A 57671-nucleotide genomic window follows, 5' to 3' on the forward strand; every position below is an offset into this window, starting at 1 on the left:
ATTTTTATTGTCTGCAGATTGGCTGTGCGTCATGAAAATGTCATCGGGATTGCCTAGTGTAGAAAAAAATATTTGAGCTGTTTATGATGTTGGATAAATTAAAAAATCAATATCGTCAAAACTTTATATTTCCCTTAGAACAGAAATCCGCGCAAAGCGGATCCTATAAATTTGAATGGATCGAAAATTTGCAGAGCCTGCAGGAAGCGCAGCGCTTTCGGGCAGCGCAGTTTTCGCAGCAATTCGGCATAAAGTTTGAATCCGGCTTGGATCAGGACTTCTATGATTTTGGCTGCGAACATGCAGTTCTGCGGGATACATGGAGCAATGAAATTATTGCCTATACGCGCTTAAAATTATTTCAAGGCCATGAACTTGCTCAGAGCTACAGTCAGCAGGAATTTAAAATAGCCGATGAATTTGGGCGCTTCAGCAATATTGTTGAAATTGGCCGCACCTGCGTGCATCCGCGCTACCGTTCGGGTAAAGCGTTATCAGCGCTTTGGCTGCATTTGATGCCGAAAGTCTTATGCGAAATGCGCGCCAAGCATATTATCGGCTGCGTCAGCATCCGCCTGCGGGGTAATGAAGCGCGGGCCTATCACACCCATCAGCATATGAAGAATCTGCCCCTGGCGTCCAGCTGCGCTATTCAGCCGCAGCGGGCCTTTGACCCACCGTATCCGCAATGCGGCTTTCAGCAGGATGAGCGGATGCCTAAGCTGTTTGATGTGTATTTAAAAATGAATGCTCAGCTGTCCGCGCAGGCATATCATGATGAAGCGTTTAACTGCTTGGATTATTTTGTCTATCTGGATGCGGCGCGGCTGGCCAAAGATTTTATTTTGCAAAAAAAAATGATCATGAAGCCCTTGCTAAATCATAAAAACTCATAAAGAACGCTGATTTTCCCGTTTGAAATGGCATAAGGACTCATGCAAAATAGCACTGTGGTTGATTAAACAGATGATGAAGACTTATGTGCCAGCTGTTAGGGATGAATTGTGCGACACCGACGGATATTACCTTCTCATTCCGCGGCTTTTCTCAGCGCGCGGGGATTACCTCTGACCATTGTGACGGCTTTGGCATCGCATTTTTTGAAGATAAAGCGTGCCGTTTGTTCGCAGACAATCAATCCGCTGTCGAATCACCTATTGCAGAGCTGATCCGCAATTATCCCATTAAATCACGCAATGTGATTGCGCACATCCGCAAAGCGACTCAAGGCAAAATCAATCTTGAAAACGCTCATCCATTCAGCCGTGAGCTGTGGGGGCGGCAGTGGATTTTTGCCCATAATGGCGACTTGCATGATTTCCATCCCGAACTGGCAGGGCGTTTTACGCCAGTCGGCAATACCGACAGTGAGCGGGCATTCTGCTATCTGCTGGAACAGCTGGTGAAACGCTTTGGCTATACCGAACCTTCCTTGGATCAGGTTTTTGATGTGCTGTTGGAAGTTTCGCCTCAAATCGCCGAACATGGCACCTTTAATTTCTGCCTATCCAATGGACAGGCGCTGTTCGCTTACGCCATTACCAAATTGCACTGGCTGGTGCGCGAATATCCATTCAAGCCTGCGCAGCTGATTGATCTGGATGTTGAGGTGGATTTCAGTGAAGTGACAACGCCCGAAGACTGCGTAGCAGTCATTACCACTGAGCCGTTAACGCAGAATGAAGTGTGGACGGCTTTTGAACCCGGTGAGCTGATTTTGTTTCAGCATGGCCGGCCAATTCGCCACGGCAAAACGCATATTGAGCGTTTGGAGCGAGAGCGTTTAGAGCCGTCTCTGAAGCGGGTGACGAAAGCAGACCAATATTAATTCAACTGGACTGTATTGCGGGTTTGCTGCCCGCATTGGCTGAAACCGCAAAAGCTTAACGGTATTAATGTATAGTCTGGTTAAATTATAAATATTTGAATTGATTAAAAAATATCTTAGCTTTATGGTCGGGTATTTTAATAAATAGCTTGTAAAACAATAAGGTATAAAAAACAGAATCAATATTGCATAAACCCGAGTATTTCACTTCATTTTTATTTTTTCAATTTAGCTATATCATTAATTTTAATGTGATTTATCTTTTAAATTGTTACACAGGTGGTCGGAATGAAAATGAAATGGGTTCCAGAATATAATACCGGCATCGATGTGATTGACGATCAGCACAAACGTATTTTGGACTACATCAATGAAATTGATGGTGTTGATGCCCATGTTGATCGTGAACGAGTAAAGCAAATTCTTGAAAATATTATTGATTACACGCAATCACATTTTACTTTTGAAGAGTCTCTTCAAGAAGAGGCAGGCTATAAATACCGTGTACCGCATAAGCGCGTGCATGATTTATTTATTAAAAAAATTGAATCATACCGCGACCGTTTCGAGCTGGGCCATTCAATTGAATCTGAACTGCATGAAGTGCTGTCAAAATGGCTGATTAATCATATTCAGCATGATGATGCAGATTATGTCGGCGCAGTAAAAGAAAATATGATGGGCATTATTAAAGAAAAAGAGAAGAAAAAAGGTAAAAACTGGTTCGCCCGGTTCTTCTCATAAAATTAAAATAAGAGTTAATAATTAGAATTAAAATGTGAATATAACTTGGCGCAGCAAATCACTGTTATGGTGATTTGCTTTTTGTTTTTGATTTTCAGCCTTGAGCAGGGCAAAATAGCGCTAGATTTTATAAAGGAATGCGTCATGCAGGATCATGCTATGTCAAAATGGTTATCGCCTCTGATGGCATTTTGTTTGTCGTTTATTGTTATCGCCACTTTGGCGCCGATGACCGGCATTCAAATTGACCGCCAGCTGGATTTTTGGATGCTCTGGCTCACTGCAATGCTGATTCTGGCATTGCCAGTCTGCTATTTAGAGATTGCATTAGCCAAACGCTCTAAAACAACCGCATTACAGGCCTTATCCAATTTGACACGCGATGCGGACGCATCTCAAAAGTGGCGTTTAGCAGGCTGGTTCGGTGCAGTATTTATTCCATTTCTGGCAGGGGGAATGCTGTCGAATTCCGCTCAGATATTAAATGTTTCCGCAGGGTTCAGTGCCGCGCCTAATATTTTGTTTGCGGCATTGGCAGTTGCCGCTGTCGCTGCTTCTTTTATTCCGCGTCAATTTACGGTGCTTTTGACTGCTGCGGGTGTATTGGCCGCTTTGGTTTTGGCGAATGTCTTCGGCACAGCACTGCCTGCGTGGCAGGTCACACCCGTGGAGTTCAGCGAGTGGGGCAGCGCATCTGTACTGGCTTTGGTGGCAAGCGGCTTGGGTTTAGGCCTGTATTGGCAAAGCAGTTTGTCAGCCGTTCAAACGCAGGATTCTGCAACGAAATCCGCCTTGCCGATTTGGATTGCACAGCTGCTGGCCGTTGTGGCGTTCGGCTTCTTTGCCGTAGCTTCGGTTATTCCAGCTTATATTTTAACATTTGCAACAGTAATGGCTGCCGGCTTGATTTTAAATATGGCGCGTGAGCAGCTGCAGCAGCGCCAATTGCAACTGCCTGTGCAATGGCTGATTTTACTGGCGGCTGTATTTGTGTGGGCTGTTCCACAAGTCACGGCTGTTTTCAATCTGGTCTTGATGCTGTGGGGCTTAGTGATTTGCTTGATTTATGCAGTATTTGCGGGATGGATTATGAAAATCAGTCATTTGCGTAAAGCGATGAATTTCAGCAATGAAGCGCTTTACAACATTTGGCGCATTGCGGTGCGTATCGTGCTTCCTCTGGCCATTATCGCTGCGATGATTGCTGTGATAGGAAAGTTCTTCTGATGACGGCGCAAGCGCAGGTTTGGGTGGCATTTGCAGCTGCGGATCGGCAGTTTCATCTTGCTGTTCCTTTTAAAGATGGCATGACGGCTTTAGATGCGATTGAACAAAGCGGAATCGCCGATCTTGTAGATTTGCCTGAAACGCTGCGGCTGGGAATTTTCGGCGCGCATTTGCAAAATCATCATCAGCTTTTGACAGCTGGCGACCGTGTTGAAATTTACCGCGCCTTAACCATTAATCCGAAAGATATCCGCCGCAATCGGGCAATTAATCATCCGGTAGGGCGCTTTAGTCAGGGAAATCGCTTTAAACAATTGAAGCAATAAGAAAAACCCCTCAATGAGGGGTTTCTTTTTATCTTAAACTGACTATAGTGGAGGCGCATTTAGAATCGCTTCTTTAGAACCCGGCAGGCCCGGCTGAGTTGCAGGAATAGTTTCCAAGCCTTCAACTTTTTCTACAATGCCTTGCTGGTTAAAGTAAATTTTTAAATGCTGCCCTTGCGCTGCTGCGATCTTTGCTTTTTTTGCATAAGTGCCTGGGGTATAGTTGTAAATGTAGTCCCAGCGTAAAGGATTCATTGGATCTGTAACCGTTGGGCTGCCAAGTAAAAAGCGGACTTGCTGGAAGCTCATGCCAGGCTGGATTTTAGCTGCTTGCGCTTGTGTTAAAGGCGTTCCTTGTGGAATATCAACTTTATAAACGCCCAAGGTTGAACAGCCTACGAGCAATGAAGTGACGAATAACGTCAGCATGAGTTTTTGCATTTTGCTACACTATCCCAAATTAATTATGATGCATTTGATCCAAGGATAGATCATACTGCATCTAAAGTTTGTTGCATATTCCAACTTTAATTTTGTTGAGAGACCTTTTTTCATGCCGATATCAAACCAAGATTTACGCAAAGCTGGACTTAAAGTTACGCTTCCACGAATTAAAATATTGGAATTATTAGAAAATTCAAGACAACATCACTTAAGCGCGGAAGATATTTATAAGACTTTACTTGAACAGGGTGAAGATGTTGGTTTAGCAACTGTTTACCGTGTGTTAACGCAATTTGAAGCGGCAGGCATTATTCAGCGCCATCATTTTGAAAACAATCATTCTGTTTTTGAGATTATGCAGGAAGATCACCACGATCATATCGTGTGCCAGAACTGTAACAAAGTTGTGGAATTCACCAATGATGTAATTGAACATGAGCAGCATGAAGTGGCGAAAAAATTCGGTTTTGAATTGACTGGCCACTCATTGAATCTTTACGGTTACTGCGATGCGCCAGAGTGCCGTGACGCTTACCGCAAGAAATAGTCTTATAGCGAAAATTCAGCGCTGAGCAATAAAAAAACAGGCTTCATCAGAAGCCTGTTTTTTTTCGGCCAATTTTTAGGACTGACCATCAAACGTAATATTTGAGCTGGCATGCAGCAGGCGGTCACCGCCTTCTTCAGACAGTTTGATTTGCAGACGCAAGTCGTTGGGTGAGTCTGCATGTTTGAGCGCATCTTTGTAGGTAATTTGCTTGGCTTTATACAAGTCAAACAACGCTTGGTCAAAGGTTTGCATTCCCAATTCACGCGAACGTTTCATCAAATCTTTAATTTCGTGCACTTCACCCTTGCGGATCAGGTCTGAAATCAGCGGGGAGTTGATGAGGATTTCAATGGCTGCGCGGCGTGAGCTGCCGTCAATGGTTGGAATCAGCTGCTGCGCCACCATCGCTTTCAAGTTCAGCGATAAATCCATGAATAATTGGCCATGGCGGTCGGCTTCAAAGAAGTGAATAATCCGGTCAATCGCTTGGTTGGCATTGTTGGCATGCAGCGTGGCAAAAACCAAGTGGCCGGTCTCGGCAAAGGCAATTGCGTAATCCATGGTTTCACGGGAACGGATCTCGCCAATCAGAATCACATCCGGCGCCTGGCGTAGGGTGTTTTTCAGCGCGATTTCAAATGAATCTGTATCAATGCCGACTTCACGCTGCGTAATAATGCAGCCTTTATGCTCATGAATAAATTCAATTGGATCTTCAATAGTAATGATATGGCCATGTGAATTTTCATTGCGGAAGCCAATGATTGAAGCCAGTGACGTGGATTTACCTGTACCGGTTGCGCCAACAAAAATGATAATGCCGCGTTTGGTCATGGCCAATTCTTTTAAAATTGGCGGCAGTTTCAATTCATCCATGGTCGGAATGACCGTTTCAATACGGCGCAGCACCATGCCGGGCTGGTCACGCTGCTGGAATGCGCTGACACGGAAACGGGAGGATTTGTCTTTGTTGCTGATGGCAAAGTTGCATTCGCGTGTATCCGCAAACTCCTTGCGCTGCTTGTCTGACATGATGGAGTTGAGCAGCTGGCCGACTGTTGCGCCTGGCAGCTTGGTAGAGCCAATCGGCATAATGGTGCCGTTGATTTTAATTGAGGGCTCTACATCAGCGGTGATAAATAAGTCAGATGCTTTCTTCTCGACCATGTAGTCGAGCAAGCCGTTAAAGTCCATAAACAGTCCCCAATGATAGTATTATTATGCTTATAGGAAAGATTCAGGCTGTTTTGCAGCTGTACGCGCAACTTGTGGGCTGATGATGCCTTTGGAGACTAAGCCTTTTAAGCTTTGATCCAGCGTTGTCATGCCGTAGTTTGCACCTGTCTGAATGGCCGAATACATTTGCGCCACTTTGTTTTCACGAATCAAGTTTCGGATGGCTGGAATACCGATCATGATTTCATGCGCAGCAACACGCCCGCCGCCATTTTTCTTCAGTAGCGTTTGTGAAATAACCGCCTGCAAGGATTCTGACAGCATGGCACGAACCATATCTTTTTCTTCAGCTGGGAAAACGTCAATCACACGGTCAATGGTTTTGGCAGCAGAGGTGGTATGCAGGGTGCCGAAGACCAAGTGGCCTGTTTCCGCGGCAGTTAAAGCCAAGCGGATCGTTTCAAGGTCACGCATCTCGCCGACCAGGATAATATCGGGGTCTTCACGCAATGCTGAACGGAGCGCTTCGTTAAACCCATGGGTATCACGGTGGACTTCACGCTGGTTGATCAGGCATTTTTTTGATTCATGCACAAATTCGATAGGATCTTCGACGGTTAGAATATGGTCATAACGGTTGTCGTTGATATAGTCCATCATTGCTGCCAAGGTGGTTGATTTACCGGAACCCGTTGGCCCTGTAACCAGCACAATGCCGCGCGGATATTCACAGATATCCTTAAAGATTTGGCCCATGCCTAAGTCTTCCATAGAAAGGACTTTTGACGGAATGGTCCGGAATACCGCGCCTGCGCCGCGGTTTTGGTTGAATGCGTTGACACGGAAACGGGCAACACCGGGCACTTCAAAAGAAAAGTCTGTTTCCAGCTTTTCTTCAAAATCCCGGCGCTGCTTATCATTCATAATGTCGTAGACCAGTTTGTGAACTTCTTTATGTTCCAAAGCCGGTAAATTAATGCGGCGGACTTCGCCATCGACACGGATCAGCGGCGGCATGCCTGCCGATAAGTGCAAATCGGATGCACCATTTTTGGCCGAAAATGCCAGTAATTCTGTAATGTCCATAATATCCCCGAGAACGTTTAAATCTTAATTATTTTGATAGAATAATAAGGCTTTCCCTCAGCTTAACCAACTGTTAGTTAAAGGGCAAAGAAAAAAAAGATGAATGAAATGAGAACCCCGTCAATGAATACACTTCAACAAGCAAGAGATCAGGTCCTGTGCCAGATTCGGCAGGCCTGCGCGCAGGCTGGACGCGATGCGCAGACGGTGCAGCTGCTGGCTGTGTCCAAGACGCATCCGAGTGAAATGCTGCGGGAAATGCATGCTGCGGGCCAGCGCGCTTTTGGTGAAAATTATTTGCAGGAAGCTTTGGAAAAAATAGAAGCGCTGGCAGATTTAAACATTGAATGGCATTTTATCGGCCATGTGCAGCGCAATAAAACCAAGCAGCTGGCCGAAAAATTTGCCTGGGTGCATGGCGTTGACCGCTTGATTATTGCTGAGCGCCTATCTAGCCAGCGTGATGTTTCGCAGGAGCCTTTAAATATTTGTCTGCAGGTGAACATTGATGCGCAAGACAGCAAAGATGGCTGCCAGCCCGCTGACGCTGCAGAACTGGTTGCCCGGATCAGCCAGCTGCCGCATTTGCGCTTACGCGGCTTGATGGTGATTCCGGCGCCAAATAATCTGCAAGCTTTTGCCGATACGCGTCAATTATTCGACCTCGTGAAAGACCAGCATGCGCATCCTGAAGACTGGGATACCTTAAGCATGGGGATGTCAGGCGATATGGCTGAGGCGATCGCCGCCGGTTCAACCATGGTGCGTGTCGGCACAGCGCTGTTTGGCGTCCGCGATTATTCCAAGCAGGCCTGATTTTTTGATAAAAACAGGCTGCCGCAAATGAACCTCATTTAATAACCATTGACCCAAAAGTTGCTGATAAGGAGATGATTCAGCGCTTTTTGGGCTGTATCACAGATTGAAAATACATCAGGCGCGGCAGGAACTATTTATCAATGAATAGAACCTGCGGGTTCAATTTCGGCTTTAAAAGTTGAACTTTCCATAAAAGTTGCGTACAAAACAGGCAGGATCCGGCGTTAGATTGCTTGATCTTCTGAAGATGAAATGACTCAATTTGCAGAACAAAAGGAAGGTTCATGGCCGCTTATTATCAATTAATTCAAAGAGAAACGGAAAGCGATGGAACTGTCGCGGCATTATACTGTTCGACCCTCTCTGCGCAGGGCGCGTGGAATGAACACGAGCAGCATATGGCGCCTGCAACCGGAATTATCTGTGCTGAACTGGATCGTTTTTTTCCGCGCAATGACATGCGCATCGGCCGCATCAGCCTGGATATTTTCGGCCTGATTCCAGCAGGGGAGTTCAGCATTCGAACTAAAGTGATCCGTCCGGGAAAAACAATTGAATTGATTGAATCTGAGATGAGTGCGCAAGGGAAAGTCTGCATTGCGGCGCGCACTTGGCGCATGATGATGCAGGACAGTCAAAGTGTTCAAGGGCTGGAAGATATGTGTGTGGAAGGGCCTGAGCATGCGCCAATTTGGGAAGGAATTCACCAGTGGCCGGGCGGCTATATACAATCAATTGAAGCGCGCAGCCATGAGCGGCGTGCAGGCAAGGGCATTGTTTGGATCCGCACCCAGCATGAAATGATTGAAGGTGAAAGCAGTTCCGATTTTGTGCGCTTGATGGGCCTGGTGGATACGGCCAACGGTATTGTGCCAAGACAGGATTGGCCGTTTAAATGGGGCTTTCCGAATCTGGATTTGCAGATTCATTTGCACCGTATGCCAAAGGGACAATGGCTTGGGCTGGAAACTGTACAGCAATATGGCGATGATGGCATCGGCTTAAGCAGTTCGGTTTTACATGATGTGAATGGCCCTTTTGGCCGCAGTGAGCAGATTTTAACGCTGCGGAAATTGGCTTAACGCCGCCATCGGTTTCAATAGCGCTGCCGCAGAACGGCAGCAGGCAATAAGATCTTGCCTGCTGCTTTACAGGGGCTTTGCATAAATCAACAATTTGCTGCGTCATTGGCTTTCTGATACCCGTATACTGGTGCTTATAAATATTCTAATAAAGGCCAGCGCGATGACACGGATTCAAATGAAACTATGGAGCATTCTCTCCAGCATTTTTATGCTGATTTTAACGGCCTGCAGTTCCACGGCGGTGCAATCCCCAAGTGATGCATCACAGAGTATGCAAGCCGCATCAGAAATGGCCAGTGCTGATTTGGCACAGCCTGCAGCCAGCCGTGCGTCGCTATCTTCAGGCAACAGCCGTATTTTGACTGAACAGCGCCTAGGGACGAAATGGGGCGATGATATTAATTCCCATTACTCAAGTGAATTTGAAGCGGCTGAGCGCTGCGCCAATTGCTGAGACGCAAATCCGCTATGCGGACAAGCCGTTTTCAGGGCGCGGCATTAACAGCATTTCTTTAGCTTCCGGCAAAATCAGTTTTTCTGTGGTGGATGACCGCGGGCGCACTTTGCTGCTGTACCGCGATGGCCAGCAGTATTTTCTGTCGGCCCGCGAGGGGCAAAGCTACGTACTGAAATACAGCAACAGCAGTGCGCAAACCTATGAAATTGTTGCCAGTGTGGATGGGCTGGATGTGATTAACGGCCAAAGGGCGTCACGCTACAACAGCGGCTATGTGCTTCGGCCCTACAGCAGTTTGGCTATCGAAGGCTTCCGTAAAAGCAATGCTGCAGTGGCTTCTTTTACCTTCAGCAAGCCTAAAGATTCTTATGCTGCCAATTCGGCCAATGGTTCTATTTATAACACTGGCGTGATTGGCACCGCGGTATATGAATTGAATGCACCGCGCGGCGCTGCGCAGCCGGAAGGACAATATGCGCCTGCGCCGAATGCGTTTCCTGCAGATTAAGCGCTTGATTGTCATGGCCTGTGCAGATTTGGCCGCGCCAGATCAGCACACCACCGCAATGGTGCTGGCGCCTGCGCCCAATGGCCGCACCTGAATCTGCACAGGTATCCGTTCGTGCATCTCCTGAATATGGGAAATCAGCACCACTTTACGGCCTTGATTCTGCAGTTGATCGAGTGCATTCATCACCATATGCAGGGATGAGGCGTCTAAGGTGCCAAAACCTTCATCGATAAACAGTGATTCAATTTTCATTGAACCCGACGCCATATTGGCAATTGCCAAAGACAGGGCAAGGGCGGTGAGGAAGGATTCGCCGCCAGACAGTGAGGCCACGGAACGGGTTTCTCCATCCATATCATGGTCAATAATCGCTAAACTGAGCGAATTTTCTAAACGCTTTAAAGTATAGCGCTGTGACAGCATAGCCAATTGCTGATTGGCGTGTTCCAGTAAAATATCCAAATTATATTGCTGCGCATAATCACGGAATTTTTTACCTGCGGCATCTCCCATTAATCCAGAGATTTTGCCCCAGCGGTGTTCTTCCTGCTGGATTTTCTGAATCTGATTGGCAAATTGCTGTTGCTTTGCCACATTCTGCTGATGCAGCTCAAGTTTAAGTTTGAGCTGATCCCGAATTTCCAGTTGCGCACTTAGCATTGCAGCATTGTCTGAAATCAGCTGCAGCAATTGCGCTAAATCAATTTCAGGCTGATGCGCCGCATGTTCGGTTTGCTGCTCTTGCATGGTTCTTAATGCAGAACTTGCCTCATTCAATAAGCGTTCAGCATTTTGCAGTTGCTGGCGGATTTGCTGTTCCTGAGCCGGGCTGATCTGAGCCAATTGCGCTAAACCCTCAAGGTTAAAATCAGTATGCTGAGCCAGCCAGTGCTGGATCTCTTGGCTGACGTGCTGCGCATGATTTTGATTCTGCTGCTGCTGCGCTTTAAGCTGTTCAAGCTGACTCTTCTCTTGCTCAAATTGCTGACGCAGTCGCTCAAAACTTTGCTTCAGTTGCTGATAAAGGTTTTGAGCCTGCTGACGATTGCTATCATATTGAGTCAGCCAGTCATTGGGTTTTACATCTGCCAATCCCGTCATTCGCTGAATCAATTGAATGGCTGTTTCTGTATTTTGCTGTCCTTGGGCTTTGATTTCATTCAGGCCTTGCACAGTATCGGCAATGTGCTGTGCCGTATTTTCAATATTCAGCCGCAGCGTTTTAAGCTGCTGATTTTGAAGGTCGAGCTGTTTGGACTGCCGTTCTGATTGATCAAGTTGATGAAGACGCTGTTTGAGTTGGTTCAAAACCTGTTGAGCTGCCGCAACGCTCTGCTGTTGCCAAGCCGTTTTTTCGCCATCGTTGAAACAAGCGACAATATGTTGAACTTGGTTCTGCCAATGCTGTGCGGTTTGAATCAGGTGTTCAGTCTGTTGAATTGCTTTATCCAGTTGCTGCTGATGCTTAATGCTTTGCATCCACTGATTTGACTGCAATTCAATCTGTTGAAGATCAGTCTGGAATTGCGCAGCGAGATGATTCAATTGCGCTGTAATTTCAGCTTGAGTGAGAGCAAAATCAATGTGGATATGGGCAGTTTGAGTTTGTTCAAGTAATGCTTTTTGTGCGGTGGAAATTTTATCCGCAGCGCTTTGAATCGAAACTTTGAATTGTTCCAATTCGCTGGCCAGCTTGGTTAAATGCTGTTGACTCTGCTGCCAGATGTTTAAACATTCTTGCTCTTTGAATGCCGCTTGCTGTTCTTGCTGCTGCTGTAATTCAAACAGCGCTTTAGACACAGCAGAATCATCCACTTTGTACGGATGTGAAGTGCTTCCGCAGACTAGACAAGGTTCATCATCTTTCAGTTCTGCACGTAAATGTTCAACATTTTCAGCATGCAGTAAGCGCTGCTGCTGCAGGATTTCTTGCAGTTTTAAACGTGCATCTTTGGCGGCATGAAAATCATGTTCAGCATCCAGTGTGCTTTTTTCAAGCTGTTGCAATTTGACCGATGCAGCCGCTAATTTATCTTGAAGCAGTTGAATATCCATCTGTAAATCAAAAAAATGCGTCAAATTTTGCCGAACCACATCCTGCTGATTGCGCTGACTGATTTTAAAATCACGCTGCTGGCGGGCCTGCTCAAGCAGGCCTTCAAGCTGTTCAATATTGCCAAATTGCTGAATAGATTGTGCGAGCTGATGCTTTTGCTCGGCTAAACGATTCTCAGCCTGCGCCACATTGCCTAATTGATTTTCAATGTTTTGATATTGCTGAATAAATTGCTCTAATTGTTGTATATGAGCAGTTAAGCCCTTATCCAAACTGGAAAATTGTTGAGTTTCTGCAAGCTGTTGATGCAAGGTATTTTGCTGTTGATTTGCATGCTGAATCTGCTGTTCTAGCGTTTGTTGCTGCGTTAACAAAGGTGCTTTGGCTGTTTCTAATTCAGTGAGTTTTGCACTGATTTTTTTATATTCACCTGCAAAAAAATCACGTTCCTGAACACATTTGCGAACTACGCTTAGCGATTCACGATAAATGTTTTCAAAGTTTTGCTGTTCAGTGAATGCTGTTTCAGCTTGGGTAAAACGTGATTTTTCAGTTTCAAATTGGCTTTGAATGCTGTCAAAAATCTGCTGCTTTTTCTGAATTTGCGGGGCAAGTTGCTGCTCTGTTTTAAGCAATTGCTGCTGTTGAAACACAGTGGGGCGAATGCTTGAAAATATTTCCAGGCGGCTTAAACGTTCACGTTCCGGGACCAATTCCTGTTGCGTTTTGAGCTGAATATTGACAAGCTGCTGTTTGAGAAGGATCTCACGATCCAATTTTTGCTTTCGGTCAAACCATTGCTGCTGTTTTTCAAGCTGTGATTTATCCGTATTCAATTTCTGATGTTCAGCATCCGCTTTTTGCAACTGAGCTGTGAATTCAGCGACTTGCTTCTCTGACAATAATTCAATATGCCCTAGCAAGTTTTCTAAATCTTTGCGCTGCTTTGCAATATCGGCTGTTTTTCGAAAGGCCAACTCACCAATTTTCCCAAAAATTGAAGAGTTGGTCAGATATTCCAATAATTCACCGCGTTCATTGTCACGGGCTTTTAAAAAAGCCGTGACTTCAGACTGCGCCAGCAGTACCGCCCGGGTGAATTGCTCAAAGCTCAATTGGGTAATTTTTAAAATGCCGGCATCAACGGCTTTGGCTTTATCCGCCACGACGACGCCATCGGTCAGGCATTTTAAATAGCGCTGCACACTCTGTAATTTGCCATCGGCTTTTTCACGCGAACGTTTAATTTCCCAGCGGGCTAAATACTGTTTTTGATCTTGTGCAATAAAGGTCAATTCTGCAAAGCCATGCGCCGTGCCGCGGCGCAGCACGGTGAGGGGGGAATTGGTTAAAAGCTCTGAACCATCCACATCCTGCAGTTTGCCGTCACTGTCCTTTAAACGTGGAATTTTATTGAAGAGCGCGAGGCACATGGCGTCTAAAATGGTCGATTTGCCTGCCCCTGTTTTGCCGACAATCGCCACCAAGCCTGCTGAGGCCAAAGGCTCAGATTCAAAGTCGATAAAATGTTCACCGGAAAGCGATGCCAAGTTTTTTATGCGGATTGATAAAATTTTCATGGCAAATCCTTAAGCCTCATGCTCATTTTCAAGTGTTTTTTCAGCTTCCTGCACCAGGTAGAGAAAGTCTTTCAACACTTCATCATCATTTGAATAACCTTGTTTCTCCCAAATTTGCTGAAAGAGCTTTGCAGGGGTCGGCGGTTCTAAACTGATTTGAGTATTTTCATCGCCACTTTTTTCTGAAGCTAAATATTGCCGTGAAATCCGCACCAGACGGTAACGGCCTTTCGGCAGGGCATCCTCAAATTGCTGACGCAAATTGGGCTGCGGCGGTACAGCCGTATGATATTCAATATCGACATATTCACGATGGTCAATATTGTCAATTTCACCATGCGGCAAGGCTTTTAATTGAGTAAAGACATCATTCAATTCACCTTTAATTTTATGCAGTTGCACACTGCGCGGAATAGCAGCGGCTTCAAATTGAAGGCGTGACTCATCTGTCTGAGTTGGATCAATGGTGACTGCAACTATTTGATGCTTATAGTTGATTTCACTAAAAGACAGCGGAATCGGTGAGCCGCTATATCGAATGTGCTCTTGTCCAACTTTCTGAGGCTTATGCAAATGGCCCAGCGCCACATAATCAATGACATCATCAAAAAGCGCTGTCGAAAGGGCTTCTTCATTGCCAATAATAATGGGGCGTTCCGAGTCAGATGTTTCGCCGCCCTGCATATGGGCATGTGACATTAAAATCAGCGCCTGATCCGCTGTTTTGCGCTTTTTCGCTTCCGCGATCAGCTGCTGGTGCAGGTAGGCAATGGCATTTTGGCTGCTGGCGGTTTGTTCATTAAATCCTGTAATTTCAGCGGGCCGAAGGAACGGCAGGGTTAAACACCAGGCGGCAATTTTTTTATGTTCATCATAAATGGGCACCAGCAATCGGTCTAAGTCGATATGACCCTCTGCATTTTTATGAATGACCCCGACTGTTTTGGCATTGTATTTTTCAAGCAAGGGCTCAACTTGTTCAATGCGGTATCCAGAGTCATGATTGCCTGCAATCATCAAGGTTTGCATATTGGGGGCAATGTCATGCGCGTCTGCTAAGAACTGATAGAGCTGTTTTTGCGCAGCGGATGCAGGATTGATGACATCAAAAATGTCACCGGCAATGAGTAGGGCATGCGGCTGTTTTTGCTGTATTTGTTTAAGTAACCATGCCAAAAACTGTTCATGTTCATACTGACGGGAATGGTTATAAAAGAATTGCCCCAAATGCCAGTCGGATGTATGAAAAAAGCGTACAGTCATGTGAACTCAAGTGTTTAAAATGCCCTGTATAACTTAGCATAATTTCATTGATTCGAGATGCAAGAACATTGCAGCGCGGCATGCTGTGTCTGGAAAATGATTTCCATCTCAATATGTGAGGGATAGGCAGCATCAGCTGGGCTGCTGCAGCCGGCTTTTTATTTTGCATTTGCATCCACTTGAACCAGTCCAAATGTATTGTTATCAGGGTCAAGAAAATAGCCTTGCCAGCATTTGCTGGGAATGGCGAATTTTTCCATCGCAATTTTTCCATTTAAAGCCAAGATTTTTTCTGCCGCCGCATCAAAATCTTCCACTTCAAAGGAGCAGGTAAAGGCATTCGTGCCGCAATGGGTTGGCGGAACGGGCGCTGGACGCGCTAATAATCCGCCATGCATTGCTGCCGTTTCAATTTGATAGTATTCAATGGGCAAGCCTTCAACTTTCGTGAAATTCCAGCCAAAAACCCCGTGATAGAATTTCATCTCGCGAGACGGATTAGATGACTGGATTTCAAAATAACAGAGCTGATTCATTCTAGACCCTCATGATGGTTTTGCCGCCGCATATGCATAAAACCATTAGACCGATTCTTCTGCTGTTTGCTGTTCAGCATGGCAGCGCTGCGCTGAAATAACGTGGTTTATCATTAAAAAATTAAAGCATTTTTTTGAATTTTGACATATGACGTAATGTTGCTTTATTGTGTGAAAAACATGCAGTGTTATTCTAGGCATTGTATTAATATAAGCTAAAGCCAGATGCTTAGTGGGTTGATCATGGGTAAAGAAAAAAGCAGTTTTTTTCTGTAAATATCATAAGAATTTAGCTTATTACAAAAAGTGCAAATCAGCGCCAGGCCGAAATATGACGAACTATCCTTTTGATTCAGAAAAAATGTCGAATGACATGATTTATAAAACCCTCATTGAGTCGACTTTAGCGATTCCATGGAGCATTGATTGGGAGACCAAGACGTTTAGCTATATTGGACCGCAGATTGAAAAACTGCTGGGCTGGCCGCAGCATTCATGGCTGTCCGTTCAAGATTGGGTTGACCGCATGCATGAAGATGACCGCGATCATGTTTTTAATTACTGCGTGTCTCAGTCAATTGCAGGGCTGGATCATGAGGCCGATTACCGGGCTTTGAAAACCAATGGCGAATATACCTGGATCCGCGATGTTGTGCATGTGGTGCGCAAGCCGAATGGCGAGGTAGACAGCTTAGTCGGCTTTATGTTTGATATTTCTGCGCGCAAGCGTCAGGAAGACCGGCTGAAAGCCATGCAGCGAAAGCTTGAAGAATATTCTTATAAGGATGGCTTAACGGGTGTTGCGAACCGCCGCTTATTTGATGAATATTATTCGCGCGAATGGCTGAATTCACTCCGGGTGCAAAAGCCGCTGTCTTTAATTATTGCGGACATTGATTATTTTAAACAATATAACGATGTGAATGGCCATATTGTGGGGGATGCTTGCATTCAGCAGATTGCGCAGCTGTTGGAAAGCAGCTGTATGCGTCCGCGGGATTTGGTCGCCCGGTATGGCGGCGAGGAGTTCGTTATCGTTTTGCCTGAAACAAATTTAAAAAATGCGATAGAGATGGCGGAAAATATTCAGCGGGCAGTCAAAGCTGCGGCTTTACCGCACAAGGCATCGCCCGTGTCGGATCAGCTGACCTTGAGTTTAGGCGTAAAATGTATTTTGCCGAGCGAAGAAAGCGGTCAAATGAACTTTTTAAGTTTGGCGGATGCCAATTTATATCAGGCGAAAAGTTTGGGGCGCAACCGTTATGTTGCCGATTTGGCATAAGCGTCTGCACAGAACTTCAATGTTTTGGACGGTTTGGGGGAGAGGCGGAAACCGTGCGTGATGCAAAATTTTCCCATGCACAAAATAAAAGACCAGCGATTCGAGTGATAGTAAATCGCTGGTCAAAAAAAATATTTCAAATTTAAGCTGTGGCTGCTGTTCAAAACTTAAATCTGAAATGAAGCTTATTGCTTTAAGAAAGGTCACCGAAACATTGTAGATGCCAGTACAAATCATCGGTTGCTACAGACCTTGTAACCTATATAACGCATAGGGCTGCAGATCGGTTGACAATAAAATGAAAAAAAAGTCATTTTTTTTTATACTGCTGTTAATCTTTTTTCTCTGGTCATCGTTCAGATGTCTTTAAAACGCTATTTCATTATATTTTTTCTGATTTGTTTGGTGCTGACCTGCATTTGCGGCGTGCTGGCGGCGTTAATGCCTGCTGGTGTCGGCGGTATTTTAACCGCTGTTCCGTATCTTGCGGCCATGATTTGGGTGCTGTTCCACTTTTTAAAACGGAATCAGCGCGCGCCTACGCAGGCCGAACGCAAGCGCCTGACTATGGGCTATACCTTGATTTTTTGGGGCTACAACATTGCTTTTCAAATTATAGGTGTTGCTATTTTTGCAATGCAAGATCCTGAAATTTGGCAGAATTTTCTGCTTTATCTGCAGCAGGCTCAATTTCTCAGCATTGTGCTGATTATGGCGCTGCTGCTGGCTATTCCGCTATATGTATTGACATACTGGTTTTATGGGCCGCAAGCCAAACGCATGTCAGTGAAGATGTTTGGACACGAATAAGCACTTGAATGCAAATAAATCTTATTTTATATCTAGGATAGATATTTATAACAATGAGATGGCGTCATGCTTAAAGAGCGGGTACTGATTACAGGCGCAAGCGGATTTATCGGCACGCGGCTGATTGAATATTTGCTGTCGCAAGATTATGCCGTGATTGGTTTAAGCCGGCAAAAGAATTTAGTTTCGCGCCATCCGGATATGCAGTGGATTATGCAGCTGGATGAGCTGAAAAGCGATCAAATTGACTATGTGATTAATTTGGCGGGCGAAAGCATAGGCAAGGCGCGCTGGACCGATGCGCGTAAACAGCAGCTGATCCAAAGCCGGGTCAAAACGACTGAAAACTTATACCGGTATTTAGCGCAGCGCCGTATTGTGCCCAAGTGTATTATTTCGGGTTCAGCGGTCGGCTATTACGGTATTGATGCCGATGAAAAATGGCAAAACGCCTGTACAGAAGAGTCGAACCCGCAGACGATCTTTCAGTCTGAATTGTGCCAGCAATGGGAAAAAGCAGCGCAGCAATTTACGGATCAAAACACCAAGATTATCCGCTTGGGCATTGTACTGTCGGCTAAAGGCGGAATATTGCCGCAAATGCTGCGTCCAATCCGCCTGAATTTAGCAGGCAAAATTGGCCATGGCAGGCAGCCTTTGGTTTGGGTGCATATTCAGGATGTGCTTCGGGCGATTGAATTTTTAATGACCCAGCCGCTTGAAGCTAAAGTATTTAATTTAACTGCGCCAGAACGGGACAGTCAGTCAGAGTTTGCCGCATTGGCGGCGCATCAGCTGAAAAAACAGCCGTTGCTGTCAGTTCCGGCTTGGGCCATGAAACTGATGCTGGGAGAGCAGTCTCAGCTGGTGCTGAATGGGCAGTATGTCAAACCGCGTGCGCTGCAAAATGCCGGATTTGAATTTAAGTTTCCAACGCTGAAAGAAGCGTTGGCGGATTTGCTGGGCTGATCGCAAATACATGCTGGTGTTTAGAACGGATCTTCAAAATTTTGCCATATGAACCAAACATCCCGCTAACATTGAAAATGATGTGCGGGATGTTTCGTCATTTGATGAAGAGATTCATCTAAGGAATTGAAGAGGGATTGATGCCGCCGTTTGCGTGCCCAGTTTGCATCAGCCGAGCTGGATCATAGGCTGCCGGCTCAACAATTAATGGCTGCTGCAGCATCAGCTGGCGCAGCAATTGCGCAGACGCAGGCCCCATGCACAAGCCATTTCGGTAATGGCCAAAATTGGCCCAGAGGTTCTCTAAATTGGGCATTTTGCCAATATAGGGGATTCCCGTCGGAGAGCTCGGACGCAGCCCAGCCCATTGTTTGACGACAGGAAAATCGGACAGTTCTGGCACCATGGCCAGACTGGCTTTGTAAATGTTCTGCTGTGTTTGCGTTGACGGGCGCTTATCAAACCCCAAATGATTCATGCTGGAACCGCAGACAATATGGCCGTCTGCGCGCGGAATGAGGTACATCACCTCATTCATGCACATGGTGGGCAGCCAGTTTTCAGGCGTTTTAAACAGCAGCATTTGCCCTTGCACAGGCTCCACGGGAATAGAAAGATGCAGCTGATTTGACCAATGCTCCGACCATGCACCGGTCGCAATCACAAATTGATCGGCTTCAAAGCTTTGGCCGCAAGATGTGCGGACCGACTGAATTTTATGCGCTTGGATTTGGAAATGGTCAATCCAGGTATTTTCAAAAAACTGCACATTGGAATGCTGTTTTAAGTACGCAATAATGGACTTCAGCAGGCGCGGATTGCGCACATTGGCAATCTGCGGAAAATAAATGGCCTGCTTCAGCTGTTCTGACAGGCGTGGATTAATTTGCTCAAGCTGTTCGTGCTGCAGATATTCGCAGCGCTGCATGGGTTCCTGATATTTAGCGGCATAATTCAAGCCAATTTCAAAATCATTTTCATCGAAAATCAGCATGCCCGTTTCATGAATTTCAAAATCAATAGCTGAAATCGGCTTTAATTTGGCATTCCATGCTTGGTATAGGCTTTTGCCGTGTTTGGCAAGGTCATTGACCGCTTGCGGATAGCGCCAAGGATACATCGGGGAGAGAATGCCGCCGCCCGCCCATGAGGCTGCTTTACCGGCAGACTGCTGATCAAAAATAGCGACGGAACAGCCTTGTTCGGTCAGTTCCAATGCAGACAATAAGCCGCTAATGCCTGCACCAATAATGGCAATATGCATTCCGTGTTGCTGTTTTAAAAATTTGCGCTTATTAGAGCATATCAAAATCGTTATGGCGACTGCTTTGGCTGATAAACATGCTGAGAAATTGAAAGCTTCTTTATGAATTTAATAGATAACTAAGCCACGAAAAAATCGATTACAAAATTTTGTTAACAAAATATGATTTCCTTAATTGATTAACAGAACTTGATGATGAAACCAGCTTATAAAACGTTGAACCGCACTTTAGCATCGGGCATTTTTGCCGTCTTGGCCAGTACAGCCGCGAACGCAACAACGGGATATTTCATGCATGGCTATGGTGTAAAAGCGCAGGGCAATGCGGGAACATCAATAGCCAGTTTCAATGATGCTTTGAGCATCGCCAGCAACCCTGCGGGTTTAAGCTGGGCAGGACAGCGTATTGATGTCGGCGCAACGCTATTTGCCCCAGACCGGTCTGCAGAAATTACCGGCAGTCCGCTAGCCAATGGCGAATACAGCGGCAATGGCCGTAAATATTTTGTACTCCCGGAAATCGCTTACAGCCATCAGGTGAATCATCAAGTGGCTTTAGGTTTCGCTATATACGGCAATGGCGGCATGAACACCAGCTATAAGCAGAACCCTTATGAAAAATTCGGCAATGCGGGTACAGCAGGCGTCAACTTGGCTCAAGTGTTTGTCTCGCCCTCTGTGGCGTGGAAATACAGTGAAACGCAATCGCTAGGTGTTGCGGCCAATATTTTATATCAGCAGTTTGAAGGCAAAGGGATTCAAGGATTTGCGATGCTGTCTCAGGACGGCGGAAATTTAAGCAACAATGGGAAAGACTCTTCGACGGGCATTGGTTTCCGCGCTGGCTGGTCGGGCAAGTTTCTGGATGAAAAATTGACGCTGGGCGCAAAATATTCTTCCAAGATTAGAGCGGATAAATTTGACCAATACCGCGGCTTATTTGCTGAAAATGGCGGCTTTGATGTACCTGAAAGTTATGGCATTGGGGCAGCAGTACAGGTAACCCCTGCATTTGCGGTTGCAGCAGATGTAGAGCGCATCAATTATGCAGATGTGGCATCGGTGGGGAATGATTTAGATTTGTCTCAGCCTCTGGGCTCTGCACAAGGTTCCGGTTTTGGCTGGCAGGATATCAATATTTATAAGTTAGGCCTAACGTATCAAGCAGCGCCTAAATTGACCTTGCGTGCCGGGTATAGCCACAATGATCAGCCCATTAAAAAAGATCAGACTTTCTTGAATATTTTGGCGCCAGGGGTGGTGCAGGATCATTTAAGCGCGGGCGCCACATGGCAGCTGGATGAGCATCAGGACGTCAGCATTGCTTATACATATGCGCTGGAAAAAGAAGTGAAGGGTGAAAATTCAATTCCAGCAATGCTCGGCGGCGGCGAAGCGAATCTGAAAATGAGTCAAAATATCCTAGGTTTAGCCTACAGCCACAAGTTTTAAACACTTGCATTAACGCTAAAACACAGACTGAAAAGCTTAGATTCTTAGCAATAAAAAAGGCATCTCACTGGATGCCTTTTTTATAAAAAAAATTAAGCAGTTTGCTTATTTCATCTCTTTCAGTTTAAGCGCCGCTTCTTCTGCAAAATAAGTCCAAATACCGTCAGCGCCTGCACGGCGGCAGCTCATCAGCGATTCGATAATTACATTGTCAGACAGCCAGCCGTTTTGAATGGCGCCAGCGAGCATGGCGTATTCACCGCTCACTTGATACACGAACGTTGGAATGCCAAAGGTATCTTTAACTTCACGCACGATGTCTAAATACGGCATGCCCGGCTTAACAATCACCATGTCTGCGCCTTCCTGAATATCCAGCGCAATTTCATGCAGGGCTTCGGCACGGTTGCCGATATCCATTTGGTAATTGTATTTGTTGCCGCCTTTCAGGTTGCTGGATGAACCGACGGCATCACGGAACGGGCCATAGAAACTGGAGGCGTACTTCGCGGAATAGGCCATGATATTGGTATAAATGTGGCCGTTGGCCTCTAAAGCCTGACGGATTGCGCCAATGCGGCCATCCATCATGTCGCTTGGCGCAACAACATCCGCGCCTGCTTCGGCATGGCTCAGCGCCTGTTTAATGAGGCATTCGACGGTTTCATCATTCAGCACATAGCCGGTATCATCAACAATGCCGTCTTGGCCATGCGTAGTATAAGGGTCCAGCGCGCCGTCAGTAATCAGCACCATTTCCGGCAATTCTTTTTTCAGCAGCCGTACGGTATTCTGCACCAGGCCATCTTCATGCCAAGCGGCTTCAGCCGTTAGACTTTTATCTTCCTGCGGCGTTACAGGGAACAGCGCCAGTTTGGATACGCCTAATTCCATGAGCCGTTCGGCTTTTTTCAGCAGCAGATCTGCAGATAAGCGCTGAACATTGGGCATGCTTGGAATATCTTGGATTTGATTTTGCCCCGGCAGGACAAATACTGGGTATATGAGATGGTCGGCCGTCAGCTGTGTTTCACGAACCATGGCGCGAAGTTGGCCATTTTTGCGGATGCGGCGCATGCGGGTGGCAGGAAATGCTGGACGATTGAACGTATAGGTCATAACAATCTCAATGATCAGTATTAAACTTTCAGGTATTGTAGCCCCAGAATCGCCTTTTGGGTGAAATGTAATAGATTTTTGTTTTAGGAATTCGAGCAGATGACAGGCAGTACGGAAACAAACAGTACAGAAAAAAGTTGGACAGGCAATATCGGTTCTGGCTCGGATATTGATATCAATATGATCCTGGAAAAAATTTGCCAAGCGTTCAACAGTTCTCCTTTTTACCTGCATAACGGCATGCAGATGCGGGTGGTGGATGGCCAGGTCGAAGCGCATGTGGAAATGGGCGCAAATCTGATCGGCAATGTGGCGTTTCAGATTTTGCATGGCGGCGTAGCGGCGACCCTTTTGGACAGCATTGGAGGCATTTCCGCCATGGCGGAGCTGTACCGCAAGTCTGCGCCAGAAGATTTGGCTGAAACCAGCAAAAAAGTTTCGCGCTTAGCCACGGTGGATATGCGGGTGGATTATTTAGCCCCAGGCCGCGGCGAGCACTTCTGCGCTCGGGCGGAAACACTGCGTTTAGGGCGTAAAGGATGCACGATGCGCATGACCATGGTGAATGACGAAGGCAAAGCGATCGCGACGGCCATCGCATCTTATGCGTATTAATTTTGAACTCAACTAAATCAATCATAATTTACAGCATTCAATGAAAATTGGATGCTGTTGGCAGAAAAAGACTGACCAGTTACATTTATATTCTCAACAGATGATGATCTCGCTATAAAATGCGTCAAATTTAAAAAGAAATGACTTTCTCATCGACACCATTGAGGACAAAAATGTCCGTTTTCTTGCGTGAGGCAAGCGTGATGCCGTCTGACCAAGTCTGTTGGATTTAGGAAAAATCAATGACAGATGCTCCAAACACACTGCCAGATTCTCAAACTGCTGATCAGCCAAGCGATCAGGAATTAAAAGCCAAGCGCAAGAAAAGCTTAAGTTTTGTCGCGCTGATTGTAATTCTTGCGGTCATTTTATATTTGATTTGGAAAGTATTTTTTAATCATTCAGTTTCAACGGACAATGCCTATGTCGGTGCAGAAACAGCCACAGTAACGTCGATGGTGACTGGGCAGGTGGCAGAAGTCTTGGTTAGCGATACGCATCAAGTGAAAAAAGGCGACCTGCTGGTGGTTGTGGATAACCGCGACGCCAAAATTGCGCTTGCGCAGGCTCAAGCTGAATTGGCCAAAGCGAAGCGCCAGTATAAGCAGACCTCAGCAAACAGCAATTCTTTAAACTCGCAGATTTATGTCAGCGATGATGTGATTCACAGCGCAGAAGCGCAAGTGGCAAAAGCGCAGGCGGATGCCGGAAAAGCGCAGGATGAATTGCAGCGGCGCAGCCAATTAGCGGCTTCCGGCGCGATTTCCAAAGAAGAGCTCAGTACGGCGCAAAGCGCTGTGAATACGGCAAAAGCCAGTTTAGATGTTGCGCAAGCAGGCTTGAATCAGGCAAAGTCTAGCCAAAAAGCGGCGCAAAGCAATAAAGCCGCGAATGACGCTTTGATTCAAGGCAGCAATGAGAACTCAGCCCCCGATGTTTTAGTGGCTCAAACGCGTGTTGAGCAGGCGCTGCTGGATTTAGAGCGTACGCAAATCAAGGCGCCGTTTGACGGAGTGGTCACCAGCCGTAAAATACAAGTGGGGCAGCGCGTAGCGCCGGGCAGCGTGCTGCTGATTGTTGTGCCTTTATCGCAGCTGTATGTGGATGCCAATTTTAAAGAAAGCCAGCTGGAAAACGTGCAGCCGGGTCAAAAAGTCACGCTGACCTCAGATTTATACGGCGATTCAGTTGAATATCAAGGGACTGTGGTTGGCTTTTCTGGCGGTACGGGTTCAGCCTTTGCTTTAATTCCTGCGCAGAATGCGACGGGGAACTGGATTAAAGTCGTACAGCGTTTACCGGTGCGTATTCAGTTAGACCCCAAAGAATTGGCTGAGCATCCTTTGCGTGTCGGCCTATCGATGGAAGCGAAAATTGACCTGACATCGAAGTAATCGCCTATGAATACTTATGTTCCCTATGGCGACCTAAAAGGCAGCCGGCTGATACTGGCGGCTTTTGTACTGGCGCTGGCGAACTTTATGGTCGTGCTGGACATGACCATCGCCAACGTTTCAGTCACCCATATTACAGGCAGTCTGGCGGTTTCCAGCTCACAGGGTACGTGGGTCATTACCTCTTATGCCGTGGCGGAAGCCATCTGTGTGCCGCTGACCGGCTGGCTGGCAGGGCGCTTTGGCGGGGTAAAAGTATTTACCCTCAGCTTGATTGGATTTACAGTCTTTTCAGTGCTTTGCGGCTTGTCGACCAGTTTGGAAATGCTGGTGTTTTGCCGAATTGGGCAGGGCCTGTTTGGCGGGCCAATTATGCCGCTCAGCCAAATGCTGCTGCTGCGGATTTTCCCGCCAGAGAAGCAGTCACAGGCTATGGGCATGTGGGCGATGACCACTGTAGTCGGGCCAATTTTAGGGCCAATCTTAGGCGGTTCCATCAGCGATAATTTATCTTGGCATTGGATTTTCTTTATCAATATTCCAGTGGGCATTATCTGCGCTATGGCTGCGATGCGCCTGCTGAAACCAGCGGAAACAGAAACCGCAAAACTGAAGATTGATATGGGCGGTTTAATGCTGCTGGTGCTATGGATTGGCGCGCTGCAGCTGATGCTGGATTTAGGCCATGAACACGACTGGTTCAACAGTCCATTTATTGTGGTCTTGGCTTTAACGGCATTGATCGGCCTGATCGTGTTTACCATATGGGAGCTGACTGAACGGCATCCTGTGGTCAATATTCAAATTTTCAGATACAAGAGTTTTACGATTTCAGTATTGGCTTTAGCCATGGGCTTTGGCGCATTCTTTGGCAGTATTGTGCTGATTCCGCAGTGGCTGCAGATTAATTTGGGCTATACAGCAACGTGGGCAGGCTATCTCACGGCAACTATGGGTTTTGGCAGTTTGACCATGTCGCCTTTGGTGGCAAAACTGGCGACCAAATATGACCAGCGCGCTTTGGCAAGTTTCGGCTTAAGCATATTGGGCGGGGTGACGCTAATGCGCGCCTTTTGGACGACCGATGCCGATTTCTTTGCACTGGCTTTGCCGCAAATTCTGCAGGGTTTTGCTGTGCCGTTTTTCTTTATTCCCTTGTCCAATATGGCGATGTCCGCAGTCAAGCCGCAGGAGTTGGCATCTGCGGCAGGCTTAATGAATTTCTTAAGAACCATGGCGGGCGCTATCGGTGCATCCATTGCGGTGACCATTTGGGATGATCATACTAAGCTAGCGCGCAGTGAGATGGTCGGCAGTCTGCATACGGAGGATGCTAAAGCTGCGCTGCAGCAGCAGGGCATGAGCAGCGAAGCCATACAGGGTTATATTTCCAGCCTGGTGGATAAAGAGGCGCTGACCTTGTCAGCCAATCATGTGTTTTTATTGCTGTCATTTATTTTTATTACAGCGGCCTTGATCATTTGGCTTTGCCCGCGGCCGAAAACTGGAGCGGGCGGCGGTCATGCGCATTGAGTGACAGTTCTTGATAAAAAAACCGCTTATAAAAGCGGTTTTTTTATGGATGAGCAGCATGATAGCAAGTATGGATTACAGATCGGATTTCGCGCGTTTCAGTGCTGCTTGCCACTGCTGCAGATGATATTCACGCTGATCTGCATTCATTTGGGGTTCAAAAGCGCGTTCCAGCTGCCAAGACTGCGCAATCTCGTCTAAATTGGAAAATACTCCAGATTTTAAGCCTGCCATTGCAGCAGCGCCCCAAGCCGTGGATTCGAGCAGTTTTGGGCGAAGTACTGGAACATTCAGAATGTCGGCCTGAAACTGCATCAGCATGTCATTGGCGCATGCCCCGCCATCGACCCGAAGCTCTTTCAGCGGTTTGCAAATATCCGATTGCATGGCCGTCAGTACATCTGACACCTGAAAGGCAATGGCCTCTAAAGCAGCCCGAGCGATATGCGCCTTGCTGGTGCCGCGCGACATGCCGCAGAGCAGGGCGCGCGCCTCACTGTCCCAGTGCGGTGCGCCAAGACCCGTAAATGCAGGCACTAAAACAACGCCATCTGTAGATTGAACTTGGCTGGCCAGCTTTTCCACTTCACTGCTTGTTTGAATGATGCCGAGGCCGTCACGCAGCCATTGCACGATAGCGCCAGCCATAAATACACTGCCTTCCAGTGCAAAAGTGGTCTGATTCTGTGCTTGCCAAGCGAGTGTAGACAATAGTTTATTTTGACTGAATTGCACTTCATGCCCCGTGTTAAACAGCATAAAGCAGCCTGTGCCGTAGGTATTTTTCGCGGTTCCGGCTTCAAAGCAGGATTGGCCGAATAGCGCTGACTGCTGATCGCCTAAAATGCCGGTGATGGGAATATTAGCGCCAAGCAAGCCTGGCGCCGTATCTGCTACATAGCTGTCAGAACTGATGATTCTAGGTAAAACTGAAGCCGGAATTTTAAATAACTCCAGCAGCTCCTCATCCCATTGCTGGTTTTGCAAATTCATCAGCATGGTGCGTGAAGCATTGCTGGCCTCAATCACATGTTCTGCGCCTTGAGTTAAATTCCAAATCAGCCAGCTGTCTATGGTACCAAAAGCAGCATGGCCTTGCTGCGCCAATTGACGCAGTCCAGAAATATTTTCCAGCAGCCAGACTAATTTTCCCGCACTGAAATAGGGATCGATTCTTAGTCCCGTTTTTTGATGAATGCGATCATGCAGATTTTGCTGTATGAGCTGATTGCACCATTCTGCTGCGCGGCGGTCTTGCCAAATAATGGCAGGGGCAAGCGGCTTGCCTGTACGCTTGTCCCATACGACCGTCGTTTCGCGCTGATTGGTGAGCCCAATGGCTTTGATGTCTTTGGCAAGAATGCGCGCCGTGGCTAGGGCTTGCTGTACAACAGCAATTTGCGAACTCCAAATTTCCTGCGCATCCTGTTCTACCCAGCCTGAATGCGGGGTATGTATACGTGTTTCACGTTGCGCCGTTGCCTGAACTTGACCTTGTTCATTGAAAATAATGGCACGACTCGAAGTGGTTCCTTGGTCGAGTGCAAGTAAGTAGCTCATAAATTATTTTATTGTTGGACTTGAAAATCAAAATATTAACGCAATTATGTAATTAAGCGCATATCAATGTGTAATTGTTTTAGAAATTGCATCGCAATTTTTTGCAGTTATGCTATGATAGCTCTCAATTGGGGATGTTTCTGGCTTCGACGCTGGTGATGAAACTCATAGATGCATGCCGAGAGCGCATTTTCTCTCGTAAATCAAATTTGCATTTTTTAGTCGCAAACGACGAATCATACGCTCTAGCTGCCTAAGGGCAGCTTGTCCGCCTCTCCGAATACTTGTGGTTAGAGAGTCCGACTGAAGCGCACGCACACAAGTCCGTATAAAGTCAAGCCTCGGGGCTTTGTACTAAATTAAGAGGATCGCGATTTGTACCCTGTTCGTCGGGTCACAAAGAGTTAAAACAGTAGACGATATCTAAGCATGTAGTATTCTCGAGCGTAATGCTGGCGGACGCGGGTTCAACTCCCGCCATCTCCACCAAATACCTTCCAAAACATGGCAAAATATGCCAAGTTTTAAAACGAAAAGGCTTGATTCTAAAGGGATCAAGCCTTTTTTCTTGCCTATACATAACCAAACATAACTAGCTATAGTGTACATACGCCGTGTACACTGTCATGTACATTGCAATATTTGTTGAACTCGCTGGTGTACAAGCTCATGAAAAGAACAGATATAAAACGCCGTCCTTTATCAGATACCGTACTCGCTAACCTTGAGCCCGAATTAAAAGAGTATCGGGAGTTAGACGGCGAGGGGCTATATTTTCGTGTAAAGCCAGATGGTAAAAAAGCCTGGCTTTTTAGATATAAAAAGGCTGATGGTAAGTGGTCGTGGCTTGGGATAGGTACTTATCCTGAATTATCGGGTAAAGGTGCAAGAAAAAAAGCATCTGAGATTATTAAGGACATATCCCACGGTGATAATCCAATCATTACCAAACAAGAAAGGAATCGCCAAGAGCTTGAACAAAATAATGCAACCTTTGAAATATTGGCTCGTGAGTGGCTGGAGACCAAAGTAAATACCTGGGTACATGACACTATGACCAGAAATAAGGGCGCATTAGAAAAGCATGTATTTCCTGTTTTTGGCAAACGCTTGTACACCAGCATAAAGCCTATTGAATGGATGAACCATTTAAAAGGTATTCAGCAGAAGCAAGGCATCTATGAACAGGTAAGCCGTGTTCGGGCAATGTGTCGTGATATTTATGATTACGCAAAGGTCACAGGGCGAATTGATTACAACCCACTAGAGGGCATTCAGAAGTATCTACAGCAGGGTAAAAAAGAAAATATAGCCCATGTGAGTGAGGCAGAGTTGCCGGCATTAATCAGGGCAATCAATAATTACCCGACTATGGATGTGCGTATGGGCCTGCAGCTTCTAGCTATGCTGTTTTGCCGACCTACTGAGCTAAGGGGGGCTAAATGGGATGAGTTCGACCTAGAGCAGGGCCTTTGGAATATTCCCGAAGAACGCATGAAGAAACGCCGTGAGCATGTTGTGCCTTTACCTAAGCAAGCATTAGCGATACTTCAAGAATTAAAAACCTATGAAACTAATTCTGAGTATCTATTTCCAAGCAGATCGGACAAGAGCAAACCAAAATCGGATACAGTTTTTATCATGGCTTTACGGCGCATGGGGTATGAGGGCAGACAGACACCACATGGTTTTAGACATATCGCCAGTACGTTACTCAATAATCGCGGCTTTGATGAGCGGCATATTGAATCAGCTTTAGCTCATGTAAAAGACGGTGTAGCAGGGGTATACAACAAGGCCCAGTATTTAGATGATAGGGCAAACATGATGCAGTGGTATGCAAACCATTTAGAAGAAATAGCGGATCAAAGCATCATTCAATTTAAAAAGACTAAGTGACGACTTGTGTCGCAGAATATATCAAAACATACACAATTATAATTAAATATCGTTTATATTCAGTTTGCTAGGTCTAGCCTGATGGGCGAAAGTCGGATGCCCAATCCGATTGGCTTAGCTACGTATTGGGATGCTGTGGGAGGCGTAATGAAAAGAATTAAAAATATTGGTGATATACCAAGTTTTTTAAGTAATCAAAGGTATGATGATTTTTACCAAGACTTATCCGAGAATAAGCTAAAAAAAGAAATAGGTAAAAGACAGAGCCTCTTTTCAAGAGTGGAGCGCGTACTGAAGAATACCTATTTTATTGAGGATGACTACACTCAAGACAAAAAGAAAAGTAAAAGACTGAATAAAAAAAATAGTAAGAAAAAAATCATTACCGTTAAAACGACACGAAGTATCACCATCAATGGGGTAAAAAAAATACTACCTCCATTTCCTCCAAAAACTAAAGATGAGTTAATTCAAGACGAACGGGATTCTATTGTTAGAGGCATTTTGAGTTTTACAACATCTCTATGGCGGGATACTCCCTACGGCAGAAGATTGAATTATCAAAGCTCAGATTTTACTCTTTTCCCCGGATTTAATTGTGATGACTCACCCATTATCACCCCCATCATGAATCACAACGACTATCATAATTTCAGAGATATAAATAGATTTTTTGACGTTTTGCCACGAAATTTAGATGACTATATAAAGATGCCAAACATATATATTAATTTAGACTTTTCAGATGATGCAATAATTGAGGAGTTTAAAAATCAGTTGGTAGCATTACGAGAAAATCAAAATCACAAGCCAATTTACTCAAAGACTAAATCCTATATAGATAAACTTATAAATTTCCGTATTTTACAGGTCATGGACTTACTTATATGGCAATCTATCACTAATCACCATATCCGATACGATACCTTAGCATTATTTTTATATCCACAAGGGCAATTTTCAGGGAAGCAATTAAAAGAAACTATTATACCTTTATTAAAAAATCTTTTAGATTCAAAAAGTAATGAGTCTGGTTTTTTTTATTACATCGTAAATAAAAAACGATGAAAAATAATCTTTATTCGATTTCAACACTTTAAAAACTTAATAATCCCACAATTGCTCATATCTTTTCATATATGGGCATTTTTATGACTATTCAACCAATCCGTATTCAATTTAAAACAGCTTGTGAGTCATTGGGAGTAAGCCGTGAAGCACTGCACCATAAAGTACGTACCGATGCCTCTTTTTCACGCTCGATCAGAGAAGGTGATACCAAACAAGCGCCAGTCTATTTCGACTATGCTGAGCTTGTAGACTGGCATAACAGCCAAAAGCAAAGCCTTGCAGTATTGGAGGCTTAATCATGAAACAATTAGTAAATCTTTCTGCTGCTTCAATGTCTAGCATGTATATCTCTGAGTTAGTTCAATCTCGCCATGGCAAAGTAAAACAATCTATTGAAAGACTTGTAGAGCGCGGTGTGATTATTCAACCCCCAATGGGGGATGAACAATCTATTGACACTATGGGGAGATCCAGAAGTACGCAAGTTTATGTATTTTCAGGTGAGCAAGGTAAGCGCGATAGCATTATTGTCGTAGCACAATTATACCCTGAATTCACAGCGCGACTGGTCGACGGCTGGCAAGAGCTGGAAAAACAGGTTAAGTATACTAATCTTGACCTACACGATCCTTATGCCCTACGCCGTGCCTTATTGGACTATACCGAGCAAGTCATTCACCTTGAAACACAAAATCACTCTCTTGAATGTACGATCGACACCATTACTCAAACACCTTCAGGTGTGAAATTTCAGCAAGCCTGCAAAATTCTGAATATCAAGCGCCAAGTTTTAGCTGATTGGTTGCGTTCTCATGGTTGGGATCGAAGATTGCAAAAAGCTCGTGCATCAACTCACTACAGCCAAGAACGAGGTTATTGTGAAACCAAATATGAAGAAGTGACGAGAGTCAAAACGAATGGTGAGTTAGGAAGCTACAGCAAGATTGAATTCTTTATTCTACCTAAGGGCATGCAAGTACTGGCCAAATATTTTGGCAAGGTAGGGTAGCTATGAAAGGGTTAATCACTTCTCAATACAATGGCCAAGAACTCAGTTTTAGTGAACAAGGCTGGTTTAATGCTACTCAAGCAGCAAGTCGTTTTAATAAAAAGCCTAATGACTGGCTACGTTTACCTGATACGCAGCGCTATGTTGATGCTCTGATAAAAAGAGAAGGTCAAAAAAGTGATACGAGATTATCCCGCATCACTGATTTTGTAAAAACCCAGAAGCCCATCTAAAGGATGGGGAAACAGGAGTATATAACAATGCCTAGTACCTACAGGATAGGGCAAACATGATGCAGTGGTATGCAAACTATTTAGAAGAAATAGCGGATCAGGCAGTGATTCAGTTTAAAAAGGTTAAGTGACATTCCTTGTCGCACTAATGCCAAGATATACACATATATAGCTCAATATCATTTATATTCAGTTTGCTAAGTCTAGGCTGATCCTCGAAAGTCAAATTCCTAACTCGATTGGCTTAGCTATTTTTTTGGGGATACTTGGGAGTATAAAACAATGTTTGGCGAGTTTAGTGATGAGGGGAATGTAGATTTAGATTTATCTGATGAGTTAAATAGGGATGCAATCTCATTTTTGCGGGAAACTTATGATGAAGAAGGATATTTACTTAATAGCTTTTTTCGGATTTTTCAAATCCTAGGAATTGATGACAGGCTATTGATTGGCAATCTAATGAAGGATATATACTCCAAAAAACCGCCTTATGATTATGACCAAGAATGTTTTAACGACGATCCTAATATAACAATAATAAGAGAAAACTCTCAAATTCAGCTCTATGCTGAAGGGTATGTCCGCTTATCACGTGCTTATCATCTTTTTTATGAAGGTTATTCAATTCTCAATAATTCAGAATGCATTACCTCAAACGACTTATGCTTTACTATTGATTGTATTGATGAAATTTACATTGCAATAGGTGCAACTTATGCATATTTAATGCTCAATCATTCTTTAACTACAAATATATCAGATAAAAGTATACATTCACTTGGGGGTACAAGTAGAGCAAAAAAATATGAAGCTCTAAAAGGTGAGGTTTTTAAAAAGTGGAAAATTGGTCGCTTTCACTCTTATGCAGAATGCGCTAGAGAGTATGCTGTAAAATATGGACTTAGCACAAAAACAGTAGAAAGCTGGCTTTCAAAAGAATTTAGCAAGGCCAAAGAAGCATAAACACCTATATGCTAGCACAATGGGTAAGATGCAAGCACAATACCCATTGTGCTAGAAGAAGTATTTTTAGCAAATAAAATCATCAACATACTAAGCCTATATTAATTCATATATGGGCTTTTTTATGACTATCAAACCAATCCGTGTCCAATTTAAAACTGCTTGTGAACTGCTGGATATAAGCCGCGAATCATTGCGCCATATCGTGCGTACAGATGCCTCATTTCCTCGGCCAATTAAAACAGGGGATACCAAGCAGGCAGCAGTCTATTTCGACTATGCCGAGCTTGTAGACTGGCATAACAGCCAAAAACAAAGTCTCGCAGTATTGGAGGCTTAATCATGAATCTATTAGCACCTTTTTCAGGTATTAAAATGGATCATTTAGAAATTGCTAATTTGGTCCATAAACGTCCCGATAATGTTAAGCGAACTATTGAAAGCCTTATAGATACTAGCGTTATTTCCTATCCTCAAATTGAGGATGGGATTAAATCGGCAAATGGGGTAATACCTAAAATTTATGTCTTTTCTGGTGAGCAAGGTAAGCGCGATAGCATTATTGTTGTAGCGCAGTTATGTCCTGAATTAACAGCACGCTTGGTAGATCGTTGGCAAGAACTAGAAAAACAGGTTAAGTCTACCAATGTCGACCTACATGACCCTCATGCCTTACGCCGTGCTTTGCTGAATTACACCGAGCAAGTCATTCACTTAGAAACACAGAACCAGTCGCTTGAGCGAACGATCGACGCAATCACTCAAACACCTGCAGGTGTGAAATTTCAGCAAGCTTGCAAGATCCTGAATATAAAACAAGCCGTCCTTGCGAATTGGCTTCGTCAGCATAGCTGGGACCGGAAGTTAAACAATACTCGGGCATCGACTTACTACAGCCAAAAGTGTGGTTACTGCGAAACTAAGTATGAGGAAGTGGCCCGAATACGCCCGAATGGAGATCCGTATACATTCACCAAAATTGAGTTTTTCATTCTACCTAAGGGTATGCAAGTACTGGCCAAATATTTTGGTAAGGCGGAAACAGCATGAGTATCCGGTTATCAGCAACGTTTGTTTCTTATCGAAATGAACGTTGTGATTTACCTGCTGTTTCTAAAGTGTCTAAAGCATTAATTTTAGGAATTTTGATTTTAGGCCTTGAAAGCTGTCATTTGCCTAGCTATGCTAACGGCGTTCAGTGCAAAATCACTGAATTAGCTTTGGTCGGCTATAAATTTTCAAACGGCGCACAGTCCGCAAGGGCTTTTTTTGTGCGTGAAATCTCTATGCGTTCGCATGTTATGGCGGAGCTGGAGAGGGACACTTTCGAGTGTGCAGGTAACCGTTTGAGCCTGTCGACCAACCCTTTTCGGCTTCGCCACCCTCATTTGGTCGTGAATGGTGAAGCTCCTTTAAAATCAAGCGGAGCGCATTAATCATGCCTACACAAATTAATTCTAATAACACGCCTAAGACTTATAATGCTGGTGATTTGGTCGATGCTTATTCACTGGCTGAATGTGATATGCAGTGGATGAGTGTTGCAATCACAGACATTAAAAAACGCTTAAAAGAAATTAAAAGAGAGCTTGGTAATAAGGGTGTGATTGGTTTTTATGACTTAGAACATGTTGTAGATATGTACCAGTACATTGCTGAAAATCGCTTAAGCCATTATTCCGATGAAACTGAAGCCTATCAAGTAGAATTGGAAGCAAATAAAAAGGCGGTGACACTATGAATATCACCACCTCCATCAAACCCGACACTATCTTAGCAAATTGCACGGTGCTTAATCCACTGGATGAAACATATCTAAATCATCCCATCATTGAGCGTTTTGGCAGTCCATCACAGCCGATCTATGTCGACCAATGCAAGGTAGAGATTAACGGCAGCCGGTACGAAAGCCCTTTAATCCTACCTATCGTGAATGGGCAGCTGAAGCTTGTTCAATGCGCCGTACTGCAGGATAAAAAGTCGGTTCAAGTCATCCCTGACGGCTTGGCCAACGGCTTTGCTTGCTACGGGAACCTGCAGAAAGATCACCCTGTCATTATCACTTGCAGCCTGGAGGCATTCTTTAAGATTGCCCAGACAGGTTGCGCCGCGGCATTGGTGATATTGCCCACCCTATGCAATGCCAAACAGGCTGCACTCAAGCCGTTTGATTTTGAGCAGATTCAATTTGCCATTAATCAGTTGTCACAGGCCGGATATACCCAGCTCTATATGCCAGTGCGCCCTGAGCATATCAAGCTGGAGGCATTCCAAAGCCTTGAGAAAAATACTGCAGTTAGATTATTAAACCAATATACAGAGTACGGCGAAGGCTCTTTTTTGACAGAGCTCTATCAAGAAGATGATTCGGATGAGGTCAAAGCATTTATTCAGCTGGCCATTGAGCGACTGCTTGCAAATAAGCTGCTACCTAAAGGCCATTTGGCCAAGCCTTTCAGGATGGATGACGGTGCATTCCTGCATATTCTGGACAATGGCCTCTACCTGATCAAAGAAAAAAGGGATGAGGATGGGGAGCTTAAACAGACCCGTACTTTTATCTGCCATTCAGCCATTATATTAGGTGAAGCGCGCAGTTTGAATAATGACAACTGGAAGCGCGTTATTCAGTTCCACGACAAGGACAATACTCTGCACCGGCTGCTGATCCCCTATGAGCATTTCATGGGGGAAGCGCAGGAAGCCTTAAAGATTATTGCCAATCATGGCCTGATGCCTCCGCGCCAAGCCTATAAAAAAAACGTATTCATTAACTACATTCAGGATTACCCGATAGAGCAGCGCTTCCGCTGTGTAGACCGCGCCGGATGGCATGGCTGCTGTTTCGCTACGCCCAATAAAACCTATGGCGCCAGCGAAGATGAAGAGCTGCTTTTTCACAGTGACAGCAAAAGCCCTTATACCGTATCCGGGAGCTTTGAGGAATGGCGTGAGCTGAGCCGGCTGATTGAGCCTCACGCTTTAGCGGTATTAGCATTCTCATGTGCCTTTTCCGGGCAGCTGGTTTTGCCTTTAGGCGCGGAAAGCGGAGGCTTTCATATCTACGGCTCATCAACGGACGGCAAAAGCACCATTACCAAGGCCTCATGCAGCGTGTGGGGCAATCCCAAGCATATTTCTAAGTCATGGCGGACAACTGATAACGCTTTAGAGAATGAAGCAGAATTGAGAAATGACAGCTTTTTAAACCTTGATGAGCTGCGCCAGGCGGTGCCGAAAGCCGTATCTGATATTGTTTATATGCTTACTGGCGGACAGGGCAAAGCCAGAAGCACCAAGGCCGGCAAAAACCGCGATGCCAAGCAATTCAGCCTGATGTACACCTCAACCGGCGAAGTCACACTTGAAGAGCATTTGCGCCGTGGCAATATCGAGCTGGATGCTGGGCTGCTACTGCGCTTCGCGCATATCCCCAGTGATGCCGGCAAAGGATACGGCGTATTTGACTGCATCAACTATGGCGCAGCGCCGCAGGATATCGGCGGCCGTATAAATGAGCTGGCATCAAAGCACTACGGCCACGCGGGCATTAAATGGCTGGAGTATCTGACCCAGGATAAAGATGCCGTGATGCAGAACGCCCAAGCCCTGATGGCCAGCTTTATTGAACAGCACAGCCAGACAAAGAATGGACAGGCCAGCCGTGTTTTGCGCCGTTTCGCGCTGGTGGCGGCTGCCGGTGAACTCGCGGCGCAGGCCGGTATCACAGGATGGGCGCAGGGCCGCGCATTTGAAGCTGTGACGCAATGTTTCCACACTTGGCTGGGTAATCTGGGCAATGGTGAAAACATGGAGGAAACGAAAGTTCTTGAGCATATCAAGGCATTCTTTGAGGCCAACGGCACAAGCCGCTTTGAAAACCTGACCGTAATCCGGCATGCGGATGGCGAAGTGATGCGCCCGCGCATCCATAACCGTGTCGGCTACTATGACCCTGAAGAAAAAACTTACCTTGTATCGCCAACCATGTTTAAAAAGGAAATGTGCATCGGGATGAATGAAGCCAGCGTGAAAAAGGCATTGATCGGACACGGCTGGATTAAGGAATTTGTCGAGGGCGGTAAAAAGCTCTATGTGAAGAAATCCAGCAGCGCCCTGCCTGACGGCACACGGCCCCGAATGATGCATTTCAGCGCAGAAGCCATGCAGAGCCTGGATAATGAAATCTAGAAATAATATTTATAAGGTGGACGCAGTGGACAAGGTGGACATAGAGATATTTATTTTAGCTAAGATACTGTTATATATAGATATTTCTATGTCCACTTTATATAAATATATCTATTTTAATAGGTGGGCATAAGGTGGACACGATTCAACCCAATTTATTCTGTCCACTTCATCTATTTTTTATGTCCACTTTTTTACTATTCATATTTATATACAGGTGGATTTATTTAATTATTTAAAATCATGTAGATAGTTAATTAAGTCCACTTTGTCCACCATGTCCACCTCAAAACAGACACATACATGAGCCAATAGGATAAGAGAAAGAAAAATGCTAAACGTAAATAAAGCTATTGTCATGGGCGTATTAGGCCGTGACCCTGAAACAAAGAATTTCACCAATCGTGGAAGCATTACCACATTCAGCGTGGCTACATTTGAGTTCTGGAAAGACAAGATCACTGGTGAGTGTAGAGGCTACAGAGTGGCACAGAATCTCCACCATTAACCGTTTAGCAAAGATTGCCAGTAAGTACCTAAAGAAAGGTGGAAAGGTCTATGTAGAAGGTTCATTCCGTGCACGTAAATGGAAAGACCAAAGCGGAAATGAAAAGGAAGTGACAGAAATTAGAGCCGATGTACTGCAATTACTATGATGCTTATATGTCCCTTTGATGGGACTTTAAATATTTGATAAAAAAGAATAAAAAATAACCTATGAAATCTTTGACATTTTCTTTGACATTTTCTTTGACATTTTCTTTGGTAATATTTGACTAAGTGTATGAAATAAAATATTAATGTAGTGACATTTTCTTTGACATTTTTACTGACAAAATATGCCTGAACAAAGTAAAACATGGGTAGATGATACTACACTTAGAGTTATGACCTACAAGTCAGGCTCCTTTACATTTCAGCTGGGTTTTGAGCTAGACGAAGTTCAAGCCATGCTAGATAGGGTTAATGATTCACAGAATCGCTTTAATAAGACTCCAAGCCTTCCATTGATTATTGATCAGGTTCAGGAAAAGGTACTTGCAAGCAGTATTTATAGTACGAATACGATTGAGGGTGGGCAATTTACAGAACAAGAAACAGCAGATATTTTAAAACAAGACCCCAAGACTATTCAAAAGTCAGAGGAAAGAAGGCTTACAAACCTAAAAGAATCCATAGATTGGATTAAAGGGCAGAGCTCTAAGAAGTTGTCACCACTATCAGGTAGCGCATTTTTATTAGAAACAATATTCCATTTACACATACTTGTTTCACAGAATCTTTCTGAACAGCATAATCCTGCTGGACAATTGCGGAATAATCAGCCTACACAGAAAACAATTGTTGGTAATGAAGTACACGGGGGAACGTATAGACCACCTAAATGTATAGAGGATATTGAGTATCTTATACAGGCTTGGGTTGAGTGGTTAAATAGCCCAAGCATAATTAATCAACCTGTAATTATTAGAGCATGTTTAGCGCATTACTATTTTGAGTTGATTCATCCATTTTGGGATGGAAATGGACGTACAGGGCGATTAATTGAAATGCTTATATTAGAGCAATCTGGGTATAGATTTAGTTCGTCGGCTATCTGGAAATACTATCAAACGAATATCCATGAATATTTCGCATTATTTAATCAATGTAGAAAACATGCCGAACGAAAGTTAGCTAATCCCAATCAGCTATTTATTGCATTCGTGCTTAAGGGAATGTTTGAAACAATCGAATATCTACATGATGAAAGCAATAGACTGATTGAGTTTTTGCTGTATCAAACAGCATTGAATAATGCCAAATTTGATAAGAAAATTTCAGATAGACAATTTAACTTAATTCATACCGTACTTATTGTTTGTGGGGAGAATAAAAAGCATTTCTCTAAAGCAGAGTTGTACAGAATACCAAGAATACAAATCTTATTCAGTGGGAAGACAGATAGAACATTCTATCGAGATATTGATAAGTTAATCGAAATGAATTTTTTATCTGAGCAAGATGGACTGATTTTTGTAGGTAACTAGTAGTAAATAAATTAGCCTCCTGAGTAGGGGGGCTTTTTATTGACGAGTACAGTTTTTCGCAGGTCGCCCTTTAAAAGGATGTTCTATTAGTTAGAATTAGTATTTTTAAATAGCATTGGAATGTATGAAGAAGAAAACTTTAGAAGATAAGATAAGACAAGTCGGATTTTGGACTGTTATAGGGGTATTCTTGTACCTGGTGATGGCATTCTTTCTGAAAAGCAACTACCCAATTTATGAATATGACTTTAATCGATCTGTTGCATATGATGTTATAAAAGATGCTCTTACTTTAGGTGCTGCCTTCCTTGCACCGGTGGCTGCATTTGTTCTTTTTAGTGATTGGCGGAGTGAACACAAAATAAAAAGTACACTTCAGCTTTTAGATAATTTAAATGACTTATCATCCCATATTAAAAATGGGTTTGGTTTTTATAATGCTAAAATTATCCTAGACAAAGAGATAAGCATGGATGAATTCAGAAATAGGGAAGATCGTCAAAAACTACTATGGCAACTTATAGAATTAAAAAAAATGAATAATAAATTTTTAGAAAAAAATGAAAAAATACAGATTTATCAAAATTTAATAATTACCTTTGAGGAATTAGCTAATAAAGCTCTAGGTGACTTACATATATTGGAGTATTTTTCTTTTAGAAAAGCTCAGGATAAAAATTTAATAGAATTTGAATACAATCAAAGGAATTATACAGAAAACACTCAAAAATATGATGAAAAATTTAAAAAATTAGAAGATCTTTTGAAAGAAATTACTAATCAAGCAGTTGATGTAAAAGAATCTATTCTGTGAAGCTGAATAGAAATTGAATATTAATAAGTGTTCAATTACACAGTATAAAAAGTCCTCAATTTGGGATTGTAGTTCATTTATAGCCCTTGTTTTGTCGTTCTACGTCGTACAAGGAACGCCGTATTTTAGATATACAAGTACCTTTGATTTACCTTGACAGCACCCTAAAATCGCGTCAAAGCCTTATCAAATAAGCATTACAGTTATTTTATGAAAACTGCATTTCGTCATGCTACGTCATGCAAAATGGCATAATTTTAGAGATACAAGGACAGCTCATTTTTGTTTTACAACCCACTCAATTAAATTCGAATGCTTGCCAGGCACTATAAGGGATACGGCGATTTTTGATCTTTAATTTCGTATCACTACGTATCACAAGATAGTTGAAAAGGACCTATTCCATCTAAGTAATTTTTTGCTTTACGCTAAATTATATTGAATGGCATATAAGCCATATATAGAAAGGCATACAAGGGGGGAGGGCTTTTATAAAAATTGCCTTTCGTATAGCTACGTATAGCAAAAAAAAGACCTTGAATCTTGCATGACAAGGTATCTGTATTTTGTTTGACAAGATGCCTTTGAAATCATCCCTAAAAATACATTCAAAGCTAGGCTACATAAGGGTTTTAGAGGATTTATTGAAAATGCGTTTTGTCAAGCTACGTCAAACAAGAAAAACGTGCTCTGTCTTTCTACGGCGTACAAAAATTACTATTAATGATCGAAAAAAATATTAATTAACCCCTTGAAAGCCAGACCATGCATTTAGCTTTCAGGGGGGTATTCCTTATGATAATTTTATTATTATTTTTGTTCTTCACTAAACTCTTTAAAGTCCGCCTTACGTATTTTCGCGTGGATTCCTTTGGTTTTATCCACTACCTGTGAAACTTCAAAATCTGTAGCAGCACTTAAATAAGCATAGGCAATTGCCTCATCAATACCGTACTCCTGATTTAAAAAGCGAATTGCTTCACGAGTAGATTTTTTCATTGCTTCATCTAAATCTACATCTAAACCTGGTGTAATCCAAAATTCAGCATTCTCTGCTAAAGGTTGTACAATTTCCTTACCAGGAATCTTATCTTTACCTTGTTTTAATAGCGTAAATTTAAGAGTTGCACGAGCAGATGCTTCAAGTGCTGTTAAAGCCACTTCACCATCTCCTTGTGCAAAATGGCTATCACCTGTGTAGAACAGAGCGCCTTTGACTTGCACAGGATAATAAGCTGTTGATCCAGCACCTAATTCATTGATGTCAATGTTACCGCCATACATTGCAGGCGGAACAGAATGAACAGGCTCGGAGGTATTAGCAGCTACGCCCATAATGCCCATAAATGGATAAAGTGGGAAACGAATAGACTTACCTGATTCTGTTTTTAGGACACCTTCATACTCACCTTTGGAATTTTTTTCTATAGGGGTAAATACTGAAACATTACCATATCGTTCAGGATGGGCAGCGGAGGCATTTTCTTGTTTTGGCTTTTTCGGAAATTCACCAACTAGAGCACCTTTACCATGACGGTTGGAGATGACGCCATAAGGAACACGTGGCTCAACCTTAATCACTTCTACTTTTAATATATCACCCGGTTGAGCATCTTGAATTTCAACAGGTCCAGTCACAATGTGCGGACCATCTTTATGAAAATCATGATTCAATTTAGATTGAGTAATTTTTTTTGCTTCATCTAAAATATATTCGGGTTTAACACCTTTTGATTTAAAGAACTTTTCTGCATCTCGTCCTTGATCTTCAAGTAAACCTTCATGCGAAACTGTGTCAAAAGTCACCACGCTGCCAGATGGAACAGAAATGACAGGCTTAGCATCTTTATTTGGCAAATATCCCCAAGTAATCGTATTTAAAGTTGAAGGTACATAATAGTTACCTTTGTATTCACCATCTTTTAGCTGAACAGGTTTGTTTGATATTTGCTTAAGAACATTAAAATTTTCAGCATAAGCTGCTGAAGTACCAAGAGCACTAAAAACAAATAGTGGAATGAGTGTGTGCTTAAACATAGAACATACCTTTAATAATTGAAAAATAAAAATATTGTAAATTCGTCTACAGCAAATTTCATGCCACGGTAAAGCTGAGTTTATTGAATAATTTAAATGAAAAATGCACTATTTTCTTACAGTCACTCGATCTAATCAGGTGCATAAGTGAGTAAGAGGCATAAAAGGCCGTTACTTATTCACTCAAAATTGAAACTTCAATTTTATGTCGCAAGTAATGTGAAAAATTACCTATTTGATCTAAGTACTTCTAAGTAATTTTTGTTTTACAGCGTATTGATGGAAATTGATAAGAAGACCATATAGAAAAAGGCTTACAGCAGAATGGTGGTTTTCATTTCGTAAAACTACGTAAAACAAGATTATTGTAAATCAACTGGATGAGTGGGTATTTGGTACACCTTAATTACTCTTACGCCACTCACGTTTAAATGGCATAAAAGTAGGCCTAAACCTATACGGCACAAGCTTTACATCACTTTTGACGATAAGGTGTTTGGTAAGACTACGTAAGGGTAAGTCTACAAAATCCCCGCAGACAGCAGACTTAAAATCTTTCCCTGATGAGTTTCTACTGAGATACGATGAAAAATAGCCTATAAACCAGATATAACAAGAGTTATCGCTATTTTGAGGAAACACCATTCCATCAAGGTACATCAAGGAAAACCAGTTAGATTTAAAATCCATTGGCTCTAATATTGGTCACTTCATTTTCATTGCTACTTTGATCTTTCATTCGCAAATCATTAATCAGCTGGGCTGAAGCAACAAACTTGCTTAATGCAGTATTTTTATCATTAGCCCATTCTGCAGGGATTAAATCAGCTATCTCCAGCAGTTTATCCATTGCCCGGGGGTGAGCCTCTCCAAACTTGTTTTTGTAGTATTTATAGTTTGAAATTTCAGTTTTAATCTTTTCCGCAATATTCATTCCAATGGCCCTTAGTCTGCCGCATGCAGGGCCGGCCATTGCATGCGGGTGAGGATTTTATTCAATTAAGCATTTGAAGCAGCATTACTGCGTATAGAGGACTGTTTCTTTAATCGTGCGGGCTTCTTCATAAATCGCATCAAGGCGTTTATTCAGATGAATTTCCGCTTCATTCTTTTGTTTGATTTCTTGCAGGGTTTGTTGCTCATCCAGTGCTTCACCCATATCCAAAACAGCTTGGATCTGCTGCTCTGTAAAGTTTTCCGCCTTTAATCTTTTTTCTTGCTGCACGTGGATCTCTTTTTTACGCTGTAGGCCTTTTTGCAATGCCGCAGCTTCTGCCTTAATGCTCTCGATATCTAAGCGGATTTGATTCAATTCTTCCTGATGCTGAGCAATATGGCTGTCGTAGGCTTCTACTGCTTTTATTTTTCGCTGTTTCTGCTGTGCTTCAAGGCGCTCATATTCTTCGCAGAGCCTGGTATATGCGCTTTCTACACTGATTTTATGATCATGTGCGACAGACAGCAGTAATTTTGCTGTATCCGTGATAATGCCTTCATGCGCGAGGCCTGCCTGTTTCAGCGCAAGGTCTGCACTTAGAATTACAGCAGCAGCTTTGGATTGATTGCTGGAAGTCATCTTTAATTACTCTTGAATGAACGATGCAGGCATTATTTATTAGTTTGTTTTATTTAATTCCGCGCTGTTCCAGACTCCAAAATTGTTTTGATCCCAGCGATTTCATTTTCAAGATCCTGTTTTTCCTGTTCAAAGTCCAGCTTTGAAAGCTTCCTTAAAACCTTATCCTGTTTTCTCATCAATTGATTCAGCTCCGCACATGAGAACTTTATAAAGCTGGAGCGCGCGTTCTGGCTTGAGGCCTTTTTTCCATCTTCTGTTATTGGGCCGGTGGATTTAAGCCAGGGCTTATTTTGCATAATCCGTTCACGCTGTTTTCTCCTACGTTCAGGTGTCCAGCTTTTTTTATAGTTGGGAGAGGTGGTCATTCTGTGTCAAATCCATAGCCAAACGAACTGAATAATAGGTCTAAAATCTGACGTTAAAAATGACTAGTTCCACTGGCTTTAAATTAATGAATTATATAGAAATATTTTTAGGCGATTAAACGTCAAAAATAATGTCATTTTGACCAAAAAAAAGGGATTTTGTTTTTAGTGTTAAGTCAAAAATGACTACCTACATGGGAACGCTAGTTTTAGTACATCCATTTCCAAATAAACAATTCTATTTGTATTCATCCATTCATTAAAACTGATGCGGTAATCTTCTTTTAAATTTAGTTTTTCACCGTTTTTTTCCATTGAGCTAGTTAAGCACTTTGTACCTCTTTTCCAGCAATAAAGTAATTTACCACTATCAATTAAATACTTTTCTATCCTATCTAGTCGCACAGAATCTAGACCAACTACTTCTGATAGACAATTACGCCATTCAGTTAAAGTGACCTTTGCATATTTTGTTGGACTGTTGAGAATTATATGTTTTTGGTATTCCATTTCTAACAGGTACAGATAGGCATTAAAAGCACGTGCTTGGCAATCAGCTTCATACAAAATAGAGAAGTATCTTTCCAGATGTTTTAACCCATACTTGAATTGAGTTTGTATTGGCTCAGGCATTTTTTCATAGCTGGCCTTGTCTAGGCTGATGCCTTTATTTGGTGTGTAACTGATGAGACCGCCGTGTTCTTTAATCAGATCGGCTAAGCGCTTTGTATTCTGGAGTGAGTAAAGAAATGACTTTTCACTTTCAACTTTATAACGCTTGAGCTTTTTAAGTTCTTTCTCAATTTCTTTCGGTGTTTTTATCTTCTTATTTTTATCTGAATCTATTATATCAACGGCGTTATCTGCATCACTCATCGTATCTACTTCCTATCTAATAACTTGGCAACATTGTAACGAAGCTGCTAGTTATCATTTTTAGTGAAGACCAATCTATTCTATTGTTTATAGGGGGGCTTATACAGAAAATGTAAGAGTGTGGTAGGTGTACCTCACTTTCTAGACTAAGTGGAGGGTAAGGGGGCTAAATAATGATAGGGATATGTGTTGAGTAATATACTTTGAGTTGTACTCCCGATATAGCAACCAAACCCATCTAAAAATCCTAGCAACAGATAATTTGTACACTGTGGTGTACACTGGGATTTTAATGTTTTAAATAAACATTAAATAACAATATCTTATTGGTTTAGTTCAATTGACGCCATCCCACCAAAATTCCATATAAAAAAGCCACTTTTTAAAGTGGCTTTTTTATTGCCTCGTTTTCGCCACATTTGATTTATTTGTTAATTTTCAAATTAGATTCATCAACAATAAAATTTTCATAAATTTCAAGTTCTTTAAGAATTTCTGGTAGAGCTTAATGAATTACTCTCATACCTGTTAATAATTCATTCATATAAATATCAGGATGAATTCTTGTTTTATTAAATCCTAAGCTCTCTGCTTCAGCTTCATGACCATTTGAATCATGATTGTTATAGATGAGGTTCATCAGCTCGGCTCGAAGAGGAATACCAGCTCGAAAAGCTTTTTCCTTGACAATATTGATCCATTTTTCAAATGAATGAGTGTTTTAGCTTTAAACTTTTGAAAATTGGGTGCAAAAGATTCTAATGGTGGCTCAATTTTACTTGCTACAAGTCCTAACAAGCATGGTTCAATGTTACATGCATCTGTTCGAGTCTTGACCAAAAAATTGAAATCGTGGCACAGCAAATTGAACAAGCGAAAACGTGGAAAAAAGGCTTATTACAGCAGATTTTTGTCTAGTTTTTTATTTGCAAAAAAATGAGTAGAATTGCTGACTATTAAGCACTTCATAAAATATATTAGGATGATTATGAAAAAAATTCTACTCCTAGCCCTTATGACATTACCTGTAATGGCAGAAGCACAAAACTTTAAATATCAAAAGACAGACCGTGGTTTTAAAAACTATAAAGGCGATGTGACTTTAACAGGAACCTTTTCACGTAACTTGGACCCTGAGTACTTGGAGTATATGGGCGATGCTATTTGCTTTGAACCCAACAAAGCTTCGTCTTCACTGATTCCACGCCCAAACGGTGACCCTCGTGACGCATGGTTCTGTTTTAGCAATTTTGATGTGGCGAAAAAAACTTTCAAACTACCTGACAATATCAAAAAAGGCTTTTGTAAATATGAAGGTCAAGCAACCATTCAAATTAAAGACTACAAATTATTTATAGAAGAAACAGAAGGTTTTGACTTAACCCAATTGGTTTCAGCAAAAAATATTACGCCTACGAAAGCAATAAAATGTGAAGTACAAGAATAAGGTTTTCGAGTCTAAAATTATGAAAAAAATATTCATTTCAATGCTAATGGTTATGCCTATTTTAAGTCATGCACAAACTTTTTATTATGGAAAGCCTGCTACCATTTCAGAAAAATTACTTAAAATTAAAAGCCTTCATCCGAACCAAGAAACTTTTGGCGGTAATCAAATTGCTTTAGCACTAGATCAACAAATTAATGTAGATGGTGAAGAAGGCTTAGAAAAAACCAAACTGATTCAATTGGTGGATTCAAACATGCAACGCTATAAGCAATATTTTAAGAAAGAAGGTAAAGCGATTGATGTGAAATGTTCTGAATTATTCCGTGCAGAAACAGCACATCACACAACAAAAGTACTGTGCTTTGTGGATTCAATAAAATATAAATAATAGAGATATTAGAAAATGGCAGAACTTGAAGAACAACTTATTCAAAAATATGAAAATCTTTTATTAAAAGCACAACAATATAAAACTCCTGTATGTCACTATCCGCGATGAATCCGCTATACAGTCAAACTGTAAAACTTTAGAAAAATAGGAACAATATGAAAACAATAAAATTATCCGTTGTACTAACAGCAATCCTACTCCTTTCAGGGCTGAACCCAAGCTACGCATTATCTCCAATACAAAAACAATCATCCGCTACGTCAATGTTGATCAATAAAAATACAATACTTGAAACGGCATATCCCTATACGCTGAGTAATGCCATGGCATATGTTGAACCTCAAGAACTAGATGACTATTTTAAAAAACTACCAAGTGAACAACTGGATACAAATGTACTCGGATTTCTCCACCCAACGATCCAATTTAAAAATATCCAGGGTGAAGAGCGTTACCTTGTTATCGTTGAGAAAGTCGGCATTTCTGATGGATATATCCAAGGTTGTCGAGCTTGCTCAAGTACAGCTGATTTTTTACTTTATAAAAAGAAAAAGGATCAATTTATCTTGATCAATTCAGCAAAAGATCAAACCCAAATACCTTCAGCTAATGGGCATTTCAGCTTTAATTTTCAAAGTGATCTACAAAACAACATGCAGCCTTTTGGTATAGACAAAATGGGAAGTTATAGCAAAGCTTCATTTACAGGTGCAGGTGGACAAGACGTTTCTATATGGTTTGCCTTGCTACTTCCAGATGTCGGTAAGATCCAAGCTTTGGAAATTGGTTCCGCTGGCGGTAGTACAGCAGGCTTTTATGCCGGCCGACCTCAACGTGCATCTAGTACAAGCTCTAAATTAAAGGTCGTTGTAAATAATTCAAAATATTATCCTATAGAAGTGACATACACTGACAAAGGCAAAGAAAACAAGCCATACAAAAGCATATTCAATTACAACACTCAAAAAGCTGAATATGTAGAAAAGACAGTTAAATAATAAAACTATTTACATATGATTTTGGATATTGCCAACTCTTTTACCTTTAATCGATTGCCGAGGGCTAAACAGTTCTCCAGATTTATCGACAACTAGAATCCCAATAATATGGGTAATGGTCGTTAAAACTAAAAGTGCTGTTGCTTGGCTTTCTCTTCGCTGTTTGGCTGTTTGACCACTTGGTTTAATGAGTGAAAATAAATTAATCACTCATAGAAAAGCGAGTGGTAAATTGGTAACTAAAACAATAGTTTATAAATCACTCGATTATTATCTACGTAGCTATTTTTGACCAAGATGATCAATAAAATAAAAGAAACAACACCTGCTAAAACAGTGCCACATAGAGGATTTCCACCAAACATATGAAATAGAAAAATAATACCGAAAAATGCTGTTGGAATTAGAAAAGTGAGTTCAAGATCATCATAATCTCTAAAGACAATAATTTTTCTGTTTTTTCCCGCACCTCAAAAAATCCCTAAAATGACAACTGAAAATATTGCGGTTAAAACAATATTGTAGATATTGTATCCATCCATGTTCTTCCCGAAAAACAAAATTTTTTAATTTTTGACCATCCAAAACAAAAAATAGGACTACATATAAGTGATTAATTGGATAGTATTTATTAAAATAATTGAGTCAATACATACTGCGTAGAATATCGTTTAATTCGACTTTTTGAACTAAATCATTTTTTATTGGTGTATTAGCCCGCCATCTCAGGCGGCAAACTGAATGCAATGTTGAAGTCCGGTCAATGTGATTTTTGCTCATGCCGCTGTAAATTAAAATGCCCGCAGCTGCGGGCATTTCACTGTCAGTCTTTTAAATACGGCAATAATTCAAACGCAGCCTTTAAGCCGTGGCCTGAATGACGCTGGCGATCGAATCTGCTACATAATCAATATTGTTCAAATTTAACCCTGCCACGCACATGCGTCCGCTGCGCACTAAATAAATGCCGTACTGATCTTTCAGCTGATCCACTTGCGCTGCGGTTAAACCGGTATAGCTGAACATGCCTCGCTGTTTCAGCAAATAGTCAAAATTATGTTCGGGCAGCGCTAAGCGCAATTTGCTGCTGAGCAATTCACGCATATGAATGATCCGCTCGCGCATTTCATTCAGTTCTGTCTGCCATAAGGCGTTCAGTTCAGGCGTATGCAATACATTTTCAACTAACAGCGCGCCTGTTGTGGCTGGGCTGGAGTAAATGCGGCGCACAGTGGCTTTCAGCTGGCCTAAAACTTTTTGCGCAGTGTCGGCATCATCGCAGACAAAGGTTAAACCGCCTACGCGTTCGCCGTATAGGGAAAAGATTTTAGAAAATGAATTGCTGACAATAAAGTTCATGCCGGATTGATCCAGTGCGCGGATAGCGTAGGCATCCTGCTCTAAGCCTTGTCCAAAGCCCTGATACGCGATATCCAAAAATGGAATTAAATCCTGCTGCTTTAATACAGTAATGACTTGATCCCATTCAGCTGGTGTTAAATCCGCGCCTGTCGGGTTATGGCAGCAGGGGTGCAGCAGTACAATACTTTTTGCAGGGAGCGTGCGGAGGGTGTCCAGCATGGCCGGCACATTTACGCCATTCGTCTTTTCATCAAAATATGGGTAAAAGTGAGATGCAATGCCTGCGCCGTTAAAAATCGCAATATGGTTTTCCCATGTCGGCTGGCTGACCCAAACATCAGATTCAGGAAAGTATTTTTTCAGAAAATCTGCGCCGACTTTCAGTGCGCCTGAACCGCCCAGCGTTTGAATCGTGACTGCGCGGCCATCACGGCGGGCTGGGCTATCTTCGCCTAGCACTAATGTCTGTGTTGCCTGGTTATAAGGCTTTAAGCCATCCATTGGCAAATACAGCTTAACCTTATCATTGCCTGCTTCAATATTTTTATAAGCGGCTTGGACAGACTTTAACTGAGGCACAATATTGCTTTCGTTGTAATACAGCCCAATACTTAAATTAACTTTCTGAGTCCGTTCATCTTTCACAAAGTCTTCCATCAAGGAAAGAATTGGATCACCTGCATAAGCATCTACATGTTGAAACATGGTTTAACCTTCTTTTTCGTGTTTACGCGCCGTCTTTATAAAAGACGGACATTATCCTTGGACAGTATTGCATGATCAGCGGTTTTTTTCTTTTGAAAGAAATAGGCAATCAGCAAAATTGAAATCCAGATGGGAATCATCCATACCGCAATCCGCATATCCGGTGTCAGGCTCATAATCAATAAAATGCCGCACATAAAGGCAATGCACAAATAATTGCTCAGCGGATAGGCAATGCTGGGAAACAGCGTCGGCGTATTCGTCGCGATCATGCGCTGTTTAAACTTCAAGTGCGTATACGAGATCACCACCCAGTTAATGACAATAGCCGCGACCACCAGCATCATCAGCAGGCTGAAGGCTTTTTCTGGAAATAAGTAATTGATCAGTACGCAGAGCAGGGTAAAAAATGCAGAGGCCATCACCGCATTTACAGGAATGCCGCGGTCATTAATTTTGCTGAAAAGCTTAGGCGCATTGCCTTGTTCTGCTAAGCCCAGCAGCATGCGGCTGGTGCAGTAATTGGTGCTGTTATAGACAGAAACCGCAGCGGTCAGCACGACAAAGTTCAGTACCGTTGCTGCAGTTTGGCTGCCTAATGAATCAAAAATCAGCACAAAAGGACTGCCGCCTTGCGCCATTTGATTCCATGGGTACAGCGATAAAATAATCACGAGGCTCAAAATATAAAACAGCAGTACGCGGTAGACAATTTGGTTAATGGCTTTGGGTAAAGTGGTTTTTGGATTATCGGTTTCTGCAGCGGCAATGCCAACCAGTTCAATCCCGCCAAAGGCAAACATAATCATGGCCATAGCCATTACAAGGCCCATGACGCCATTCGGGAAAAAGCCGCCCAAGGCCCACAAATTGCTTAAATTGGAGCTTGCGGCGCCGTTGCCGCTGGCCAGCAAGTAACTGCCGAATGCAATCATGGCAATAATGGCGATGACTTTAATAATCGCAAGCCAAAACTCCATTTCGCCAAACAGTTTCACGTTGAGCAGGTTAATGACATTAATAAAAATGAAAAAGCCTAAAGCCGAGACCCAGGTCGGAACATCGGGCCACCAGTAATGAATATATAGGCCAATCGCGCTGAGCTCAGCCATGCAGACCAAAATATTCAGCACCCAATAGTTCCAGCCCGACATAAAGCCAGCAAATTTGCCCCAATATTTATAGGCAAAGTGGCTGAATGAACCGCTGACGGGTTCTTCAACAATCATTTCGCCTAATTGGCGCATCATTAAAAATGCGATCAGGCCTGCAATGGCATAGCCGAGAATGACCGAAGGGCCAGCCAGTTTGATCGTTTGCGCAATACCAAGGAATAAACCGGTGCCGATTGAACCGCCTAAAGCAATCAGCTGAATGTGGCGGCTGCTTAAACCTTTTTTCAGGTTTCCTTGTTGATGTTGAGGTGTTTGAGGCATTTGCTTCCATCATCCGTGTCGTGATCGTACTCTATCATTGAATGTCCGTATTCTTATTGTTTTGCTTGGGCCATCAGAGCAGTATCGTAATTTTTTGAAGATCATGCTCATAAAAAGAGCATTGCCTAGGCGTGGTTTGATTAAAAGCCTAGGCAAGCCGCAGCATGGCTTTACAGTGCATACCTAAAATCAGGCATTGGCAATATCCAGTACGCCGCGCTTAATTTGGTCACGTTCAATTGATTCAAACAAGGCTTTGAAATTGCCTTCGCCAAAACCGTCATCATCTTTGCGCTGAATAAATTCAAAAAAGACTGGGCCAAGCATATTTTCAGAGAAGATCTGAAGCAGCAGGCGGTGATTGCCATCTTTCGTATTGCCGTCCAGCAAGATGCCGCGTTTTTGCAGCTCCTCTGTCGGTTCGCCGTGATTTGGCAGGCGTTCCGGCAGCATGTCGTAATAGGTGCTAGGCGGCGGCGTCATAAATTTAGCGCCCAATGCTTTCAGCTTGTCCCAAGTGCCAAGCAGGTCATCGGTAATAAATGCGATATGCTGAATGCCTTCACCATTGAATTCACTTAAGAATTCTGCAATTTGACCATTGCCTTTGTCGGAGTCTTCGTTCAGCGGGATACGGATTTTGCCGTCTGGCGCAGTCAGCGCTTTAGAGGTTAGGCCGGTATATTCACCCTTAATGTCAAAGTAGCGGATTTCTTGAAAATTAAAGATTTTCTCGTAAAAATTGGCCCAATAGTCCATACGGCCTTTATAAACATTATGGGTCAAATGGTCGATTTCTTTGAGGCCAGTTCCAGCAGGGTGCGGGTCTTGGCCTTCAATAAAGATAAAATCGCTTTCATAAATATCACGGTCAACCAGGAAAATAGGGGAACCGCCAATACCTTTAATGGCGGGAATGTTCAATTCCATTGGGCCGATTGTGCTGTAAATCGGTTCTGCGCCTAATTCAACGGCCTTATTGAATGCTTTCGCTGCATCTTTAGTTCTGAATCCCATTGCGCAGGCAGAAGGGCCGTGCTCTTTGTAAAAAAATGCCGCATAGGATTCAGGCTGATAATTCAAAATGATGTTGATATTGCCCTGACGCCATAAATACACATTTTTAGATTTATGCTTTGCGACTTTGCTGAAGCCGATGGTTTGAAAAATTGCATCCAGTTCACCGTCTTGAGAGACAAACTCAATAAATTCAAATCCGCAGAGTTCTAAAGGATTTGCTAACTCATTCATAAAACGTCCTCATTTTTTTCAGGCAATCCTATTGCCGTATTTAAGTTTGTTGTATAGCGCAAATGGACGTGCATACTTATGATATCTAACTAATTTTTATGACAATTCCATTTGCCTGAATTTAATTTTACGAACTTGCTGAAAGCAATTTCATGAAACATATTCGATAAAATCAATCTGTTGTTTCATCATAAAGCGGTAATAAAATTATTCAATACATAAATTAATTACGAAATGCGTAATAAATTTATTTTATTGAGATGTTTATAATATAAAGTAATGAAATTAATAACAAAAAGTTTTAATGTTTAGAACAAGTTTGTGCTTTTATTAATTGTTAAGTTTTGTAAGTCAATTCAGTGCTGAATTTGTTGCAGCGCAAGGGCAGGCGCGCAGAATAAATTGATGCGCGTGCATGCGGGATAATTAAAGCCATGAGGCGAAATTGGTTTTTGACCATCTTAACGTTGCAATGCGCTAGGCTATATTGCTGCATCTTAAAGTTCTAAAGACTTGCTGTCCGCGTCCAGCAGCCATTTCTGAAAATGCATTAAAGACCATTCAAAGTCTGCTGTATTGCGCGTTGCGCATTCCCACCAAATACAGACTTTCCAGCCCGCCTGCAGCAGCTGCAGGGTGTGGGCCGTATCCCGTTCAACATTTTTTAGGATCTTCGGCTGCCAATAGTCCAAATTGCTTTTAGGCCAATGAAAATATTTGCAGTCATGCCGATGCCAAAAGCAGCCGTGTACAAAAATGACGGTATTGTACTTTTTCAGCACAATATCCGGCTTGCCTGCTAAGCTTTTATCATGCAGGCGGTAACGGTAGCCCAAATGATGCAGCGCTTTACGAATCAGAATTTCAGGCTTGGTATTTTTAGAATGGATGGCAGCCATGTTTTCTGAACGGGTCAGCGGTGTTTTTGCTGCTTTTTTTGCTTTGGCGGTCATGATTGCATTCCCTCTTTTAGCCGGTTCAGCTGGCGGGCGGTGAAAATCAGAGAATCAGTGCCGCGCCTTAATCTTCTTGCCCATCTGTCAATTTACCGCATTTCTGCCGTCTTCAGTTCTGTATTTGCAAGGCGTTAAGCAGGGCATGCATACAGGTTTTAGCATGGGCTGAAAACTTAGCACTTTGGGTGCGGATGAACCAGACTCAGCAGGGCAGTGGATAATCGCAAGACGGTTTCATATTGCATTTGAAATGGAGAGATTACGGCCTGCGCAAAATGAGCGGGAAAGAAAATGAATGCTGAATAATATGCAGAGGGGAGAAATAAATATTGTGAAATTGAAAAAATAACTGTACACGTATTTGTCTATCCCTATGATTGGGTATATGGCTTAAAACGTGAGGTTAATAAACTTTAAGTGAATAAAATAGACAATGGTGAGAAGTTAGAGGTAAAAGCGAGGAATACTGCACCTATTTAAGGGAATGAAATTTACAGATGCAGTATATCTATTTTAGAAAAACAGCTTAGATTTCGCGCCAAACAGTGTTTTGGTCTTTGAGTGAAATCATGAAGTTAAACTTATCATCATTGCTGACCAATAAGCCTTTAGGGGTGTGCATAACGACTTTCAGCACTGTGCCTTGTTCAAATGTCAGCGGTTCGCAGTTTTCTTTTTCCAGCGTGACCGGTTTAAGCAGTTCTATAATTAAGTTGTCCATTTTAATCCCCTTTAAATTTATATGGTTTGTTTTATGATATTAGCACATTCTATGGTTTTTTAACTCTTGTTGTAAATACTGCTGATCGTGTCATATAAAAAACCATAAATGAAGGGTAGTTAATATAAAAAATTATTCGCTTTTTAAGCGCCGCTTCATTTTAGTACTTTAGATTGAATCATAATGGCTGTATTTTTGAACGGAATCGCGCTGGAATTCCGCGGCTATTTTGAAAGCGCTGTACTTGGCGTGATCAGCCCGGTCTGTACTGATATTTCCGCTGGCCGCAGACCGGGGCAGCCCTTATTCATGCAATGCAATAAGCCTACAAGCGAAAACAGGCAAAGGATGCGGTCTGAGAAAATAGCCTGCTCAGTCAGCTAATTTTTCATAGTTTATATAAGTAACACCTTTTAAAAGCGTCATATCAAGCGCATCATGCAGAACAAACGCAACAAAATATCTGACAAAATTGCAAATTTTAAAAGAAAAATTAAGGTTTAAGTTTTAAGATCGATTCATATTCTTCATAGCAATAATAAAGGACACCCACAGCAGAATGTTTAAATCCTTTTTTCCTCATCCAAAATGGTTTTTTGGATCGTTAATCCTATGGTTCGTCATTAATATCGCGCTTTGGTACAGCGGAGGCAACAGCTGGGGAACATTTCTAGGGCTGCCGCAGGGCTATGCCTCTGCAGAATTGCCAATCGGGGTGAGCCGCTTTTGGGCGCCATCCTTCCTTTGGTTTTATTTATGGTTTTTTATTTCGACTGTCATATTTGCCCTTTTTTGGCAATTCAAGTCCAATAATCCATGGCAAAGATGGTCGGTATGGGGCTCGGCATTCATTCTGTTCAATATTTGGTTTGGCGTTCAGGTCAGCCTGGTGGTGAATGCTTGGTATAACCCGTTCTATGACCTCATTCAAAAAATGCTCAGCAATGGCGGCGGGGATGTCATGCTGCTATACAGCGGTGTAATGACATTCTTATATGTGGCAATGGTTTATGTAACGACTGCGGTTCTTAATATATTCTTTGTAAATCATTATGTCTTTCGCTGGCGCACGGCAATGAACGATTATTACACGGCCAATTGGGGCAAGTTGCGCCAGATTGAAGGGGCTTCGCAGCGTATTCAGGAAGATACCATGCGTTTTGCCAGGACATTGGAAGGGCTTGGCGTGAGTTTAATCGAGGCGCTGATGACTTTATTGGCCTTTTTGCCGGTTTTATTTTCACTGTCCTCCCATGTGAAGGCCTTGCCGATTGTCGGCGAAATCCCGCATGCCTTAATGTGGGCAGCGGTGACTTGGTCTGTGGCCGGCACTGTCATTTTGATGGCAGTGGGGTATAAGCTGCCGGGCTTAGAGTTCAATAACCAAAAAGTAGAAGCCGCCTACCGGAAGGAATTGGTCTATGGTGAAGATCATGCTGAGCGTGCAGATCCAGCCACCCTGAAAGAGTTATTCAGCAAGGTGCGCTTTAATTATTTCCGACTGTATTTCCACTATACTTATTTCAATATGGTGCGTATCTGGTACATGCAGCTGGATAATCTATACGGTTTATTTGTACTGTTTCCAAGTATTGCTGCAGGCGCCATTACACTGGGCCTAATGATGCAGATTTCTAACGTATTCGGCAAAGTGCGTGAATCTTTCCAATACTTAATTGCTTCTTGGCCAACCATCATTGAACTGCTGTCAATCTATAAGCGGCTAAAAGCCTTTGAATCCACCTTGGATCAATAGGAGATTTATCTCTTAAGATTCCATCTGATGATTGCTAAAAAAGCCCGCGACGAGCGGGCTTTTTATTGGGCGGCTCAGCAACACAACGGTAAAAGAGATTTAAATTGCTGCTTTTTAAACAAATAAAAAGGATGCATGGTTCAGGTAATTGGATAAATGGCCTGCTTGCTTGGCAGTTGCTTTTTAAAAACATAGATTAGTTCAATCAAAAAATACATGAAAAACAAAGTGTTGTATTTGAGATTTAAGGGTATTTGGTATATGTTCATTTTCTCAGCATGATTGAGAACATATGCGTGAATTTCAAAACATTATTGTTGATGTTTAGTGCAGGCATGGCGCTGCATGGCTGCGCCACTGTTGGAAAAACAGGTTCAGAATCCTTTGCTAAGTATGCGTCGGCACAGCAAGTGATTGATCAAAAAAATATTAACGAAGCCAATGGCAGCGCTAAAGAATATGTCTATGCATGGGGAGCCAAGCATGGTGATGCTGAACCGCAGTCTCTGTATCCCCGCAAGTATTTAAGCAACTACTGCCATAGCCAAAATGGCAGTTTTTCCTTGCTGTATAAAAGTACGCTAAGTTTGGTTAAAGAGGCGAAGTCTAAAAATAATTTAGCTGCGCATGCCAATATTAAGCAAGGCATTGGCGCTTATCAGTGTGTGCAGAAAAATGGCCAGCATTGGATTGTATCTATTGAGCCTGTATCTGAATTGCGGTCATCACAATTTGCAGATGCACGAGCTGTGCGCTTAAAGACCGATATGATGAGTGCAGATGAAGCGCGGCGCTTCTATAAAAACAGCAGTGCCAACGTGAATACAAGTAAAAAAATGCCTGCCGTGCCTGCAGCAAAAAGCAGTGCAGCTAAAGCTCCTGTCAAAGAAGTTGAAGAGAAAAAAGACAGCGTGGCTGCAGAGCCTGTGAAGCGGATAGCGCAACCTGCACTGACTGAGCAGCAGCAGCAAATGCAATATTATGTGGCTGCACGCCGTGATTTAGGGAAAGGGCAAAATCAGGTCAATGCATGTAATAATGCGCAGCGTGCATATAACTATGGCAAGCTGCAGGGAACTGACGGCACGAAAGTCTATACAGAATCCGGCATGCTGGTAGCGCGCTGCTTAACCAGTGTACCCGCGTATAAAAACCGTTTTTCCAACTCAAAAGCGCAGGCAACGCGCATACTGCAGAATTTGTCCAATAATTACAATCATGCAGGCGCAAAGCATATGCTGGGCCAAATGAAGTAGTGTGAATGACGCAGCATCAATGAAGCCATCGAATGGTTCAGATGGCCTGACGTGAGTGTGCGGATCAGCAGATAAACGCTAAGCGCAGAAATGCTTAGCGTTTTTTAATTTTGGGTTTGAAAGCCTGATGGTTTAGATGCTGATTGAAGCGCCTAAGGCTTTTGCAAATTGCGCCATCCATGCAGGATGTGCCGGCCAAGCGGGCGCTGTTACCAAATGGCCATCGGTTACAGCTTCAGTCACGGCAATATCCGCATATGTTCCACCCGCCAGTTTAACTTCCGCGGCGCAGGCTGGATAAGCAGAACATAGGCGGCCTTTTAGGACATCGGCTGCAGCTAAAAGCTGTGCGCCGTGGCAGACCGAGGCAATCGGCTTTTCCGCAGCGTCAAATTCACGCACAATCTCCACCACGCGGTCATTCATGCGTAAATATTCAGGCGCCCGTCCGCCTGGAATCACCAAGCCGGCATAATCCTGAGTGTTGACTGCGCTAAAATCATAATTGATGGCAAAGTTGTGGCCGCGTTTTTCACTATAAGTTTGCTCACCTTCAAAATCGTGAATGGCGGTGGCAATGTTGCCGCCGGCTTTTTTATCCGGACAAACTGCGTGTACGGTATAGCCAAGAGCCGT

The 57671-nt window shown here is 43.1% G+C and carries 53 protein-coding genes, 1 other RNA gene and 4 pseudogenes (1 of these 58 running past the window's edge); 38 read left to right on the forward strand and 20 right to left on the reverse strand.

The genetic code is table 11. The annotated features are described in order from the left end of the window. The first annotated feature begins 86 nt into the window (after positions 1-86). The 5 genes from JZ784_RS00575 to JZ784_RS00595 all read left to right on the forward strand — a co-directional run bounded on the left by JZ784_RS00575 (position 87) and on the right by JZ784_RS00595 (position 4125). Positions 87-896, forward strand: a complete 810-nt coding sequence (locus tag JZ784_RS00575) for a GNAT family N-acyltransferase (protein WP_346314232.1) — start codon at positions 87-89, stop codon at positions 894-896. 83 nt (positions 897-979) lie between these two features. Beyond that, positions 980-1828: a class II glutamine amidotransferase gene (locus JZ784_RS00580; RefSeq protein ID WP_346313426.1), complete on the forward strand. Its 849-nt coding sequence runs from the start codon at positions 980-982 to the stop codon at positions 1826-1828. 288 nt (positions 1829-2116) lie between these two features. Beyond that, a complete protein-coding gene (locus JZ784_RS00585) occupies positions 2117-2572 on the forward strand; it encodes a bacteriohemerythrin (RefSeq protein WP_005011758.1) in 456 nt (151 codons plus the stop codon). Between the two features lie 144 nt (positions 2573-2716). Further along, positions 2717-3799: a hypothetical protein gene (locus JZ784_RS00590; RefSeq protein ID WP_005011755.1), complete on the forward strand. Its 1083-nt coding sequence runs from the start codon at positions 2717-2719 to the stop codon at positions 3797-3799. Then, the gene (locus JZ784_RS00595) at positions 3799-4125 is read left to right on the forward strand and encodes an RnfH family protein (protein ID WP_005011748.1); all 327 of its coding nucleotides are present in this window, start codon (positions 3799-3801) and stop codon (positions 4123-4125) included. The genes JZ784_RS00590 and JZ784_RS00595 overlap by 1 nt, the downstream gene beginning before the upstream one ends. Positions 4126-4167: 42 nt before the next feature. On the opposite strand, the gene bamE is transcribed toward JZ784_RS00595, so the two are convergent. After that, positions 4168-4566 carry an outer membrane protein assembly factor BamE gene (bamE, locus tag JZ784_RS00600; protein ID WP_005011745.1) on the reverse strand — a complete coding sequence of 133 codons (399 nt, stop codon included), beginning with the start codon at positions 4564-4566 and terminating at the stop codon, positions 4168-4170. A 112-nt stretch (positions 4567-4678) separates the two neighbouring features. On the opposite strand from bamE, the gene fur reads away from it, so the two are divergent. Beyond that, positions 4679-5116 (forward strand): ferric iron uptake transcriptional regulator, encoded by a 438-nt coding sequence (fur, locus tag JZ784_RS00605; RefSeq protein WP_005011743.1) that lies wholly within the window; start codon positions 4679-4681, stop codon positions 5114-5116. Between the two features lie 75 nt (positions 5117-5191). On the opposite strand, the gene JZ784_RS00610 is transcribed toward fur, so the two are convergent. Beyond that, positions 5192-6313, reverse strand: coding sequence for a PilT/PilU family type 4a pilus ATPase (locus JZ784_RS00610; RefSeq protein WP_346313427.1), 1122 nt, complete (start codon positions 6311-6313; stop codon positions 5192-5194). Positions 6314-6343: 30 nt separating this feature from the next. Next, positions 6344-7381, reverse strand: a complete 1038-nt coding sequence (locus JZ784_RS00615) for a type IV pilus twitching motility protein PilT (protein WP_005011739.1) — start codon at positions 7379-7381, stop codon at positions 6344-6346. A 123-nt stretch (positions 7382-7504) separates the two neighbouring features. On the opposite strand from JZ784_RS00615, the gene JZ784_RS00620 reads away from it, so the two are divergent. From JZ784_RS00620 to JZ784_RS00630, 3 genes and pseudogenes are all read left to right on the forward strand, one after another. Continuing rightward, on the forward strand, positions 7505-8197 hold the full coding sequence (locus tag JZ784_RS00620; RefSeq protein WP_346313428.1) for a YggS family pyridoxal phosphate-dependent enzyme: 693 nt from the start codon (positions 7505-7507) through the stop codon (positions 8195-8197). A 287-nt stretch (positions 8198-8484) separates the two neighbouring features. Beyond that, on the forward strand, positions 8485-9282 hold the full coding sequence (locus JZ784_RS00625) for a thioesterase family protein (RefSeq protein ID WP_346313429.1): 798 nt from the start codon (positions 8485-8487) through the stop codon (positions 9280-9282). 163 nt (positions 9283-9445) lie between these two features. After that, a pseudogene (locus tag JZ784_RS00630) lies at positions 9446-10250 on the forward strand (hypothetical protein). Between the two features lie 42 nt (positions 10251-10292). Here the strand turns inward: JZ784_RS00630 and JZ784_RS00635 are convergent. From JZ784_RS00635 to JZ784_RS00645, 3 genes are all read right to left on the reverse strand, one after another. After that, complete coding sequence (locus tag JZ784_RS00635) at positions 10293-13889, reverse strand: AAA family ATPase (protein ID WP_346313430.1); 3597 nt, start codon at positions 13887-13889, stop codon at positions 10293-10295. Between the two features lie 9 nt (positions 13890-13898). Further along, positions 13899-15152, reverse strand: a complete 1254-nt coding sequence (locus JZ784_RS00640; protein ID WP_346313431.1) for an exonuclease SbcCD subunit D C-terminal domain-containing protein — start codon at positions 15150-15152, stop codon at positions 13899-13901. Positions 15153-15310: 158 nt separating this feature from the next. Continuing rightward, positions 15311-15688: a VOC family protein gene (locus JZ784_RS00645; RefSeq protein WP_346313432.1), complete on the reverse strand. Its 378-nt coding sequence runs from the start codon at positions 15686-15688 to the stop codon at positions 15311-15313. A 331-nt stretch (positions 15689-16019) separates the two neighbouring features. Between JZ784_RS00645 and JZ784_RS00650 the strand changes: the two genes are divergently transcribed. The 3 genes from JZ784_RS00650 (at position 16020) to JZ784_RS00660 (ending at position 18749) form a co-directional block, all read left to right on the forward strand. Next, entirely contained in the window at positions 16020-16970 is a 951-nt protein-coding gene (locus tag JZ784_RS00650; RefSeq protein WP_346313433.1) for a sensor domain-containing diguanylate cyclase, read from the forward strand. A gap of 360 nt (positions 16971-17330) precedes the next feature. Beyond that, a complete protein-coding gene (locus tag JZ784_RS00655) occupies positions 17331-17780 on the forward strand; it encodes an ABZJ_00895 family protein (RefSeq protein WP_346313434.1) in 450 nt (149 codons plus the stop codon). A 66-nt stretch (positions 17781-17846) separates the two neighbouring features. After that, complete coding sequence (locus JZ784_RS00660; RefSeq protein ID WP_346313435.1) at positions 17847-18749, forward strand: TIGR01777 family oxidoreductase; 903 nt, start codon at positions 17847-17849, stop codon at positions 18747-18749. Between the two features lie 118 nt (positions 18750-18867). Here JZ784_RS00660 and thiO read toward each other — a convergent pair whose 3' ends face one another. Beyond that, positions 18868-20013 (reverse strand): glycine oxidase ThiO, encoded by a 1146-nt coding sequence (gene thiO / locus JZ784_RS00665; protein ID WP_346313436.1) that lies wholly within the window; start codon positions 20011-20013, stop codon positions 18868-18870. 192 nt (positions 20014-20205) lie between these two features. Between thiO and JZ784_RS00670 the strand changes: the two genes are divergently transcribed. Then, complete coding sequence (locus tag JZ784_RS00670; RefSeq protein ID WP_346313437.1) at positions 20206-21465, forward strand: outer membrane protein transport protein; 1260 nt, start codon at positions 20206-20208, stop codon at positions 21463-21465. A gap of 105 nt (positions 21466-21570) precedes the next feature. Here JZ784_RS00670 and hemB read toward each other — a convergent pair whose 3' ends face one another. Next, positions 21571-22584 (reverse strand): porphobilinogen synthase, encoded by a 1014-nt coding sequence (hemB, locus tag JZ784_RS00675; protein WP_219191040.1) that lies wholly within the window; start codon positions 22582-22584, stop codon positions 21571-21573. Positions 22585-22683: 99 nt separating this feature from the next. Here hemB and JZ784_RS00680 point away from each other — a divergent pair, with 99 nt between their 5' ends. The 3 genes from JZ784_RS00680 to JZ784_RS00690 all read left to right on the forward strand — a co-directional run bounded on the left by JZ784_RS00680 (position 22684) and on the right by JZ784_RS00690 (position 26126). Beyond that, positions 22684-23199 (forward strand): thioesterase family protein, encoded by a 516-nt coding sequence (locus JZ784_RS00680; protein ID WP_130147259.1) that lies wholly within the window; start codon positions 22684-22686, stop codon positions 23197-23199. A gap of 242 nt (positions 23200-23441) precedes the next feature. Next, positions 23442-24593 (forward strand): HlyD family efflux transporter periplasmic adaptor subunit, encoded by a 1152-nt coding sequence (locus JZ784_RS00685; protein WP_346313438.1) that lies wholly within the window; start codon positions 23442-23444, stop codon positions 24591-24593. A 6-nt stretch (positions 24594-24599) separates the two neighbouring features. Continuing rightward, positions 24600-26126 carry a DHA2 family efflux MFS transporter permease subunit gene (locus JZ784_RS00690; protein ID WP_346313439.1) on the forward strand — a complete coding sequence of 509 codons (1527 nt, stop codon included), beginning with the start codon at positions 24600-24602 and terminating at the stop codon, positions 26124-26126. 75 nt (positions 26127-26201) lie between these two features. Here the strand turns inward: JZ784_RS00690 and glpK are convergent, their stop codons facing one another. Beyond that, positions 26202-27686, reverse strand: a complete 1485-nt coding sequence (gene glpK / locus JZ784_RS00695) for a glycerol kinase GlpK (RefSeq protein ID WP_346313440.1) — start codon at positions 27684-27686, stop codon at positions 26202-26204. Positions 27687-27816: 130 nt separating this feature from the next. Between glpK and ssrA the strand changes: the two genes are divergently transcribed. The 16 genes and pseudogenes from ssrA (at position 27817) to JZ784_RS00775 (ending at position 39896) form a co-directional block, all read left to right on the forward strand. After that, positions 27817-28175: a transfer-messenger RNA gene (gene ssrA, locus JZ784_RS00700) on the forward strand. A 180-nt stretch (positions 28176-28355) separates the two neighbouring features. Continuing rightward, positions 28356-29585 (forward strand): tyrosine-type recombinase/integrase, encoded by a 1230-nt coding sequence (locus tag JZ784_RS00705; protein WP_346313441.1) that lies wholly within the window; start codon positions 28356-28358, stop codon positions 29583-29585. 96 nt (positions 29586-29681) lie between these two features. Beyond that, positions 29682-30653, forward strand: a complete 972-nt coding sequence (locus tag JZ784_RS00710) for a DUF6387 family protein (protein ID WP_346313442.1) — start codon at positions 29682-29684, stop codon at positions 30651-30653. Positions 30654-30736: 83 nt separating this feature from the next. Further along, a complete protein-coding gene (locus tag JZ784_RS00715; RefSeq protein WP_346313443.1) occupies positions 30737-30952 on the forward strand; it encodes a transcriptional regulator in 216 nt (71 codons plus the stop codon). Positions 30953-30954: 2 nt separating this feature from the next. Then, the gene (locus JZ784_RS00720; RefSeq protein WP_346313444.1) at positions 30955-31665 is read left to right on the forward strand and encodes a phage antirepressor KilAC domain-containing protein; all 711 of its coding nucleotides are present in this window, start codon (positions 30955-30957) and stop codon (positions 31663-31665) included. 2 nt (positions 31666-31667) lie between these two features. After that, on the forward strand, positions 31668-31898 hold the full coding sequence (locus tag JZ784_RS00725) for a KilA-N domain-containing protein (protein WP_346313445.1): 231 nt from the start codon (positions 31668-31670) through the stop codon (positions 31896-31898). Then, positions 31877-32029: pseudogene (locus JZ784_RS00730) on the forward strand (integrase); the annotation flags it as partial. The gene JZ784_RS00725 and the pseudogene JZ784_RS00730, both read left to right, overlap by 22 nt. A 151-nt stretch (positions 32030-32180) precedes the next feature. Further along, positions 32181-32861: a hypothetical protein gene (locus JZ784_RS00735; protein WP_346313446.1), complete on the forward strand. Its 681-nt coding sequence runs from the start codon at positions 32181-32183 to the stop codon at positions 32859-32861. Between the two features lie 124 nt (positions 32862-32985). Further along, complete coding sequence (locus JZ784_RS00740; RefSeq protein ID WP_346313447.1) at positions 32986-33201, forward strand: transcriptional regulator; 216 nt, start codon at positions 32986-32988, stop codon at positions 33199-33201. 2 nt (positions 33202-33203) lie between these two features. Further along, complete coding sequence (locus tag JZ784_RS00745; protein WP_346313448.1) at positions 33204-33911, forward strand: phage antirepressor KilAC domain-containing protein; 708 nt, start codon at positions 33204-33206, stop codon at positions 33909-33911. Positions 33912-34003: 92 nt separating this feature from the next. Next, positions 34004-34297 (forward strand): hypothetical protein, encoded by a 294-nt coding sequence (locus tag JZ784_RS00750; protein ID WP_346314233.1) that lies wholly within the window; start codon positions 34004-34006, stop codon positions 34295-34297. 2 nt (positions 34298-34299) lie between these two features. Beyond that, positions 34300-34602 carry a hypothetical protein gene (locus JZ784_RS00755; RefSeq protein ID WP_346313449.1) on the forward strand — a complete coding sequence of 101 codons (303 nt, stop codon included), beginning with the start codon at positions 34300-34302 and terminating at the stop codon, positions 34600-34602. After that, entirely contained in the window at positions 34599-37052 is a 2454-nt protein-coding gene (locus tag JZ784_RS00760) for a DUF927 domain-containing protein (RefSeq protein ID WP_346313450.1), read from the forward strand. Before JZ784_RS00755 ends, JZ784_RS00760 begins: the two co-directional genes overlap by 4 nt. A gap of 331 nt (positions 37053-37383) precedes the next feature. Further along, a pseudogene (gene ssb, locus JZ784_RS00765) lies at positions 37384-37705 on the forward strand (single-stranded DNA-binding protein); the annotation flags it as partial. Positions 37706-37891: 186 nt separating this feature from the next. Continuing rightward, positions 37892-39082, forward strand: coding sequence for a Fic family protein (locus tag JZ784_RS00770; RefSeq protein WP_346313451.1), 1191 nt, complete (start codon positions 37892-37894; stop codon positions 39080-39082). Between the two features lie 124 nt (positions 39083-39206). Beyond that, complete coding sequence (locus tag JZ784_RS00775; RefSeq protein WP_346313452.1) at positions 39207-39896, forward strand: hypothetical protein; 690 nt, start codon at positions 39207-39209, stop codon at positions 39894-39896. Between the two features lie 810 nt (positions 39897-40706). Here the strand turns inward: JZ784_RS00775 and JZ784_RS00780 are convergent. From JZ784_RS00780 to JZ784_RS00800, 5 genes are all read right to left on the reverse strand, one after another. Further along, the gene (locus JZ784_RS00780) at positions 40707-41933 is read right to left on the reverse strand and encodes an acetamidase/formamidase family protein (RefSeq protein WP_346313453.1); all 1227 of its coding nucleotides are present in this window, start codon (positions 41931-41933) and stop codon (positions 40707-40709) included. A gap of 679 nt (positions 41934-42612) precedes the next feature. Beyond that, positions 42613-42867, reverse strand: coding sequence for a hypothetical protein (locus JZ784_RS00785; protein WP_346313454.1), 255 nt, complete (start codon positions 42865-42867; stop codon positions 42613-42615). Positions 42868-42951: 84 nt separating this feature from the next. After that, the gene (locus tag JZ784_RS00790; protein ID WP_346313455.1) at positions 42952-43509 is read right to left on the reverse strand and encodes a hypothetical protein; all 558 of its coding nucleotides are present in this window, start codon (positions 43507-43509) and stop codon (positions 42952-42954) included. A 53-nt stretch (positions 43510-43562) separates the two neighbouring features. Continuing rightward, positions 43563-43877: a hypothetical protein gene (locus JZ784_RS00795; RefSeq protein WP_346313456.1), complete on the reverse strand. Its 315-nt coding sequence runs from the start codon at positions 43875-43877 to the stop codon at positions 43563-43565. Between the two features lie 186 nt (positions 43878-44063). Beyond that, positions 44064-44753 (reverse strand): hypothetical protein, encoded by a 690-nt coding sequence (locus JZ784_RS00800; protein ID WP_346313457.1) that lies wholly within the window; start codon positions 44751-44753, stop codon positions 44064-44066. 825 nt (positions 44754-45578) lie between these two features. On the opposite strand from JZ784_RS00800, the pseudogene JZ784_RS00805 reads away from it, so the two are divergent. From JZ784_RS00805 to JZ784_RS00820, 4 genes and pseudogenes are all read left to right on the forward strand, one after another. Next, positions 45579-45671, forward strand: a pseudogene (locus tag JZ784_RS00805) (hypothetical protein); the annotation flags it as partial. A 70-nt stretch (positions 45672-45741) separates the two neighbouring features. Beyond that, the gene (locus JZ784_RS00810; protein ID WP_346313458.1) at positions 45742-46200 is read left to right on the forward strand and encodes a hypothetical protein; all 459 of its coding nucleotides are present in this window, start codon (positions 45742-45744) and stop codon (positions 46198-46200) included. Between the two features lie 52 nt (positions 46201-46252). Next, positions 46253-46591: a DUF4431 domain-containing protein gene (locus JZ784_RS00815; RefSeq protein ID WP_346313459.1), complete on the forward strand. Its 339-nt coding sequence runs from the start codon at positions 46253-46255 to the stop codon at positions 46589-46591. 158 nt (positions 46592-46749) lie between these two features. Further along, positions 46750-47592 carry a hypothetical protein gene (locus JZ784_RS00820; RefSeq protein ID WP_346313460.1) on the forward strand — a complete coding sequence of 281 codons (843 nt, stop codon included), beginning with the start codon at positions 46750-46752 and terminating at the stop codon, positions 47590-47592. Positions 47593-48453: 861 nt separating this feature from the next. Here JZ784_RS00820 and JZ784_RS00825 read toward each other — a convergent pair. The 5 genes from JZ784_RS00825 to JZ784_RS00845 form a co-directional block, all read right to left on the reverse strand. Continuing rightward, positions 48454-49659, reverse strand: coding sequence for an amino acid aminotransferase (locus tag JZ784_RS00825; RefSeq protein ID WP_346313461.1), 1206 nt, complete (start codon positions 49657-49659; stop codon positions 48454-48456). Positions 49660-49694: 35 nt separating this feature from the next. Beyond that, entirely contained in the window at positions 49695-51095 is a 1401-nt protein-coding gene (locus JZ784_RS00830; protein ID WP_005011690.1) for an amino acid permease, read from the reverse strand. Between the two features lie 189 nt (positions 51096-51284). Then, the gene (gene hppD / locus JZ784_RS00835; RefSeq protein WP_346313462.1) at positions 51285-52346 is read right to left on the reverse strand and encodes a 4-hydroxyphenylpyruvate dioxygenase; all 1062 of its coding nucleotides are present in this window, start codon (positions 52344-52346) and stop codon (positions 51285-51287) included. Between the two features lie 497 nt (positions 52347-52843). Then, positions 52844-53299: a very short patch repair endonuclease gene (locus JZ784_RS00840; protein WP_005011688.1), complete on the reverse strand. Its 456-nt coding sequence runs from the start codon at positions 53297-53299 to the stop codon at positions 52844-52846. Positions 53300-53828: 529 nt separating this feature from the next. Next, positions 53829-54023 (reverse strand): hypothetical protein, encoded by a 195-nt coding sequence (locus JZ784_RS00845; RefSeq protein WP_005011685.1) that lies wholly within the window; start codon positions 54021-54023, stop codon positions 53829-53831. A 559-nt stretch (positions 54024-54582) separates the two neighbouring features. Between JZ784_RS00845 and sbmA the strand changes: the two genes are divergently transcribed. Further along, positions 54583-55779, forward strand: a complete 1197-nt coding sequence (gene sbmA / locus JZ784_RS00850; protein ID WP_346313463.1) for a peptide antibiotic transporter SbmA — start codon at positions 54583-54585, stop codon at positions 55777-55779. A gap of 278 nt (positions 55780-56057) precedes the next feature. After that, on the forward strand, positions 56058-57035 hold the full coding sequence (locus JZ784_RS00855; RefSeq protein WP_346313464.1) for a hypothetical protein: 978 nt from the start codon (positions 56058-56060) through the stop codon (positions 57033-57035). A gap of 132 nt (positions 57036-57167) precedes the next feature. Here the strand turns inward: JZ784_RS00855 and JZ784_RS00860 are convergent, their stop codons facing one another. After that, positions 57168-57671, reverse strand: partial view of a DJ-1/PfpI family protein gene (locus JZ784_RS00860; RefSeq protein ID WP_346313465.1) — the 3' portion only. Its footprint extends 75 nt past the window's final position; 504 of the gene's 579 nt are visible here — the last part of the coding sequence; its start codon lies off the right edge, out of view — the gene reads right to left on this strand; its stop codon occupies positions 57168-57170.

This window comes from Acinetobacter sp. CWB-B33, from assembly GCF_039655955.1.
GTDB classification, from domain to species: domain Bacteria; phylum Pseudomonadota; class Gammaproteobacteria; order Pseudomonadales; family Moraxellaceae; genus Acinetobacter; species Acinetobacter bouvetii.

Excerpts from the sequence above, each read along its gene's own strand:
- JZ784_RS00640 (WP_346313431.1), bottom strand. The coding sequence starts at position 15,152 with ATGACTGTACGCTTTTTTCATACATCCGACTGGCATTTGGGGCAATTC.
- glpK (WP_346313440.1), bottom strand. The coding sequence starts at position 27,686 with ATGAGCTACTTACTTGCACTCGACCAAGGAACCACTTCGAGTCGTGCC.
- JZ784_RS00780 (WP_346313453.1), bottom strand. The coding sequence starts at position 41,933 with ATGTTTAAGCACACACTCATTCCACTATTTGTTTTTAGTGCTCTTGGT.
- JZ784_RS00615 (WP_005011739.1), bottom strand. The coding sequence starts at position 7,381 with ATGGACATTACAGAATTACTGGCATTTTCGGCCAAAAATGGTGCATCC.
- fur (WP_005011743.1), top strand. The coding sequence starts at position 4,679 with ATGCCGATATCAAACCAAGATTTACGCAAAGCTGGACTTAAAGTTACG.
- JZ784_RS00790 (WP_346313455.1), bottom strand. The coding sequence starts at position 43,509 with ATGACTTCCAGCAATCAATCCAAAGCTGCTGCTGTAATTCTAAGTGCA.
- JZ784_RS00705 (WP_346313441.1), top strand. The coding sequence starts at position 28,356 with ATGAAAAGAACAGATATAAAACGCCGTCCTTTATCAGATACCGTACTC.
- JZ784_RS00745 (WP_346313448.1), top strand. The coding sequence starts at position 33,204 with ATGAATCTATTAGCACCTTTTTCAGGTATTAAAATGGATCATTTAGAA.
- JZ784_RS00770 (WP_346313451.1), top strand. The coding sequence starts at position 37,892 with ATGCCTGAACAAAGTAAAACATGGGTAGATGATACTACACTTAGAGTT.
- JZ784_RS00575 (WP_346314232.1), top strand. The coding sequence starts at position 87 with ATGTTGGATAAATTAAAAAATCAATATCGTCAAAACTTTATATTTCCC.
- JZ784_RS00670 (WP_346313437.1), top strand. The coding sequence starts at position 20,206 with ATGATGAAACCAGCTTATAAAACGTTGAACCGCACTTTAGCATCGGGC.
- JZ784_RS00710 (WP_346313442.1), top strand. The coding sequence starts at position 29,682 with ATGCCCAATCCGATTGGCTTAGCTACGTATTGGGATGCTGTGGGAGGC.
- JZ784_RS00825 (WP_346313461.1), bottom strand. The coding sequence starts at position 49,659 with ATGTTTCAACATGTAGATGCTTATGCAGGTGATCCAATTCTTTCCTTG.
- JZ784_RS00590 (WP_005011755.1), top strand. The coding sequence starts at position 2,717 with ATGCAGGATCATGCTATGTCAAAATGGTTATCGCCTCTGATGGCATTT.
- JZ784_RS00785 (WP_346313454.1), bottom strand. The coding sequence starts at position 42,867 with ATGAATATTGCGGAAAAGATTAAAACTGAAATTTCAAACTATAAATAC.
- JZ784_RS00655 (WP_346313434.1), top strand. The coding sequence starts at position 17,331 with ATGTCTTTAAAACGCTATTTCATTATATTTTTTCTGATTTGTTTGGTG.
- JZ784_RS00755 (WP_346313449.1), top strand. The coding sequence starts at position 34,300 with ATGCCTACACAAATTAATTCTAATAACACGCCTAAGACTTATAATGCT.
- JZ784_RS00645 (WP_346313432.1), bottom strand. The coding sequence starts at position 15,688 with ATGAATCAGCTCTGTTATTTTGAAATCCAGTCATCTAATCCGTCTCGC.
- JZ784_RS00650 (WP_346313433.1), top strand. The coding sequence starts at position 16,020 with ATGACGAACTATCCTTTTGATTCAGAAAAAATGTCGAATGACATGATT.
- JZ784_RS00830 (WP_005011690.1), bottom strand. The coding sequence starts at position 51,095 with ATGCCTCAAACACCTCAACATCAACAAGGAAACCTGAAAAAAGGTTTA.
- JZ784_RS00815 (WP_346313459.1), top strand. The coding sequence starts at position 46,253 with ATGCCTATTTTAAGTCATGCACAAACTTTTTATTATGGAAAGCCTGCT.
- JZ784_RS00820 (WP_346313460.1), top strand. The coding sequence starts at position 46,750 with ATGAAAACAATAAAATTATCCGTTGTACTAACAGCAATCCTACTCCTT.
- JZ784_RS00840 (WP_005011688.1), bottom strand. The coding sequence starts at position 53,299 with ATGACCGCCAAAGCAAAAAAAGCAGCAAAAACACCGCTGACCCGTTCA.
- JZ784_RS00720 (WP_346313444.1), top strand. The coding sequence starts at position 30,955 with ATGAAACAATTAGTAAATCTTTCTGCTGCTTCAATGTCTAGCATGTAT.
- JZ784_RS00795 (WP_346313456.1), bottom strand. The coding sequence starts at position 43,877 with ATGACCACCTCTCCCAACTATAAAAAAAGCTGGACACCTGAACGTAGG.
- JZ784_RS00635 (WP_346313430.1), bottom strand. The coding sequence starts at position 13,889 with ATGAAAATTTTATCAATCCGCATAAAAAACTTGGCATCGCTTTCCGGT.
- JZ784_RS00845 (WP_005011685.1), bottom strand. The coding sequence starts at position 54,023 with ATGGACAACTTAATTATAGAACTGCTTAAACCGGTCACGCTGGAAAAA.
- JZ784_RS00715 (WP_346313443.1), top strand. The coding sequence starts at position 30,737 with ATGACTATTCAACCAATCCGTATTCAATTTAAAACAGCTTGTGAGTCA.
- JZ784_RS00680 (WP_130147259.1), top strand. The coding sequence starts at position 22,684 with ATGACAGGCAGTACGGAAACAAACAGTACAGAAAAAAGTTGGACAGGC.
- JZ784_RS00740 (WP_346313447.1), top strand. The coding sequence starts at position 32,986 with ATGACTATCAAACCAATCCGTGTCCAATTTAAAACTGCTTGTGAACTG.
- JZ784_RS00580 (WP_346313426.1), top strand. The coding sequence starts at position 980 with ATGTGCCAGCTGTTAGGGATGAATTGTGCGACACCGACGGATATTACC.
- JZ784_RS00625 (WP_346313429.1), top strand. The coding sequence starts at position 8,485 with ATGGCCGCTTATTATCAATTAATTCAAAGAGAAACGGAAAGCGATGGA.
- JZ784_RS00775 (WP_346313452.1), top strand. The coding sequence starts at position 39,207 with ATGAAGAAGAAAACTTTAGAAGATAAGATAAGACAAGTCGGATTTTGG.
- JZ784_RS00620 (WP_346313428.1), top strand. The coding sequence starts at position 7,505 with ATGAATACACTTCAACAAGCAAGAGATCAGGTCCTGTGCCAGATTCGG.
- JZ784_RS00595 (WP_005011748.1), top strand. The coding sequence starts at position 3,799 with ATGACGGCGCAAGCGCAGGTTTGGGTGGCATTTGCAGCTGCGGATCGG.
- JZ784_RS00585 (WP_005011758.1), top strand. The coding sequence starts at position 2,117 with ATGAAAATGAAATGGGTTCCAGAATATAATACCGGCATCGATGTGATT.
- JZ784_RS00685 (WP_346313438.1), top strand. The coding sequence starts at position 23,442 with ATGACAGATGCTCCAAACACACTGCCAGATTCTCAAACTGCTGATCAG.
- sbmA (WP_346313463.1), top strand. The coding sequence starts at position 54,583 with ATGTTTAAATCCTTTTTTCCTCATCCAAAATGGTTTTTTGGATCGTTA.
- bamE (WP_005011745.1), bottom strand. The coding sequence starts at position 4,566 with ATGCAAAAACTCATGCTGACGTTATTCGTCACTTCATTGCTCGTAGGC.
- JZ784_RS00800 (WP_346313457.1), bottom strand. The coding sequence starts at position 44,753 with ATGAGTGATGCAGATAACGCCGTTGATATAATAGATTCAGATAAAAAT.
- JZ784_RS00660 (WP_346313435.1), top strand. The coding sequence starts at position 17,847 with ATGCTTAAAGAGCGGGTACTGATTACAGGCGCAAGCGGATTTATCGGC.
- hemB (WP_219191040.1), bottom strand. The coding sequence starts at position 22,584 with ATGACCTATACGTTCAATCGTCCAGCATTTCCTGCCACCCGCATGCGC.
- JZ784_RS00810 (WP_346313458.1), top strand. The coding sequence starts at position 45,742 with ATGAAAAAAATTCTACTCCTAGCCCTTATGACATTACCTGTAATGGCA.
- JZ784_RS00690 (WP_346313439.1), top strand. The coding sequence starts at position 24,600 with ATGAATACTTATGTTCCCTATGGCGACCTAAAAGGCAGCCGGCTGATA.
- JZ784_RS00760 (WP_346313450.1), top strand. The coding sequence starts at position 34,599 with ATGAATATCACCACCTCCATCAAACCCGACACTATCTTAGCAAATTGC.
- JZ784_RS00610 (WP_346313427.1), bottom strand. The coding sequence starts at position 6,313 with ATGGACTTTAACGGCTTGCTCGACTACATGGTCGAGAAGAAAGCATCT.
- JZ784_RS00725 (WP_346313445.1), top strand. The coding sequence starts at position 31,668 with ATGAAAGGGTTAATCACTTCTCAATACAATGGCCAAGAACTCAGTTTT.
- JZ784_RS00735 (WP_346313446.1), top strand. The coding sequence starts at position 32,181 with ATGTTTGGCGAGTTTAGTGATGAGGGGAATGTAGATTTAGATTTATCT.
- thiO (WP_346313436.1), bottom strand. The coding sequence starts at position 20,013 with ATGCATATTGCCATTATTGGTGCAGGCATTAGCGGCTTATTGTCTGCA.
- JZ784_RS00855 (WP_346313464.1), top strand. The coding sequence starts at position 56,058 with ATGATTGAGAACATATGCGTGAATTTCAAAACATTATTGTTGATGTTT.
- hppD (WP_346313462.1), bottom strand. The coding sequence starts at position 52,346 with ATGAATGAGTTAGCAAATCCTTTAGAACTCTGCGGATTTGAATTTATT.